The 43782-nt window shown below is 70.8% G+C and carries 37 protein-coding genes; 10 read left to right on the forward strand and 27 right to left on the reverse strand.

The genetic code is table 11. From position 1 onward, the window contains the following. The 5 genes from LW587_RS16530 to LW587_RS16550 all read right to left on the reverse strand — a co-directional run. Positions 1 to 985 (reverse strand): DNA translocase FtsK 4TM domain-containing protein (locus LW587_RS16530; protein WP_232630692.1); only part of this gene is annotated, 985 nt, incomplete at its 3' end. 185 nt (positions 986 to 1170) lie between these two features. After that, the gene (locus LW587_RS16535; RefSeq protein ID WP_232630693.1) at positions 1171 to 2445 is read right to left on the reverse strand and encodes an outer membrane beta-barrel protein; all 1275 of its coding nucleotides are present in this window, start codon (positions 2443 to 2445) and stop codon (positions 1171 to 1173) included. Positions 2446 to 2871: 426 nt separating this feature from the next. Next, positions 2872 to 4362: an ammonium transporter gene (locus LW587_RS16540; protein ID WP_232630694.1), complete on the reverse strand. Its 1491-nt coding sequence runs from the start codon at positions 4360 to 4362 to the stop codon at positions 2872 to 2874. 87 nt (positions 4363 to 4449) lie between these two features. Continuing rightward, entirely contained in the window at positions 4450 to 4788 is a 339-nt protein-coding gene (locus tag LW587_RS16545) for a P-II family nitrogen regulator (RefSeq protein WP_108940026.1), read from the reverse strand. A 296-nt stretch (positions 4789 to 5084) separates the two neighbouring features. Then, complete coding sequence (locus LW587_RS16550; protein ID WP_232630695.1) at positions 5085 to 5948, reverse strand: acyl-CoA thioesterase; 864 nt, start codon at positions 5946 to 5948, stop codon at positions 5085 to 5087. A 206-nt stretch (positions 5949 to 6154) separates the two neighbouring features. On the opposite strand from LW587_RS16550, the gene LW587_RS16555 reads away from it, so the two are divergent. Further along, positions 6155 to 7429 carry an FAD-dependent monooxygenase gene (locus LW587_RS16555; protein ID WP_232630696.1) on the forward strand — a complete coding sequence of 425 codons (1275 nt, stop codon included), beginning with the start codon at positions 6155 to 6157 and terminating at the stop codon, positions 7427 to 7429. A 141-nt stretch (positions 7430 to 7570) separates the two neighbouring features. Here LW587_RS16555 and ppa read toward each other — a convergent pair whose 3' ends face one another. Next, on the reverse strand, positions 7571 to 8113 hold the full coding sequence (gene ppa, locus LW587_RS16560) for an inorganic diphosphatase (protein WP_232630697.1): 543 nt from the start codon (positions 8111 to 8113) through the stop codon (positions 7571 to 7573). A 147-nt stretch (positions 8114 to 8260) separates the two neighbouring features. Further along, positions 8261 to 8767, reverse strand: coding sequence for a GNAT family N-acetyltransferase (locus LW587_RS16565; protein WP_232630698.1), 507 nt, complete (start codon positions 8765 to 8767; stop codon positions 8261 to 8263). 148 nt (positions 8768 to 8915) lie between these two features. Between LW587_RS16565 and LW587_RS16570 the strand changes: the two genes are divergently transcribed. Both LW587_RS16570 and LW587_RS16575 read left to right on the forward strand, forming a co-directional pair. Continuing rightward, on the forward strand, positions 8916 to 9641 hold the full coding sequence (locus tag LW587_RS16570) for a fused DSP-PTPase phosphatase/NAD kinase-like protein (protein WP_232630699.1): 726 nt from the start codon (positions 8916 to 8918) through the stop codon (positions 9639 to 9641). A gap of 27 nt (positions 9642 to 9668) precedes the next feature. Next, complete coding sequence (locus LW587_RS16575; RefSeq protein ID WP_442919157.1) at positions 9669 to 10628, forward strand: WcbI family polysaccharide biosynthesis putative acetyltransferase; 960 nt, start codon at positions 9669 to 9671, stop codon at positions 10626 to 10628. Between the two features lie 129 nt (positions 10629 to 10757). Here the strand turns inward: LW587_RS16575 and lpxD are convergent, their stop codons facing one another. The 10 genes from lpxD to LW587_RS16625 form a co-directional block, all read right to left on the reverse strand. Then, positions 10758 to 11819, reverse strand: coding sequence for a UDP-3-O-(3-hydroxymyristoyl)glucosamine N-acyltransferase (gene lpxD / locus LW587_RS16580; RefSeq protein ID WP_232630701.1), 1062 nt, complete (start codon positions 11817 to 11819; stop codon positions 10758 to 10760). 45 nt (positions 11820 to 11864) lie between these two features. Next, complete coding sequence (bamA, locus tag LW587_RS16585; protein WP_232630702.1) at positions 11865 to 14432, reverse strand: outer membrane protein assembly factor BamA; 2568 nt, start codon at positions 14430 to 14432, stop codon at positions 11865 to 11867. A 548-nt stretch (positions 14433 to 14980) separates the two neighbouring features. Beyond that, a complete protein-coding gene (gene rseP / locus LW587_RS16590) occupies positions 14981 to 16141 on the reverse strand; it encodes an RIP metalloprotease RseP (RefSeq protein WP_232630703.1) in 1161 nt (386 codons plus the stop codon). A gap of 186 nt (positions 16142 to 16327) precedes the next feature. Continuing rightward, entirely contained in the window at positions 16328 to 17506 is a 1179-nt protein-coding gene (gene dxr, locus LW587_RS16595; RefSeq protein WP_232630704.1) for a 1-deoxy-D-xylulose-5-phosphate reductoisomerase, read from the reverse strand. A 28-nt stretch (positions 17507 to 17534) separates the two neighbouring features. Then, on the reverse strand, positions 17535 to 18389 hold the full coding sequence (locus tag LW587_RS16600) for a phosphatidate cytidylyltransferase (protein ID WP_232630705.1): 855 nt from the start codon (positions 18387 to 18389) through the stop codon (positions 17535 to 17537). Next, complete coding sequence (locus LW587_RS16605) at positions 18389 to 19201, reverse strand: isoprenyl transferase (RefSeq protein WP_232630706.1); 813 nt, start codon at positions 19199 to 19201, stop codon at positions 18389 to 18391. The genes LW587_RS16600 and LW587_RS16605 overlap by 1 nt, the downstream gene beginning before the upstream one ends. A gap of 192 nt (positions 19202 to 19393) precedes the next feature. After that, the gene (gene frr / locus LW587_RS16610) at positions 19394 to 19957 is read right to left on the reverse strand and encodes a ribosome recycling factor (RefSeq protein WP_232630707.1); all 564 of its coding nucleotides are present in this window, start codon (positions 19955 to 19957) and stop codon (positions 19394 to 19396) included. Positions 19958 to 20080: 123 nt separating this feature from the next. Next, a complete protein-coding gene (gene pyrH, locus LW587_RS16615) occupies positions 20081 to 20803 on the reverse strand; it encodes a UMP kinase (RefSeq protein ID WP_232630708.1) in 723 nt (240 codons plus the stop codon). A 168-nt stretch (positions 20804 to 20971) separates the two neighbouring features. Then, positions 20972 to 21892, reverse strand: coding sequence for a translation elongation factor Ts (gene tsf / locus LW587_RS16620; protein ID WP_232630709.1), 921 nt, complete (start codon positions 21890 to 21892; stop codon positions 20972 to 20974). Positions 21893 to 22010: 118 nt separating this feature from the next. Then, positions 22011 to 23078, reverse strand: coding sequence for a 30S ribosomal protein S2 (locus LW587_RS16625; protein WP_232630710.1), 1068 nt, complete (start codon positions 23076 to 23078; stop codon positions 22011 to 22013). A gap of 395 nt (positions 23079 to 23473) precedes the next feature. On the opposite strand from LW587_RS16625, the gene LW587_RS16630 reads away from it, so the two are divergent. Then, positions 23474 to 25609 (forward strand): hypothetical protein, encoded by a 2136-nt coding sequence (locus LW587_RS16630; protein ID WP_232630711.1) that lies wholly within the window; start codon positions 23474 to 23476, stop codon positions 25607 to 25609. Positions 25610 to 25709: 100 nt separating this feature from the next. Here the strand turns inward: LW587_RS16630 and LW587_RS16635 are convergent, their stop codons facing one another. Continuing rightward, complete coding sequence (locus LW587_RS16635; RefSeq protein WP_232630712.1) at positions 25710 to 27692, reverse strand: acyl CoA:acetate/3-ketoacid CoA transferase; 1983 nt, start codon at positions 27690 to 27692, stop codon at positions 25710 to 25712. Positions 27693 to 28176: 484 nt separating this feature from the next. On the opposite strand from LW587_RS16635, the gene LW587_RS16640 reads away from it, so the two are divergent. The 6 genes from LW587_RS16640 (at position 28177) to LW587_RS16665 (ending at position 34544) form a co-directional block, all read left to right on the forward strand. Next, positions 28177 to 28893: a Crp/Fnr family transcriptional regulator gene (locus tag LW587_RS16640; protein ID WP_232630713.1), complete on the forward strand. Its 717-nt coding sequence runs from the start codon at positions 28177 to 28179 to the stop codon at positions 28891 to 28893. Position 28894: 1 nt separating this feature from the next. After that, on the forward strand, positions 28895 to 29416 hold the full coding sequence (locus LW587_RS16645; protein WP_232630714.1) for a FecR domain-containing protein: 522 nt from the start codon (positions 28895 to 28897) through the stop codon (positions 29414 to 29416). After that, positions 29416 to 31260, forward strand: coding sequence for a CHASE2 domain-containing protein (locus LW587_RS16650; protein WP_232630715.1), 1845 nt, complete (start codon positions 29416 to 29418; stop codon positions 31258 to 31260). The genes LW587_RS16645 and LW587_RS16650 overlap by 1 nt, the downstream gene beginning before the upstream one ends. An 87-nt stretch (positions 31261 to 31347) precedes the next feature. Then, positions 31348 to 32328: a calcium-binding protein gene (locus LW587_RS16655; RefSeq protein ID WP_232630716.1), complete on the forward strand. Its 981-nt coding sequence runs from the start codon at positions 31348 to 31350 to the stop codon at positions 32326 to 32328. Positions 32329 to 32453: 125 nt separating this feature from the next. Then, positions 32454 to 33656 carry a pyridoxal phosphate-dependent aminotransferase gene (locus LW587_RS16660; protein WP_232630717.1) on the forward strand — a complete coding sequence of 401 codons (1203 nt, stop codon included), beginning with the start codon at positions 32454 to 32456 and terminating at the stop codon, positions 33654 to 33656. 591 nt (positions 33657 to 34247) lie between these two features. Next, positions 34248 to 34544, forward strand: a complete 297-nt coding sequence (locus LW587_RS16665; RefSeq protein WP_232630718.1) for a hypothetical protein — start codon at positions 34248 to 34250, stop codon at positions 34542 to 34544. Positions 34545 to 34550: 6 nt separating this feature from the next. Here LW587_RS16665 and LW587_RS16670 read toward each other — a convergent pair whose 3' ends face one another. The 9 genes from LW587_RS16670 to LW587_RS16710 form a co-directional block, all read right to left on the reverse strand. Continuing rightward, positions 34551 to 34997 carry a prepilin-type N-terminal cleavage/methylation domain-containing protein gene (locus LW587_RS16670; RefSeq protein ID WP_232630719.1) on the reverse strand — a complete coding sequence of 149 codons (447 nt, stop codon included), beginning with the start codon at positions 34995 to 34997 and terminating at the stop codon, positions 34551 to 34553. 11 nt (positions 34998 to 35008) lie between these two features. Beyond that, positions 35009 to 35452, reverse strand: a complete 444-nt coding sequence (gene gspG, locus LW587_RS16675; protein WP_232630720.1) for a type II secretion system major pseudopilin GspG — start codon at positions 35450 to 35452, stop codon at positions 35009 to 35011. 19 nt (positions 35453 to 35471) lie between these two features. Further along, the gene (locus LW587_RS16680) at positions 35472 to 36683 is read right to left on the reverse strand and encodes a type II secretion system F family protein (protein ID WP_232630721.1); all 1212 of its coding nucleotides are present in this window, start codon (positions 36681 to 36683) and stop codon (positions 35472 to 35474) included. Further along, entirely contained in the window at positions 36683 to 37264 is a 582-nt protein-coding gene (locus LW587_RS16685; protein WP_232630722.1) for a prepilin peptidase, read from the reverse strand. The genes LW587_RS16680 and LW587_RS16685 overlap by 1 nt, the downstream gene beginning before the upstream one ends. Before the next feature lie 4 nt (positions 37265 to 37268). Next, a complete protein-coding gene (gene gspD / locus LW587_RS16690) occupies positions 37269 to 39704 on the reverse strand; it encodes a type II secretion system secretin GspD (RefSeq protein ID WP_232630723.1) in 2436 nt (811 codons plus the stop codon). A gap of 208 nt (positions 39705 to 39912) precedes the next feature. Beyond that, a complete protein-coding gene (locus LW587_RS16695) occupies positions 39913 to 40560 on the reverse strand; it encodes a hypothetical protein (protein WP_232630724.1) in 648 nt (215 codons plus the stop codon). Next, on the reverse strand, positions 40557 to 41132 hold the full coding sequence (gene gspM, locus LW587_RS16700) for a type II secretion system protein GspM (RefSeq protein ID WP_232630725.1): 576 nt from the start codon (positions 41130 to 41132) through the stop codon (positions 40557 to 40559). Before gspM ends, LW587_RS16695 begins: the two co-directional genes overlap by 4 nt. Beyond that, a complete protein-coding gene (locus LW587_RS16705; RefSeq protein ID WP_232630726.1) occupies positions 41129 to 42238 on the reverse strand; it encodes a PilN domain-containing protein in 1110 nt (369 codons plus the stop codon). The genes gspM and LW587_RS16705 overlap by 4 nt, the downstream gene beginning before the upstream one ends. Positions 42239 to 42249: 11 nt before the next feature. Beyond that, a partial coding sequence (locus LW587_RS16710) for a GspE/PulE family protein (protein WP_232630727.1) occupies positions 42250 to 43782 on the reverse strand: 1533 nt, incomplete at its 5' end.

Raw genomic sequence — 43782 nt, forward strand, 5'->3', positions numbered from 1 at the left:
ACGCCTCCTCGTCCTCGTCCGCGGGGAGCGCGGCCGGGCGGCGGGAGGCGGGGGACGGCGCCTCCTCCCCCTCGTCGGGGGCCTCGTCGAACACCGGCTCGCGGCGGGTCGGGACGGCACGCTCGCGAGCCTGCGGCGTCCACGGGGCTTCCTCCGCATCGGCGAAGGCGCGGCGGGCGGCGAGCGCGGGGGAATTGCCCGCATAGGCCACGCCGTCCGCCTCCTCCGCCGGGGCTTTCCAGGACTCGACCCGGTCCCGCAGGGAGGCGCGTCCCCGCATCACCGCCTGCGCCACGGCCCCGAGCGACAGGATGCCGAGGCTCGGCTCGTCGGCATCGTGGCGCTCGGCGGCGCGCCCGGACCCGCCGCCGGACCGGACCGGGGCGCGGACGGCGGCGTAGGGCGACTCGTCCTCTTCCTCGAAGACGGGCTTGGCGACCCGGCAGGCCGCAGTCAGGCTGAGGATGGCGATGGCGGCGAAGACGAAACCCGCGAAGGCGGCGAGCGGTCCGATCAGCATCCGGGTTCCGGCGAGCAGGGCATCGCCTGCCACGCCGCCCATGCCGGTGGGCAGGGGCCAGCGGGCGGTGGGCGGCAGGGCGCTCGCGACCGCGCTGGCCGAGAGCACGCCGACGCACCACAGGGCGATGCGCAGGCCCCCATGCGGCAGGTCGCGCTCGCGCATCAGCCGCACGCCCCACAGGACGGGCGGCAAAGCGAGCACGATCGAGCCGAGGCCGAGGAGCTGCATGGCGAGATCGGCCACCACCGCGCCGGGGCGACCGAGCACGTTGTGCGCCCGCTGGTCGGTGGCGTGGTTGAGGCTCGGATCGGCGATCGACCACGTCGCCAGGGCGACGGTGAGCGCGACCGCGCCGGTGAAGAGGATGAGGCCGCCACACTCCGTCAAGCGCTTGGCCAGAAACGGCCGCAGGCTGTCGACGAACGTGTCGTAGGGCGACGCGGAGCGGCGAAGGGAACGCATGCGGGATACCGGACCGATGGCAACGGTGCGGTAAGGCTAACACCGGCGCGTTAACGGCGGGCTAAGCATCGGCGGCAGCGCACGACACGGTGGCCCGCCCCCGAAACGACGGAAGCCCCGGAGGTGATCCGGGGCTTCGATCGCTCTCGGCCGACCCGCGTGAGAGCGCGGGCGGCGTGGGTCTCTTAGAAGGTGAAGCCGGTCTCGATCAGGTAGCGCTCCTGCGAGCTCTTGAGGCCGTTGCGGCCGAAGCCGGCGCCGACGCCCAGCCCGAAATCCTTGGCGACGTCGTAGGCCTGCACCGTCGCGAACTCGCCGCGGATGAAGTAGCGCTCCCAGGTGTAGGTCGGGGTGATGGTGAACGAGAAGGCCGAGCTGCCCGGTCCGAACAGCACGTTGGTGGCGGTCACGCCGGCGAAGTCGCCGCGGGTGCCCGACTGGGCGATGTACTCGACGCGACCGGCCAGACCGAAGTTCTCGTTGAAGGCGTAGCCGGCGAGCAGGGCGCCGCCCCAGGTCTCAGCACCGACCAGAGGGGTGAAGTAGTTCGGCTTGCTGGCGACGTTGGTGTACTGGACGTAAGGCGAGATGATCCACGGCCCGTTGGCGTAGGTGTAGTTCAGGCTGACGATGCTGCTGTTCTGCAGCGAGTTGATCGTCGCGAACTGGAAGCGCGGGCTGCGGGTCGAGGAGTCGAAGTCGCTGAAATGGGTCCCGCCGTTGATGCCGATCGTGTTGGAATCATCGAGCTTGTAGGTGATGAGACCGGTGACCCAGTTCAGCTGGCCCGAATAGAACCCGTCATTGACCGAGATCGAGGCCGCCAGGGGGCCGCTGGCGTAGTTCACCTGGACGCCCTGGTTGATGAAGTTCTCCTGGTTGAACACCAGACCGCGGGAGATGTTGAGGTTCTGGTAGGAGAACAATAGCTCGGAGCCGATGTTGGTGAACATCCGGCCGGCCTGGATCGACCACTCGTCGTTGATCTGCCACTTGCCGACCGCGACCGGCACCGGTCCGAACAGCGACTCGGTCTGCTCGAAGGAGGAGTAGAGCGGCAGGCCGAGCGCCGGGATCGAGTAGAGGCCGGTATGGACGTAGAACTGGAGCGGGCCGTCGGCCTTCTGGATCCAGGCCTGGAGGTTCGTGAAGTCGACGCGGCCGTAGCGGTCCAACTCACCGCCGGGGGCGACGATGCCGAACGCGTTGGTCTGCGTGTAGGCGAAGCCCGTCACCGCGCCGCCGACATAGATGTCGCCGATGCCGGTGGTGAAGCAGGCCGGGTTCGGGTTCGCCTTGATGAGACCGCCGAAGGTCGGGCTCGAGATCGCGGCCTTGCAATGCTCGACGGCGATGATCGGCGGCGCGGACTTCATCGGCATGTCGGCAGCCAGTGCCGGCCCGGCGACAAGGAGGGAGACGGCGGCCACCGAGGCCTTCAAATGCAGTTTCGCGGTCATCGAGCTCAGCCCCGGTTTCTTGATACGGTCAAGGTGCCGTAGAGCCGGCTGCACCGCAAAATGAAGTTTCGGGCAACTGCCCAACGTTTAGGCAATTACGGCCACGCTTGGGCGATGCCAAAGACCTGTTGCCGATCGATCACATTTACTGGAGCCCCCTAGGAAGGACGCTTCCCATTCTCACGCCGTCCCGCGCGAGCGGGCGATGTCCGTCGTCGGGGCGGGCCCTGATCGCCCGCGGCGCCGGGGCGCGGCGGGCCTCGAAACGCGAAGGGCCCCGACGCTGTCGCGCCAGGGCCCTTCCGACGATTGTGGCATCCGCCGGAATGTCGGCGCCGGCTCTCGGAAAGAGCCGGCGCCGAGGAGACGCTCGGAGACTCGCCCCGGATGCGATGTCCAGGACGAGTCTCCGATGGGGGATGCGGGTCAGTAGTTGTAGGCGCGCTCGCCGTGATCGGCGATGTCGAGGCCTTCGCGCTCCTCTTCCTGCGTGACGCGCAGGCCGATCGTCAGGTCGACGAGCTTGTAGAGGATCGCCGAGCCGATGCCCGACCACAGGATGGTGAAGCCCACCGCCTTGGCCTGGGTGATGAGCTGGGCGGTCATATCGTAGGTGCCGAGCACCAGCTCGCCGGGCTTCGTGGTGTAGTCCGGGATGCCGGCGCCGCCGAGATCGGGCGAGACCAGGATGCCGGTGGCGAGGGCGCCGAGGATGCCGCCGACGCAGTGGACACCGAACACGTCGAGCGAGTCGTCGTAGCCGATGGCGTTCTTCACGGTGGAGCACATCACGAAGCAGGCGCCGCCCGCGACGAAGCCGAGCACGATCGAGCCCATCGGGCCGGCGAAGCCCGCGGCCGGGGTCACCGCGACGAGGCCGGCGATGGCGCCCGAGAGCATGCCGAGGAGCGAAGGCTTGCCCTTGGCGGCCCATTCCACGAACAGCCAGGACACGGCCGCCGCGGCGGTGGCCACGAAGGTGTTGATCATCGCCACACCCGTGGTGCCGTTGGCCTCGAGGTTGGAGCCGGCATTGAAGCCGAACCAGCCGACCCAGAGGAGCGAGGCGCCGATCGTCGTCATGGTCAGCGAGTGCGGGGCGAGCAGGTCACGGCCGTAGCCGATGCGCTTGCCGAGCATCAGGCAGCCGACGAGGCCGGCGATGCCCGCATTGATGTGCACGACGGTGCCGCCGGCGAAGTCGAGGGCGCCCCACTTGAACAGCAGGCCGGCATCGGCGAGCACGGCGTCGTACTCGGCCTTGGCGGCGGCATTCGCCTCACCACCCGCGGCGGCGAGCTTGCGGGCGGCGTCGGCGAAGACATCCGGGCCGCCCCAGTACCAGACCATATGGGCCATCGGGAAGTAGATCAGCGTCACCCAGAGGATCGTGAACACGATCAGAGCCGAGAACTTCATCCGCTCGGCGAAAGCGCCGACGATGAGGCCGGGGGTGATCATCGCGAACGTCATCTGGAAGCAGATGTAGACGTATTCGGGGATCACGACGCCGTTCGAGAAGGTGGCCGCCACCGAATTGGCATCGACACCCTTGAGGAAGGCCTTGCTGAAGCCGCCGATGAAGTCGTTGAGGCCGCCGCCGTTGGTGAAGGCGAGGCTGTAGCCGTAGGCGACCCACAGCAGGCAGACGATGCAGGCGATGGCGAAGACCTGGGTCAGCACCGAGAGCATGTTCTTGGTGCGCACCAGGCCGCCATAGAAGAGCGCGAGGCCCGGCACGGTCATGAGCAGCACGAGGATGGCCGAGAGGAGCATCCAGGCGGTGTCGCCCTTGTTGGGCACGGGCGCGACGGGGGCCGCTTCCGGGGCCGGCGTCTGCGCCAGGGACGGCTCGACGAGGCAGAGACCGAGCACGGCCCCTCCCAGGCCGAGCGCGAGGAGGTGTCGAAGTTTCATGGACGGAAAGCTCCTGATCGCTTCAAGGCGAGAGCGCTGTGGGGAAAGGACGGGCGGCGGGCCGGCGCGGGCGGGAGCGGTCGCGCGTCAGAGCGCGTCGACATCGGTCTCGCCGGTGCGGATGCGGACCGCCTTCTCCAGCGGCATCACGAAGATCTTGCCGTCCCCGATCTGGCCGGTGCGGGCGGCCCCGGCGATGGTGTCGATGACGTTGGTGACGAGGTCGGCGGCGACCGCCACCTCGATCTTGAGCTTCGGCAGGAAGCTCACGGCGTATTCGGCGCCGCGGTAGATCTCGGTATGGCCCTTCTGCCGCCCGTAGCCCTTGACCTCCGTCACGGTCAGGCCGTGCACCCCGATCCCGGTTAGGGCGTCGCGAACCTCCTCCAGCTTGAACGGCTTGATGATCGCCATCACGATTTTCATGGGCGGCGCCCCTTTGCGTTGTTCGTTCCACCGCCGGCCGCGTACGGCCGAGACCCAGGTTCCGCAGAGGTCGAAAGACCCTGCGTCCGGGCGCCCTCATTCAAGGACTATGCCAAGCGGAACCTTTTTCGGATTCGCGCCGATGCCCAGATGCTGAGCGGGGCTTGAGCGGCGGGCGGGCAATGCCCGCGGACGAACTGCCTTCAAAAAAGGCATTCGCGCCATTTGGGCGGCAATTCCCCTCGAAATGCCTGTCTCGACGCCAGCCCCGGCGTCGCGGCGGCGGCGCGGCCCGCTCAGCGGCGGCGGGGACGGATCAGCCCTTCCTGGGCCACGGAGGCGATCAGGTGCCCTTCCTCGTCATGCAGAGTGCCGCGGGCGAAGCCGAGCGCCCCGGCGGCGCTCGGGCTTTCCTGCGAATAGAGCAGCCACGCATCGGCCCGGAACGGGCGGTGGAACCACAGGGCGTGGTCGAGGCTCGCCGACTGGATGTCGGGGTCGAACACCGTACGCCCGTGCGGGATCAGGGTGGCGTCGAGCAGGGTCATGTCGGAGGCGTAGGCGAGCACGGCCCGGTGGATCGCCGGATCGTCCGGCAGCGCCCGGGTGGCGCGCATCCAGACATGGTAGCGGGCGGGCCTCGGCGTGCGGTCGCGGTAGCGCTCGGCCTCGACGGGGCGCAGCTCGATCGGCCAGGCCTGGGTGAAATAGGCCAGCATCGGCGCGGGCACGATGGTGCTCCCGGCCGTGGCGAGGCTGCGGGCATCAGCGAGTGCCTCGGGCCCCGGCACGTCCGGCGGCGCGGCGGCGTGGTCCAGGCCGGCCTCCGCCTCGTGGAACGACACCGACATGGCGAAGATCGCCTGGCCCCTCTGGATCGCCTTGACCCGCCGCGTGGTGAAGCTGCCGCCGTCGCGGATGCGCTCGACCTCGTAGATGATCGGGATCGTGGGATCGCCGCCGAGCAGGAAATAGGCGTGCAGCGAGTGCGGCGGGCGCGACGACACCACGGTGCGCGAGGCCGCCACGAGGCTCTGGGCGACGACCTGCCCCCCGAACACCCGCGTCCAGCCGATCGCCGGGCTCACTCCCCGGAACAGGTCGGTCTCCAGGCGCTCCAGATCGAGGATCGAGAGGAGGGTGTCGACGGGATCGGACATGACGGCTTTCGCAGGCGGCGTTTCGGTCGTGGGGTGGGCCCAGGGCCCGTGGCGACTAGGATAGCGGCCCGCGCGGACGGCGCCACGGGGCCCGGGCGCCTGCGCGGCCCACCGCCCCATGGGTGGGCGGGTGCGGCCGGAGCGCGGTCCGGCTATGACGGGCACGAGGAATGCGGGCGCGGATGCCGCGCGGGAGGAACACGCCGATGGCCGCCACCGATCGCCGCTCCGGGAGCCGCAGCCTGCTCGTCGCCGGGGCGGGCCTGCCGGGTCTGACCCTGGCGGTGGCTCTGAAGCAGGCCCACCGGGACGCCCTCTCGGTCGCCGTGTGCGATCCCGGCCTTTCGGTCGGCGCCGCGCGCCATCGCGGGCGGGCCTATGCCGTCGCGGCGGGCCCGCGGCGCATGCTGGCGCAGCTCGGCCTCTGGGGGCGGATCGAGGCCGCGGCCGCGCCGATGCGCCGCCTCGTGATCAGCGACAGCCGCGTCGGCGATCCGGTCCGCCCGGTCTTCCTGACCTTCGGGGACGCCGAGGCGGAGGCCGAGCTGCGGGCGGAGGGCGAGCCCTTCGCCCACATGGTCGAGGCGGAGCCCCTGGCCGCGGCGCTGCTGGAGGCGGCCGAGGCGGCCGGCGTGCGGCTCGTTCCGGCGGGGGTGCGGGCGGCGGTCCCGGAGGGAGGCCGCATCCGCGTGGATCTGAGCGCGGGCGAGCCCGAGACCGCCGCGCTGGTGGTGGCCGCGGACGGGGCGCGCTCGCGCCTGCGGGAGGCGGCCTCGATCGGCTGGATCGGCTGGTCCTATCCCCAGTCGGGCATCGTCGCGACGGTGCAGCACACCCGCGACCACGAGGGCCGGGCCTTCGAGCATTTCCTGCCAAGCGGTCCCTTCGCGATCCTGCCGCTGCGGGCGGGCGGCGCCCTCGGGCATCGCTCCTCGATCGTCTGGACCGAGCGCAGCGCCGACGTGCCGGCTCTGCTCGGCGGGGATGCGGACGAGACCCTCGCCGAGATCGAGCGCCGCTTCGGGTCGGAACTGGGCCGGATCGCCCTGGAGCACGGCCCCTCGGCGCACCCGCTGGCCTTCGGGATCGCCCGGTCGTTCCGGGCCCCGCGCCTCGCGCTGCTCGGGGACGCCGCCCATGTCATCCACCCGGTGGCAGGCCAGGGGCTCAATCTCGGCCTCGCCGACGCGGCGGCGCTGGCCGAGGCCGTGACCGGCGCCCTGCGGCTCGGGCTCGATCCGGGGACGGACGAGGTGCTGCAGGCCTATGAGCGGGCGCGCCGCTTCGACACCGTGGCGATGGCGGCGGCGACCGACGGGCTCAACCGCCTGTTCTCGAACGACAGCCTCGGCCTGCGGCTCGCCCGCGATTTCGGCCTCGGCCTCGTCGATCGGATGCCCGGGCTCAAGCGCTTCTTCATCGGCCAGGCGGCCGGCCGGCGGGCACAGGGCCCGCGGCTGCTGCGCGGCGAAGCCCTGTAGACGATCGGGCGTCCCGAGGGATCGTCCCCCGGCGGGGCGCACGGGGACAGGTCCGGGCCGCGCCCCGCAATCCCGGGACAGGGCGCGCCCGTCCGAGACCCCGCGTCAGCCAAGGCCCCCCGCGTCAGCCAAGCCCCCGCGTCAGCCCTTGGCCTTCGACGCCTTCTCGCGCTCGACGCCCTCGAGGATCAGCCGCTGGGCCTCCTCCTTGTCGCCCCAGCGGACGACCTTGACCCATTTGCCGGGCTCCAGGTCCTTGTAGTGCTCGAAGAAGTGCTGGATCTGGTGGAGCGTGATGTCCGGCAGGTCGGTGTAGTTCTCGATCCGGTCGTAGCGCTTGGTCAGATGGCGCGAGGGGACGGCGATGATCTTCTCGTCCTCGCCGGCATTGTCCTCCATCACCAGCACGCCGACGGGGCGCACGCTGATGATCGCGCCCGGCGCGATGGCGCGGGTATTGGCCACCAGCACGTCGCAGGGGTCGCCGTCGCCCGACAGGGTATGAGGGATGAAGCCGTAATTGCCCGGGTAATGCATCGCCGTATAGAGGAACCGGTCGACGACGAGGGCGCCGGCCTCCTTATCCATCTCGTACTTGATCGGCTCGCCGCCGATCGGCACCTCGACGATCACGTTGACGTCGTGCGGCGAGTTCTTGCCGATCGAAATGGCGTTGATGTCCATTGTCCTGAGCTTTCCTGATCCTGCCGCCCGTCTGCGCGAAGGCGGCCTTGAGGCCCTATCGCGGCAGGGTGCAGTCTTAGAGTGCTCGGACCGGAAAGAAAATCGTTCCTTCGACGAGGCGGGACTCTATGGCCTTCGCAACACCGTTCAGGTGAACAAGTAGGCGACCTTCGGCAGGCCGACGCCCGACACCCGCTCGATTCCCTCGGGGCCCGGCACGCCGCCGAGGCGCTCGTAGAAGGCGCAGGCCCGGGCGTTGTCGGCCAACGCCCAGACGCCGATGCGGGTCAGCCCGCGGTCGATCAGGTCGTTGCGCACGGCCCGAAACAGGCGCGTGCCGAAGCCGAGGCCCTGGAATTCCGGGGCGATGTAGAGTTCGTCGATCTCGCCGTCGGCCCGCATCGTCCGCTCGCGCGCCCGGCCATAGGCGGCGTAGCCCGCGATCGTCTCGCCGAACTCGACCACGGCGAGGCCCCGGCCGCCGCCGATCATTGTCCCCCACGCCGATGCCCCGCGCTTGGCCAGGAAGCGCTCCAGGGCCAGACCCGGGATCACGCCCTGGTAGGCCTCGCGCCAGGACGCGTCGAACACCGCCGAGAGACCGGCCGCGTCGGCCGCGCGGGCGCGGCGGATGCTCACCGTGTTCGTCGCCATAGGACCGGCTCCGCCTCCGAGAGGAGACGGCATGATGGGGGCAAACGGCGCGGTTCGGCAACGGCGAAAGCGGTCACGCGGGGGGCGCGTTGTCGCGCGAATCGGGGGCTGGTAGAGGAGCGCTCCGAAAGCCCCGAGCCGCCCGCCCGTGTTCGATCGCTTCCTGCCCCCCGCGATGCGCCGCGCGCGACGCACGCCGCGCGTCTCGCGATTCGAGACGCCGATCGCCGGGCCGACCTCCCGGGCGAGGGCCTGGGCGAGCATGCTGCTCGTCGATCACGGCATCTTCCGGCTGGTCTATCCCAATCGCCATCGCATCGGGTCCGGCCTCGTCTGGCGCTCGGCCCAGCCCAGTCCGCACCAGCTCGCCTGGTTCAAGCGCCAGGGCGTGCGCACGGTGGTGTCCTTACGCGGCGGGCGCGAGCACGGCTCCTGGCCCCTGCAGCGGGAGGCCTGCACGCAGCAGGGGCTGACCCTCGTCGAGTTCGTGCTGCGCTCCCGCGAGGCGCCCTCCCGCGACACGATCCTGGGGGCGAAGGCCTTCTTCGCCGGGCTTGACTACCCGGCAGTGCTCCACTGCAAGTCGGGCGCCGACCGGGCGGGCCTCGGCGCCGCCCTGTTCCTGATCCTGCACGAGGGCCGCCCGGTGCGGGAGGCCGTGGCCCAGCTCTCGCCGCGCTACGGCCATTTCCGCTTCGCCAAGACCGGGATCCTCGACGCCTTCTTCGCCGCCTATCTGCGCGAGGGCGAGGCCCGGGGTCAGAGCTTCACGGAGTGGGTCGAGCACGATTACGATCCGGAGGCGCTCAAGCGGGGCTTCCGCCCGGGCTTCTGGTCCGACCTCGCCGTCGACCGCGTGCTGCGGCGGGAATAAACCGGCTTGGCCTTGTCGTTCCGACGCCTGTTCGCCCGCCGTCCGCGGAGCGCCCCCCTCGACGACGGCAGCGGGTCCGGCCCGCGCATCGCCGTGATCGGCAATTGCCAGGCGCGCGGCGTGGCGGAGGCCCTGCGCATCCTCGCGCCCGGGGCGCGGGTGCGGCTGATCCCGATGGCCGAACTCGGTCGGCGGGACCGCTCCCTCGACGCCTTCGCGGCGGGCCTCGCCGCCTGCGACCACGTGTTCTCGCAGCCCTTCCCGACGGGCTTCTTCCCCGATGGCGGCGCGGAGCAGCTCCTGGCGCGGCTGCCGCGGGCGCGGCTGTTTCCCGCGATCGTGTTCACCGCCTTCCACCCCGATGCGGTCTATGTCGGCGACCTCGGCTCGCTCGCCCGCACCCGGCTCGTGCCCTCGCCGCTCGGCACCTACCACTCGGCCATCGCCCTCTACGGCTATCTCCGCGGCCTCTCGGCGGCGGCGACGCTGGCGCTCTACCGCGAGGAGGTCTTCGCGCGGTTGGGCTATCTCACCGCCTGGGACGAGGCCGCCGCCGACCTGATCGGATCGAGCCGCGCCATCGGCTTCGACCTGTCGGCCGAGCTGCTGCGCTGGTCGCGCACGGGCCTGTTCATGCACAACATCAATCACCCCCGCCTGGCGGTGCTCGGCGACCTCGCCGCCCGGCTCCTGCGCGAGGCGGGGATCGCAGCGCGCGCCGTCGCGGTGGAGGCCTACGCGCCCGACAGCCTCCTCGACGATCCGATCTGGCCGGTCTACCCGGCGGTCGCGACCCTCTACGGGGTGCCGGGCTCCACCGTGTTCAAGCGGCGGCAACGCGGCGCCGCACCGCCCGCGACGCTCGGCCTCGACACCTTCGTGCAGGAGAGCTTCGCCCTCTACCGGCGGCAGAGGCGGGAGACGCTGACCTGCCACCGCGTCACGCATTGGGGCAACGTGCCCGAGATCCGGGAGATGTTTCGCTAGCTCTGTGACCCGAGCGGCGGAGGCCGGCCCTCGGAACAAGCCGAGGCGGCGCGGGACCGTTTCGCCGCGACGGGAGAACAAACGCCGGTCGATACACAAGAGCAGCGGCCGCGATTCGGCCCGCGCCGATCAGTCGTCCTGCTCGCCGCCGCCGGGCCCCGCGCGCTCGGCGAGGCGGGCGAGCGTGGTCATCTCGCGGAACCAGGTCCGCACGGGCTTGGCCGGGGTGCCGCCCCAGCGCGAGCCGGGCGGCACGTCGCGGTTGACGTTGGAGGAGCCGGCGATCTGCGCGCCCATGCCGATGCGCAGATGGCCGACCACGCCGACCTGGCCTCCGAGCACGACGTAATCCTCCAGCGTGGTCGAGCCGGAGATGCCGACGCCCGAGACGATCACGCAATGGCGGCCGATCACCACGTTGTGGGCAATCTGGACGAGGTTGTCGATCTTGGTCCCCTCCCCGATCACCGTGTCGCGGGAGGCGCCGCGGTCGATCGTGGTGTTGGCGCCGATCTCGACATCGTCCTGAACGATGACGCGGCCGACCTGCGGCACCTTGAGATGGCCACCCGGCCCCATGGCAAAGCCGAACCCGTCCTGACCGATTCGGGCGCCCGGATGGACGATGACGCGGTTGCCCACCAGCGCATGGGTCAGGGTGGCGCCCGCCCCGATCGAACTGTCGCGCCCGATCCGCACGTTCGGCCCGATCACGGCGCCCGGGCCGATCACCGAGCCGGACCCGATCTCCGCGCCCGGGCCGATCACGGCGCCGGGATCGACCCGCACCCCGTCCTCGAGCCGAGCCTGCGGGTGGACATGGGCGCCGGGCGAGATCCCGGACGCGCCGAACAGCGAGCCCGGCCGCATCGCCTCCTCGTAGAGGCGAGCGAGAAGCCCGGCATAGGCTCGGTAGGGATCGCGCAGGACGAGGGCGACCGTGCCTTCGGGCACGCGGGCGGCGAAGCGCGGCGAGACGAGGCAGGCGAGGGCCCGGGTGGCGGACAGGGCCGCGCCGTAGCGGGCATTGTCCATGTAGGCGATCTCGGACGGCCCGGCCGATTCGAGCGGGGCGGCGCCGGTCACGGGACGGCTCGGGTCGGCGCCCTCGGGCAGGGACACGCCGCAGGCCTCGGCGACATCGCCGAGGCTCAGGCCGCCTTTCGGCGTGATGAAGACGGGATCTGACATGAGACGATAACGCGCCGAGCCGGGAAGGTTCGGCGCGTCATGAGGTCAGAAGCGGGATCCGCCGGAGAAGCGGAAGGCCTGCGTCTGATCCTGGCCGACCCGGCCGAAGGCGGTCTTCACGCCCTCGTCGCGGCTCAGGGCATAGGCGTAGTCGAAGCGGATCGGGCCGAGCGGCGAGTTCCACAGGATCGAAGCACCGACCGAGGAGCGGATCGTCGCCTTGTCGCGCACGTTCACGCATTCCGGCTCGACCTTGATCGCGTTCGCGCCGAAGCTCGCGTAGTCGCACTGCCCGCCGGGGCCGATGCCGTTGATGAAGGCGTCGCCGTTCACGTTGAAGCTGCGCGATCCGCTATACCCGAACAGCGTACCGGCATCGGCGAACACGGCACCCTTCAGACCGAGATCCCTCGGAATGCCCCAGATCGGGAACTGGATCTCGAGGGTCCCGCCGACATAGGTGGTGCCGCCGATGGCGTTGGAGCGGGTGTCGGCGATGCCGACGTCGCGCGGGCCGATGCCGTTCGGGGCGAAGCCGCGGACCAGCGACGGGCCGAGGAAGAACTGGTCGGTGATGCGCAGCGGCTGGTCGTTCAGGGCCGAGATATGACCGCCCTGGAGGCGGACGAAGCCGACGACGTCTTCCCACAGCTCCTTGTAGTAACGGGCGTCGCCCGTCACGCGGAAGAACTTGGAGTCGCCGCCGATGCCGGCGACGTCGGGCTTCAGTTCGGCATAGAAGCCGTTGGTCGGCCGCTGCAGGTTGTTCAGCGTCGAGTAGGCGAGCGTCACGCCCGCGAGCGAGGTCAGGGTCGAGCCCCGCGATCCCTTGAGCGCGATCGAAGCCTCGCCGTCGAAGGCACAGTTCGGATAGAGCGCCTGCTCTCCCGCCGCACCCGTGGCGTAGATCGGGTTCGCCGGCGTTGACCCCTGGATCTGCGTGTAGCCGGGGATCGGCGACGAGCAGTCGTTGTAGGGCCGTTTGACGGTGTTCGGGATCGACAGCTCGGTGTTGTACAGCGAGTAGCGGAAGGTGACGCCGAAATCTTCGGTGATGGGCAGGCCGACGCGGAGCTGGCCGCCATAGACGGTCGTCTCGTAGCGCGAGTACCGGGTCAGGTCGGAATACTTGTAGAAGGCGTCGAACCCGGCGGCGAGCCGGTAGCCGAGGAAGTACGGCTCGGTGAACGAGAAGTCGAAGCCCTTGGCGTACTGGCCGCCCTGGCCGGCGACGCGGACGTACTGGCCTCGGCCGAGGAAGTTCGACTCGGAGACCGAGACCTCTCCGATGATGCCGTCCTGGGTCGAGTAGCCGCCCGCGACCGAGAACGAGCCCGTGGGCTGATCCTCGACATCGATGTTCACGACCACGCGGTCGGGCGCCGAGCCCGGCTCGTTGGAGAAGCGGACCTTCTTGAAGAAGCCGAGGCCGTTGAGGCGGCGCTCCGCCCGGTCGACCAGCACGCGGTTGTAGGCATCGCCCTCGGTCAGGTCGAGCTCGCGGCGGATGACGTAGTCGCGGGTGCGGGTGTTGCCGCGGACGTTGATGCGCTCGACGTAGACGCGCGGGCCGTCCTCGACCACGAAGCCGAGGGAGACCTGCCGGGTGGCGCGGTCGCGCTGGCCGGTGGGACGCACCTGGGCGAAGGGATGGCCCTGGCGGTTGACCTCGTTGGTCACGCCGACGAGGGTCCGCTCCACGTCCTCGGCGTTGTAGACGTCGCCGACCTGGGCGCGGATCTGATCGTCCAGCGCCTCGCGATCGATCCCGGGGATGCGCGGATCCACGGCGACGGCGCCGACGGTATACTGCTCGCCCTCGTCGACCGTGACGGTGACGGCCCAGCCGGCATCGTCCGGGGACTCGACGTAGCGCGCGTCGGCGTTGACGACGCGGAAATCGGCGTAGCCGTTCTTGAGGTAGTAGCGGCGGACCAGATCGACGTCCGAGGCGATCCGGTCCGGATCGTACACGTCGGAGGTCTTGATGAAGGAGAGGAAGTTCATCTCCGTCGAGGTCATCAGGCCGCGCAGAGTCGATTCCGAATAGGCGCGGTTGCCGACGAAGTTGATCGAGCGGATACCGGTCTTGTCACCCTCATCGACGGTGAACACGACGTCGGAACGGCCGTTGGGCAGGTCGACGAGGCGGTAGCTGACCTTGGCGGTGCCGCGGCCGTAGCGCTTGTACACCTCGCGGATGCGCTCCACGTCGGCGGCGATGACCGCCTGACTCAGGGCGCCGCGCTCCTTGGACTCGACGATGCCCTCGAGCGTGGACTTCTCGACCTTCTTGTTGCCTTCGAAGAAGACGCGGCCGATCACGCCGTTCTCACGCACGCGTACCACGGTGGTGCCGCCGCGCGCCGAGACCTGCACGTCGGCGAAGAGGCCGGTGGAGAGAAGATTGCGGCGCGCCTCCTCGGGGGAGCCGGACGCGGTACCGGTGACATAGGAGCGGATCGTGTCGGCATCGACGCGGCGATTGCCCTCGACGACGATCTGCTGGGCCTGGGCGACTGCGCCGCCGAGGATCACACCGGCGGCGGTGGCGACCAGAACGATGGCCCGCTCCGCCGACTTGCGTCGGCGCTTTCCCGTCATCGACATCATGTAATCGCCCGTCTCTTTTTTGTCAGCACGGGTTCGCACCCGCAGGCAGTCGTCCTTGGGAGACGCGCCGCCCTCTGGTCCCAGCCACGCTTGTATCGGGATTCCCCCGCGACGCAACGCGGGGGCACTCCGGCGTTAAGGGATTTTGGGGGGTCGTTGCCTTCGCGCCACTTAACGGCGCAGGGCTTGCCCACAGGATCGCGAAACAAGGTGAATAAGGCGTAACCGTGGCCAGAACCTGGGCTTTTCGGATCGGGACGAGATCCGCGAAAGCCCCCGTTAACCGTGATCCGATCGCCCCGCCGGGGGTCGCGCGGGGCGGAACCGGCGGCCCGAACGGGGCCGCGGCCCGGCCGAACCCACCACGCGAAAACGGCCCGGCCGAGGCGGCCGGGCCGTGATCGAGGCTGGAACAGGACGGCAGCGCCGGCGCGTCGCGCGGGTCGTCGCTGGCCTCGCCCGGGCAAGGGATGCTGGCTCCCGTCAGGGTGCCGATGCGCCCCGGGGCCCGAGAGGCTCGCTTGCTCCGTTCCGGGAGGCGCCGCGCGTCAGCTCGCGCGCTGGCTCAGGGACGCGCCGAGATTGAGCACGTCGTTCCAGGCGGCGAACAGCATCAGCATCAGCACGAAGGCCAGACCGATGCGGAAGCCGATCTCCTGGGCCCGCTCGCTGAGGGGTTTTCCGCGGACCACCTCGAAGGCGTAGAAGAGCAGGTGGCCGCCATCGAGGAGCGGGATCGGGAACAGGTTGAGGAGCCCGATCGAGACGGAGAGCAGGGCGATCAGCCCGATCAGGCCGCCGACGCCGCCGACCCGGGCGACCTCGCCGGAGACCCGGGCGATGCCGATCGGCCCGGACAGCTGGTCGGCGGATTCGCGCCCGGTCACCAGCTTGCCGAGGTAGTCGAAGGTGCGCTCGACCACGAAGTAGGTCTCGTAGGTGCCGAGCCGGAGGGCTTCGTAGGGACCGTAATGCACGAGCTTGGCCGCATCGCCCCGCGGGCCGTTGATGCCGAGCCGGCCGAAGCGGTGGCGGCCGAAGGGCGTGCGGTCCTCGATCCGGTCCGGCACCGCCGTCAGGGTCTTCTCCTCGCCGCCGCGATCGACCGTCACGGCGAGGGAGGAGCCGGCCGCCCCCGAGACGACGCGCTGCATCTCGCCGAAGGTCGCGATGGCCTCGCCGTCGATGGAGCGGATCACGTCGCCGGGCTGGAAGCCGGCCCGCTCGGCGGCGCTGCCGGGCTGCACCGCCTCGACCCGGGCGGGCGTCTCGTAGCGGCCGTTCAGATAGATCGCGCCCGAGAACACCGCGATCGCCAGGATGAAGTTGGCGACGGGCCCTGCGGCGACGATGGCGGCGCGCTTGGCCACCGGCTGGGTCGGGAAGCTGATCGCCCGCTCGTGCGGGTCCATGCGGGCGACCGCCGCCGGATCGGGAACGCTGGCGCCGTTGGCGTCGCCCACGAACTTGACGTAGCCGCCGAGCGGGATCGCCGACAGCTTCCAGCGGGTGCCGCGCCGGTCGGTGAAGCCGAGAAGCTCCGGTCCGAAGCCGATCGAGAAGGCGGTGACGCCGACCCCGCACCAGCGCCCGACCAGGAAGTGCCCCATCTCGTGGACGAAGACCACGATGGTCAGCACGATCAGGAACGGGATCAACGCGCCGAAGAAGCCGGCGGCGTTGCCTCCCATGCTGCCCAGGAAATCCATGCTGCCATCCTCTCGGCCGCAATCACTCAAGCGCCCGCCCTGGCAGGGCGACCGCACGGCCCGCAAGCCGCGGATCGTCGCACGCCGCGGGCTCCGGCGCGAGAGCCTTTCGCCCGGACCGTCCCCGGTCGCGACGTTCCGGTCCCCGACTCACCGCAGCCAAGGTTAATCCGGCGGGCCTCGGACCTACCCCGCCGCGCGGGCCGCCGGCACCGCTTCCAGGCTCCAGGCGCGCACCTCGGCATCGATGGCGAGGGCCTCCTCGACATCCTGCGGCGCCCGGCGGTGGAGGGCGGCGAAGCGCTCGACCGCCCGCTCGACCAGCGCGGCGATGCCGTAGAAGGGGATGGCGCCGCGGATGAAGGCCGCGACGGCGATCTCGTTGGCGGCGTTCATCACCGTGGGGGCGGCCCCGCCATCGGCCAGCGCCGCCCGGGCGACGCGCAGGCAGGGGAAGCGCGTCTCGTCGGCGGGCTCGAAGGTGAGGCTGCCGGTGGCCGCGAGATCCAGCGGGCGGCCGCGGGCGATCTCGAGGCGGTCGCCGAGCCCCAGGCAATGGGCGATCGGCACCCGCATGTCCGGCATGGCGAGCCCCGCCGTCACCGCGCCGTCGCGCCAAGCGATCAGCCCATGCACGATCGATTGCGGATGGACGATCACCGCGAGCCGCGCCGCGTCGATGGCGAAGAGGTGGTGGGCCTCGATCAGCTCCAGCCCCTTGTTCATCAGGGAGGCGGAATCGATGTTGATCTTCATGCCCATCGACCAGGTTGGGTGGGCGGCGGCCTCCGCCGGGCTCGCGGCGGCGATGCGCTCCCGCGTCCAGGTGCGGAACGGGCCGCCGGAGGCGGTGAGCGTCATGGTCGCGATGTCGGCGACGCGCCCGTCGCCCATGGCCTGGGCGAGCGCGTTGTGCTCGGAATCGACCGGCAGGATGCGGGCGCCGTAGCGGCCCGCGTCGCGCATGAAGGCGTCGCCGGCGCAGACGAGGCTTTCCTTGTTGGCGAGCGCGATGGTGCGCCCGAGCCGGAGCGCCGCATGCGTCGGCTTGAGGCCGGCGGCCCCGCTCACCGCGGCGACGACGATGTCGGCCTCGCGGGCCACCGCCTCCAGCACCGCGCTCTCGCCCGCCCCATTCGGGATGCCGGAGCCGGACAGCGCCTCGGCCAAAGCCGGGCCGGCGGCCTCGTCGGCCAGCGCCACGAAATCGGGCTTCATCTCCCGGGCGAGCTTGGCCAGAGCCGCCGCGTCCTTGCCCCCCACCAGGGCGCCGACGCGGAAGCGGCCGGCATGCTGGGCGAGCAGATCGGTGGTGGAGCGGCCGATCGATCCGGTGGCGCCGAGGACGGTGACGGTGAGGCTCACGGCAGAAGTTCCTTGGGGCGGCCGGCGGTCAGGCGGAGAGCCGCAGGGCGGCGAGGCAGAGGCCGGCGAGCAGGGCGACGGCGAAGAAGCCGTCGAGACGGTCCATGACGCCGCCATGGCCGGGGATCGAGCGGCCGGAATCCTTCACGCCGTAGCGGCGCTTGAGCGAGGATTCGACGAGGTCGCCCCCCTGGCTCAGGATCGAGGCGAGGCCGCTGACGAGGGCGACGACGGGGGCGGAGACGGCGGGCAGCGCGTCCCAGCCCTGGCCGCGGGCGACGAGCACCGTCGCGGTCCCGGCCAGGATCCCGGCGGCGAGCCCGCCGAGGGCGCCCGACCAGGTCTTGTTGGGGCTCACCCGCGGCATCAGCTTCGGGCCCCCGACGAGGCGGCCGGTGAAGTAGGCCAGGATGTCGGTGGACCAGACTACCGCGAACATCCAGGCCGGCCCGACGAGGCCGATCGCCGGATCGATCCGCAGGAGCGTCGGCACCAGGGCGACGACGGCGCCGCCAAGGAGGCCCAGCACCGCCTTGCGCCGGATGGGCGCGCGCCCCAGCCCCGCAAGCACGGCGCTGCCGAGGACGAGGACGAGGGCCAGGGCCCAGGCGGGGGCGCCGAGGAGCGCGCCCGCGAGCAGGGCGGCGAGGGTCGTGCCGGTGGCGACGAGGAGCGGCAGCAGCGGCTCGGATCGGGTCATGGCGAGCCATTCGGCGGAGCCGACGATGCCGGCGACGAGCCAGACCAGGGCGAAGGCCCAGCCGCCGACGACCAGCGTGCCGAGCACGGCGGCGCCGAGCACGAGCGCGGAGACGACGCGCAGGCGGAACTCGCGGTTGGCGAAGCGCGCGCGCGCGGGCGGAGCCGCCTCGGGCATGCCCATCAGCCGGCCCGGTCCCCGGCGCCGAGGCCCCCGAAGCGGCGGTCGCGGCGGTGATACTCGGCGAGCGCGGCCCGGAAGGCGGCCTCGTCGAAATCCGGCCAGAGGCCCGGCTCGATCACGTACTCGGCATAGGCGGTCTGCCAGGTCAGAAAGTTCGACAGGCGCTGCTCGCCCGACGTGCGGATCACAAGGTCCGGATCGGGGATGCCGGCGGTGTCGAGGGCCTGCGCGACCGTGGTCAGGTCGATGTCGTCCGGCCGAAGCCGACCGTCGGCGACGGACGACGCGATGCGCCGCACCGCGCGGAGGATTTCCTGGCGGCCGCCGTAATTGAAGGCCACCACCAGCGTCAGGCCGGTATTGGCGCGGGTGCGCTCCTCGGCCTCGGCGAGCAGCCCGGCGATGTCGCGGGAGAGGTCGTCGCGGGCGCCGATCACCCGGACGCGGACATTGCTGGCGTGGAGATCGGCGAGGTCGCCGCGCACGAACAGCTTGAGCAGCCCCATCAGCTCGGCGACCTCGGAGGGCGGCCGCCGCCAGTTCTCGGAGGAGAAGCTGTAGACCGTCAGATACTCGACCCCGAGGGCGATCGCCGCGCGCACGGTCCGGCGCACCGCCTCGACCCCGCGGCGATGCCCCTCGAAGCGCGGCAGGCCGCGGGCGCGGGCCCAGCGCCCGTTGCCGTCCATGATGATGGCGACGTGCCGCGGGGCCGGGCGCGCCGCGCCGTCGGGCCGGGGGGTTGGGCGCGCCGCGCCGTCGGGCGCGATGTCCGCCTCCCCGATCTGCCGGGCGCCCTCCGAGCGAACCAACCGCCTCTCCCCCGTCAGGCCGACATCGTCATGTTGTGGAAAGGGCGAGGCCTTTCGCGGATCCAGGGCGGAGCCCCGGGGAGGCCGGAGCCTCGCCCCGGCGCCTCACCGAAAGGCCTACTCACCGAAAGGCTTGCCCGACCGAAAGGCTTGCCGTTCGGGACGTCCCTGCATTCGATCAGACAGGCGACCTCACACCTGCATGATCTCTTTCTCCTTGGAGGCCAGCACCGAATCCACCTCGGCGATGGCGTCGTCGGTGGCCTTCTGCACATCGCCGGCCTGACGCTTCTCGTCGTCCTGGCTGATGGCGCCGTCCTTCTCGAGCTTCTTGAGGATGTCGAGCCCGTCGCGGCGCACGTGGCGCACGGCGACGCGGGCCTCCTCGGCGTATTTGTGGGCGACCTTGACCATCTCCTTGCGGCGCTGCTCATTCATCTCGGGAATGCGCAGGCGGATGGTCTGTCCCTCCGTCATCGGGTTGAGACCGAGATCGGATTCGCGGATCGCCTTCTCGACGGCGGTGACCATCGAGCGGTCCCAGACGGAGATCGACAGGAGGCGCGGCTCGGGCACGCTGACGGTGGCGACGCCCGCCATCGGCATCATGGAGCCGTAGGCCTCGACATTGATCGGCTCGACCAGGCTCGGCGTCGCGCGTCCCGTGCGCAGCGAGCCCAGATCCTTGCCGAGCGAGGCGATGGCGCCCTGCATGCGACGCTTGATGTCGCCGAGGTCGAAATCCGGTGTGGCCATGGTGCGAAAAGTCCCGACGCGTCCGGGTGGCAGATCGGCGCGCGGGCAGGAGCCCCCGCGCGCAGGTGGGGCTACATGAACGAAAATCCGTGGAGCCGCAAACGGAAGACGCGGCGGGCCCGCCTACGGCACCACGCGGGTCGAGACCGAGGCGCCGGTGAGGATCGCGGTGACCGAACTCGGGGCGTGGACCGAGCCGACCACGATGGTCAGGCGGCTCTCGCGGGCCAGCGCGAAGGCGGCGGTGTCCATCACCTTGAGGTCGCGGGCGATGGCCTCGTCGTGGGTGATGCAGTCGTAGCGGACCGCCTCCGGGTCGCGCTTGGGATCGGCGGAGTAGACGCCGTCGACCTGCGTCGCCTTGAGCACGGCGTCGCAGCGCAATTCCGCCGCGCGCAGCACGGCCGCGGTGTCGGTGGTGAAATAGGGGTTGCCGGTGCCGCCGGCGAGCACGACGACCTGCCCCTTGTCGAGATGGTGCAGGGCCGGCTGGCGGGCATAGGTCTCGCAGATCGTCGGCATCGACACCGCCGACATGGTCCGCGCCTGGACGCCCGCGGCGTTGAGCGCCGTCTCGAGGGCGAGCGAGTTCATCACGGTCGCCATCATGCCGAGGGAATCGCCGGTCGCCCGGTCGATCCAGCCGGCCTGGGAGATGCGCCCCCCGCGGATCAGGTTGCCCCCCCCGACCACCACCGCGATCTGGATGCCCTGCCCGATGGCGCTGCGGATATCCTCGGCGAGCCCGGCCAGCAGCGGCGGGTGCAGCCAATACCCGTCGGGGGCGGCGAGCGCCTCGCCCGAGAGTTTGACCAGGACACGGCGATAGGGCGTCGTCTCCGGCATCGGATCCTCGTCGGCTCGGGGCAGGCAGCGCCGCGGCTTCTAGCAACACGGGGCCCCGAACGTCGAGGGGCGGCGGCATCGCTGCCGCCGCCCCTGAAACAGATCCACCCTGCGAACCGGCCGGCGATCCGCCCTCGTCGCCGGTCGCCCCGCGATGGCGGGTTCGGATCAGCGCGACATGCTCGCGACTTCGGCGGCGAAGTCCGGCGCCTCTTCCTTCTCGATGCCCTCGCCCAGGGCGTAGCGCACGAAGGCCGTGAGCTTGACCTCGGCGCCGGCCTTGCCGGCGGCTTCCTTGAGGACCTGGGAGATGGTCTTGGAGCCGTCATGGACGAACGGCTGCTCCAGGAGGGTGACCTCCTTGTAGTAGCTCTTCAGGCCGCTCTCGACGATCTTGGCCATCACGTGGTCCGGCTTGCCGGCGTTCTTCTCGCGCAGGATGTTGCTCTCGCGCTCGACCACGGCCGTGTCGATGCCCGAGGCGTCGAGCGCCACCGGGTTGGTGGCGGCGACGTGCATGGCGATCTGGCGGCCGAGTGTCGAGAGAACCTCGACGTCGCCCTCGGACTCGAGCGCGACGAGCACGCCGATCTTGCCGAGGCCGTCGCTGATCTGGCCGTGGACGTAGCTCGCGATCACGCCCTTGCCGACTTCCAGCTTGGCGACGCGGCGCAGGGTCATGTTCTCGCCGATGGTGGCGATGAGGTTCGAGAGCTTCTCCTGGACCGTCTCGGTCGCGCCCGGGAAGGGGGTGGCCTGGAGACCCTCGAGGGTGCCGTCGGTGTCGAGCGCGAGCTTGGCGGCCTCGCGGGCGAAGGCCTGGAAGCTGTCGTTGCGGGCGACGAAGTCGGTCTCGGAATTCACCTCGACGATCGCGGCGTGACGGCCGGCGGACTCGACGGCGACGAGGCCTTCCGCGGCGACGCGGCCGGCCTTCTTGGCGGCCTTGGCGAGACCCTTCTTGCGCAGCCAGTCGACCGCGGCCTCGAGGTCGCCGTTCGTCTCGTTGAGCGCGCCCTTGCAATCCATCATGCCGGCGCCGGTCTTTTCGCGAAGCTCCTTCACGAGAGCGGCAGTGATGTTGGCCATGGCGATCCTCTTGAGGTCTTGAAGTGAGTGAGCCCGGCGCTCGTTGAAAGCACCGGGCTTTGCAGGGATGTGACAGGGACGCCGCCGGGGCGGGCCCGGCGGCGGAACGACGACGCGATCAGGCGGCGGCGGCCTCGACGAAGGCGCGGGACTGCTCGATCCAGCCGTCGCGGCCGATGCGGCCGTTGAGCTTCAGGTCGGTGTCGAGCTTGGCCACGTCGTCGGGCTGCATCGCGGCGATCTGCCAGTAGTGCCACACGCCGGCATCGTTGAGCTTCTGCACCAGCTGCGGGCCGACACCGGTGAGCTTCGTCAGGTCGTCGGGCGCGCCGCGGGGCGCGGCGAGCTGCTCGAAATGCTCGGTCGACTCGGCGAGCGCCGCGACATCGGCCGGGGCGATCGCGTCGGAGGCCACCGAGGCCACGACGTCGTCGTTGGCGGGCGGCAGCTCCTCGGCGGTCGGCTCCTCGGAGGCGCCGACATCGATGCCGAGTGCGCCCTGGCCGCGGCCGATGCCCTCGATCGCCGCGCGGGCGATCAGGTCGCAATAGAGCGCGATGGCGCGGCCGGCGTCGTCATTGGCCGGGACGATGTAGGAGATGCCGTCCGGGTTGCAGTTCGTGTCGACGATGGCGGCGACCGGGATGCCGAGGCGCTGGGCCTCCTTGATCGCGAGCTGCTCCTTGTTGGTGTCGATCACGAACAGCAGGTCGGGCACGCCGCCCATGTCCTTGATGCCGCCGAGCGCCTTCTCGAGCTTGTCCTTCTCGCGGGTCAGCATGAGGCGCTCCTTCTTGGTGAGGCCGACGGCCCCGCCCTCGAGCGTCTCGTCGACCTTGCGCAGGCGCTGGATCGAGCCGGAAATGGTCTTCCAGTTGGTCAGCATGCCGCCGAGCCAGCGGGAGTTGACATAGTACTGGGCCGAGCGCTTGGCGGCTTCCGCGATGGAATCGGCCGCCTGGCGCTTGGTGCCGACGAACAGCACGCGGCCACCGCGGGCGACGGTGTCGCTCACCGCCTGCAGCGCGGCGTGGAGCGCCGGCACGGTCTGGGCGAGGTCGATGATGTGGATGTTGTTGCGGGTGCCGAAGATGTAGGGCTGCATCTTCGGGTTCCAGCGGTGCGACTGGTGCCCGAAATGGGCGCCGGCCTCGAGGAGCTGGCGCATGGAAAAGTCGACGGCCATGATCTTTGGTACTCTCCGGTTATACCGCCGCGGAGGGTGCAGCCGGCTGTTCGCCGGCCACCGGGGACGCCTCATTCAGGCATGAGGCCACTCCGCGTGTGGAATGGGCGGGGGCGTTAGCAGAGGTGGGCGGCAAGCGCAAGGCGGGAAACGTTTTCGTCTGCGCCTCCGGGACGCCGCGTGACGATCGGATGAACCGAGCGATGCGCCGTCACAGCTGTGTGCCCGAGGCCCATCTCAGTCCTGCGATCAGCCCTTCACTGTCTGACCTTCTAACCTGTTATCATACTAACCATTTTACAGACAGGTAAAGCCCATTATATTTGATATCAGGCCCGCAGCCAAATGCCATTGCCATTCCGCGCCGCCCTTTGTATACCGAAAGTTGCAGACGATTGAATTTTGGCATCATTCCGATTGAAAAACATAAGTACGAGGGCCAGCAAGGCATGAAACTTAGAGTCGAGCACTATACGGACCCAGAGGGCGTCGCGATTGAATACGGCGTGAGCAAGAAGCCGATTTTTGTCATTCCGTTTCCAAAAGATCGGTTTCATCGTGCTGAAATTGTCGACGCCGGCACGGTTCTTTTCGTCGGCAGCAGGCGTGCACAAGACCGGCGAAATGAGCTCCTTCTGAGCGTCTACGATCTACGTGCCAATCGCTTCTCAAGGCACGCAGAGGTGCCAGACATCAAGCGACTGCACCATCGGCTCTCGCGCGACAGAAATCGGCTGTTCGTCGTGGGCAACGGCCTTTCGATCATCGATCTCCACAGCCTTACTCGCCTCAAGCACTACGAATGCTACAAGGTCGACTCCGACAACGGCCGAGCGGCCTCCTACGCCAATTGGACAGGCGGCTACATGGACGCATCGCAGCAAGGATGGAAACACATCGTTGTCAGACACGACTATTATTTCGGGGAGGTCCGAGACGGCGAGATCCTGCTTGTGCAAGGAATGGAACCTCGCCATCCATCTGCTGAGCCTCCTGAGGTCCAGCAGGCGCTGACCATCGATACCGACTCCGACCAGGTCCATGCGCGCATCCTACGTGACGCCAACGGCAACGGCCCTCTGAGCGGGATCGACCCTCGAGCGGAGCTTGCCTTCATCGACAGCCGGCAAACCGGAGTGTTTCGAGCGTTCGTACCCCTGCCTCCGAACGCAGGCCCCGAAGGAGTCCTGCAGGCTCGAGCCGGTACAACGGAGGCCGCCAAGTCCGGCGAACCCCGCTATGGGCTTTCCGTACACCTTTGGCCGCTTGCCGATGCCGACGCGTCACCCATGACGGTCGTGGTGCGGTCCGAACCTGCTTCGCATTGGAAGCGTGGGCTCGAAATAGGGCACTTCTACGATACGGACGCGACAGTGGCGCGCGACAGAGCCCTGCATATGCTCGACGCTTTGCCGTCGGCTCCGAACTTGCAGGATGAAGCAAGTTGGTCGCTCGCCGCACACGCCTTCATCCACGAGATCATCGAAAGTCCGAGCGATGGAACGATCTGGATATCGTTCGCGGACGATTGCCTGAGAAGCCTGGATCGTAATGGCCGGCTCGGCCCGTTGATCCGGCTCGCAGGAGAGCCGAGCCGAATGTATGGTCCAGGTTTTACGCATGAGGGCGATGGGACCATATCGGTACATCGCTTCATTGAAAGCGGTTCTCTGCCTGGACTTGCGCGCTACCGCTTCGATCCCAGACAGTTCGACGGCGTCGCAGGCCCGATCTCGATCGAGCCCTTGGCACCGGAGACACCCGTGCACCGCTATGAGAAGGCCTTTGCGGCGTTCGTGCGCCGGCAAACACGCAAGCGCTTCACGGTACCTGACTGGACGCGGGAAAGCTGCGCTGCCGCGCTGCAAAAGCAAACGAAACTGCTGCGTAACGGCTTCGGCGACATGGTCCCGGCGAGCACCGAAAGGCTCAACTTCACCTACCGGGTCGGTAGGTCGACCATGGACGAAGCGTCATTCTTCGCCGGCCTCGTCGAACGAAACGTGCCCGTGGTGCATGAACTTCGCGCCCTTTTGAACACCTACCTCGAAGTGCTGGGCGATGGCGGCGAGGGCGTGCAGCCCTGGGAAGACCCGGATAACGGTATCGGTGCCCTCGGCTCCGCACTGCATGCCTTGGCGATCCTCGATCCCGACGCACTCGATGTCGTCCGCGTATATCTGGAGAAGCGTGACGGCGAACACGAAGGCTATTGCTGGGACGCGGTGCTGCCGGCTTATTTCAACCGGCACGGCTGGCAGAATGCCGAGACGGTAAGGTTTGGGATCTATGCGGTGCTCAACCGCTTCTGGGGCGGCGCACATCCATACGACCTCGAAGGGCTGCGCGAAGCCATGGAAAAGCTCACCACGCCGCCAGACGTTGCCGTAACAGTGCGCCGCGAGGCCGACGCTTTTGGCCGCAAGCCGGAGTGGGACTACGACGCAGCAACCTACCGCGCAGCGTTCTGTGCCCTTCTGGACCCAGCCGTCAACTTTGAAGCGGCCGTACTGGACGGCTTGAAAGAATAGTTCGCGCGTCAGCTTGAAAATATGAACAAATTATCGATCCGCCGCTCGCCAAAACATGGGAGCGGCGGCCAGTTCAGTCATGATATGGAGCAGCGTCAGCTCACGCCGCCGACGCCACCGCCGGCGAGATCTGCTTGCGGGCCCGCTTGTCCTCGGTGGTGCCGAGGAAGGCCTGGGCCTCCTCCTTGCGCTCGAAGACGTGGGGGGCGACGCCGCGCTTGGTCAGGGCCTCCTCCATCTTGAGACGCAGGAACGCGCTGGTCGCGTAACGGGTGGTGGTGCCGTAGTAATTCGCCTGGAGGTACTGGATCATCCCGGCATAGTCGTCGAACAGGTTCTCGTTGAGCCGGAATCCGTCGTGGTTGATCACGGCGTTGACCCGCTGGCCGGCCTTGCGGCAGGCCTCGACGATGGTCAGGCGCAATTCGTCCATGTCGCTCTTCACCCGGCAATACCAGCCTTCGAGGTTGATGAAGAGGATGTTGCGCTCGCCGTCGTAGCTGACGCGCGACTTGAGATCGAGGTTCAGCAGATCGGAGAGCAACTCCATCGGCTCATCGCGAAAAATGCGGGCGTCCATCGGCACCGGATTGCGCACCACGGGCGCGAAATCCATGTGGGCGAGGATGTCGCGCTCGACATCGATGCCGGGGGCGACCTCGATCAGCTCGAGCCCCTCGGGCGTCAGCTGGAAGACGCAGCGCTCGGTCACGTAGATCACCGGCTGGGAGCGCTCGACCGCGTAGGGACCGGAGAAGGTGTTCTGCTGGACCTGGGTGACGAACTTGCGGGCCCGTCCCTCCTTGACGATCTTCACCTGCCCGTCCTGGACGGCGATCTCCAGGCCGCCCGCCGTGAAGGTGCCGGCGAAGACGACCGAGCGGGCGTTCTGCGAGATGTTGATGAAGCCGCCGCAGCCGTTGAGCTTGCCGCCGAACTTCGAGGTGTTGACGTTGCCGGCGCCGTCGCACTCGGCCATGCCGAGGCAGGTCATGTCGAGGCCGCCGCCGTCGTAGAAGTCGAACATCTGGTTCTGGTCGATGATGCAGTCGGCATTCGTAGCCGCGCCGAAGCTCGACCCCGAGGCCAGCACGCCGCCGACCGCCCCGGCCTCCGTCGTCAGGGTGATGTAGGGGGTGATTTTTTCTTCGTTCGCGACGGAGGAGATGCCTTCGGGCGCCCCGACGCCGAGGTTGACCACGCCGTTGGGCGGCAGCTCGAAGGCGGCGCGGCGGGCGATGATCTTGCGCTCGTTGAGGGGCATCCGCTTGATGCCGGTGACGGGCACGCGGATCTGCCCGGCGAGGGCGGGGTCGTGCATCACGCCGTAGTTCATGCGGTGCATCTCGGGCTCGGCCAGCACCACGCAATCGACGAGGATGCCGGGCACCCGCACATCCTTCGGCAGCAGGAAGCCGTCATCGACGATGCGCTCGACCTGGGCGATGACGATGCCGCCGTTGTTGCGCGCCGCCATCGCCTGGGCGAGGCAGTCGAGGGTCAGCGCCTCCTTCTCGAAGGAGAGGTTGCCCGACGGGTCGGCCGAGGTGGCGCGGATGAAGGCCACGTCGATCTTGGTGGCGGTGTAGAACAGCCACTCCTCGCCATCGACCTCGACCAGCTTGACGATGTCGTCGGTGGTCAGATCGTTGACCTTGGCGCCGCCGTGGCGCGGATCGACGTAGGTCTTCAGCCCCACCTTGGAGAACAGGCCCGGCTGACCGGCGGCACAGGCGCGGTAGAGCTGCGAGATGACGCCCTGGGGCAGGTTGTAGCCGCGGATCAGGTTATTTTGCGCGGCCTGCGCGACCTTGGGCATGCGCCCGAAATTGGCGGCGATGACCCGCGACAGCAGCCCGTCATGGTGCAGGCGGCCGGTGCCGAGCCCCTTCGAATCGCCCGCGCCCGCCGTCATGATGAGGGTGAGGCCGCGCGGGCTCCCGGTCTCGACGAAGCGCGCCTCCAGGGCCGCGTGCAGCGCCTCGGGGATGCAGCTCTGGACGAAGCCCGTCGTCGTCAGGACATCGTTCTCGCGGATCAGCGCGATCGCTTCCTCGGCCGTGATGACCTTGTTCTTCTTCATCGCGCCCGCCATCCTCGCTTCCTCCGGTGCGGCGGGGCGGTTGTTCCGCCGCTCGCCGTGTCCGCCATCCCGTGATCGAAGACCCGCGGCCCCGGACGATGTCCGGCCCGCATGGTCGATTGAATATTGCATGCATTTGTCACTGCAGTGCATCAAAGAAGTGCGGCACTGCAAGAAACTGCATGTCTTGCTTGACAAGATAGCGCGAAACTGTGCTGGGGCACGCCTGAAAAACTCTTCGTGTCCCCGTGAGAAAAATTGGGCTGCGGCGGGATTCGGCAAGGGCTGGGGCAAGAGCCGGGCAAGGGCTGGGCAAAGGGCCAGGCAACGGGCCAGGCGACGGGCCAGGCGACGGGCCAGGACTGCCGCGCGGGTCCCCTGTCTGTGAGCCGTGTCACGGACGCGCGCGCGCGGTTAGGCTTCGGTTCGGCGGTCATCGCGCGCCTTGATTCGCGACGATCCCCGACGCCCGGGAGGCCGGACCATGCGCGCCCCGACTCTCAGCCCGCCCTCGCCCGCCGCGGCGGGGCCACCGCGCGACCTCGCGCGGCTGCTCGCCGTCAACCCGTTCTTCGCCAGTCTCGGGGCGGAGGCGGTCGCGGCGCTGGCGACCCTGTGCGTGACGCGCCGGCTGGAGGCGGGCCAGACCCTGTTCCACAAGGGCGACCCGGGCGACGCCCTCTACGCGATCCGCCGCGGGCAGGTGCGGATCGTGGCCGAGACGAGGGACGGGCGCAGCACGACCCTCAACTTGCTGGGCCCCGGCGACGTGTTCGGCGAGGTGGCGCTCCTCGATGGCGAGCCCCGCACCGCGACGGCGGTCGCGGCGGAGGCGACCGAATTGTTCGCGATCCTGCGGCGCGACCTCCTCGTCCTGATCGAGCGGCAGCCGGCGATCGCGATCCGGCTCGTCGAGTTCCTGTGCGCCCGCATCCGCTGGCTGAGCCGGCGGGCGGAGGAGGCCGCCTTCCTGCCCCTGGAGCAGCGGCTCCTCCGCCGCCTCGCCGGCCTGTGCGAGGATTACGGCAGCGAGATCGCGGTCTCGCAGGAGGAGCTGGCCCTGTTCGTGGGAGCGGCGCGCGAGAGCGTGAACCGCCAGCTCCAGGCCTGGAAGCGGACGGGGCTGATCGCCCTGGGGCGTGGGCGCATCCGGATTCTCGATCGGGACGAACTGGCCCGACGGGCCCAGGCGGGAGGGTGACATGGGTGGATTTCGCGTCGGATTCGGGGCGCTCCTCGGCGTCGCGGTCGGGGTCGGGGGGACGGCGCAGGCCCAGACCCGCGACGGCTGCCGGGTGAGCCTCTTCACCGACCCGCCGCGGGAGGTGCTCGACTGTCCCGGCGGCCTGACGATCAGTGCCGAGAAGGGCGCGACCTACCGGCTGATCGACGCCAACCGCGACGGGCGCCCGGAGGCGGTCGAGCTCGACGGCAAGGCCCTCCTGATCGAGAGCGCGCCCCGTCGCTCCGGCTTCCAGGTGCGAACGCCCCATGCCGTCGCCTCGGTGCGCGGCACGACCTGGGCGATCGATGCCGGGGCGGGCGCCACCGCCGTCTTCGTCGAGGCGGGCACGGTCGCGGTCGCCCGCCCGGGCGGGCGGGAGACGGCTCTGCTGCGGGCGGGCGACGGGATCGATGTCGGCGCCGAGGGCGGCGCCCTGCCGGCCGTGAAACGCTGGTCGCGGGAGCGGCGCTTGCACCTGCTGGCCCGCTTCGGGCGCTGATGCGCCACGCCCTGACGGCCCTGGCGATCGCGGCCTCGCTGGGGTTCGGGCTCTGGCTGTGCCGGCCGCATCTCGCCGGCGAGGCCTCGCCCCTCGACCGGGCGGAGGCGGTGCTCGCGGATCTGCGCTTCCTGATCGCCGGGCCGCGTCCGGCGCCGGACGATGTGGTGATCGTGGCCATCGACGAGGCCACGGTGGCGCAGGCCGGGGCCTATCCGCTGCCGCGCGCCGTCGTGGCGCGACTGCTGCGCGCCCTGAAGCCGCTCGCGCCGCGGGCGGTCGCCCTCGATGTGCTGTTCCTCGATCCCGGACCGCCCGAGGCCGACGCGGCGCTGGCCGCGGCCCTGGCCGACCTGCCCGCCGTGACGGCCATGGCGGCCTCGTTTCCCCGGGACGGCCCGGAATCGCAGGCCGCCCTCGGCCCCCTGACCGGGCTTCCCGTGGCCGAACGGGTGGCGCGGCCCACCGCTCTCCTGCGCGCGGCGGCGGAATCCGGCCTCGTCAACGTCGCGACCGATCCTGGCGGCACGCCCCGGCACATCCCGCTCCTCGTGGCGGCGGAGGGCGCGCTCCTGCAGAGCCTGCCCCTGCGGGCGGCCGCGCGCGCCACCGGGCACCGGCCGGACCTCGCGGCCGACCGGGTGCGCCTCGGCGGCACCGCCGCGCCGCTCGATCGCGGCGCGGCCCTGGCGCTGCGCTATTACGGGCCGCAGGGCAGTGTGGCCACAGTGAGCGCCGCCCCCCTGCTGGCCGGCGCGGCGGACGCGCGGCTGCGCGGCAAGGTGGTCGTCGTCGGCGCCACCGCCCTCGGCAGCGGCGACCGGTTCGGCTCGCCGTTCGATCCGGTCCTGCCCGGCGTCGAGGTGCTGGCGACCGGGCTCGCGCATCTCCTGCATGGCGATGCCCTGCGGCGCGATTCCACGATCCGCCGGACGGATGCGACGGTCACCCTGGCTTTGCCGGTCCTGATGCTGCTCGCCCTGGCCCTTCCGCGGGTCGGCCTCGGCCTCGCTCTGGCCGCCCTGCCGCTCGCGGGCTTCCTCGCCGCTGCAACGATCCTGTTCGCCCACGGAATCTGGCTGTCGATGGCCCTGCCGCTCGCGGCGCTCGCGCCCCTCGCGCCGGCTCTGGCGGCCCGGCTCCTGCTCGACCGGATGCGGGAGCGACGGCTGGCGGCGGCGCGGGACGATCTCCTGGCCTTCCTGCCGCCCGCCGTGGCCGGGCGGCTCGCGGCCGATCCGGGTTTTCTCGCCGTTCCGGTGGAGCGGGAGGCCTGCGTGCTGTTCCTCGACCTGTCGGGCTTCACCGCGGCGAGCGAGGGGCTCGGGCCGGCCCGGACGAGGGCGATGCTGAAGCAGATGCACGAGCGCGTCGAGGCCGCGGTGACCGAGCGCGGCGGCGCGGTGACGAGCTTCATGGGCGACGGCGCGATGGCCCTGTTCGGCCTGCCCGACGCTCGCCCCGACGATGCCGACCGGGCGATCGCCGCCGCGATGGCGCTGGCCGACGGCCTCGCCACCTGGCTGCGGGCGCAGCCGGGCCTGGCGCCCGCGGGCGTGCGGGTCGGCGCCCATGCCGGGCCACTGGTGCTGTCGCGCCTGGGCGGCGCTCGCAACCAGCACATCACCGCGACCGGCGACACCGTGAACACGGCCAGCCGCCTGCTCGATATCGCCAAGACCGAGGGCGTGCCGATGGTCCTCTCCGCCGCCCTGTTCGCGGCACGGCGCGAGGCCGCGCCCCTGCCGCGCCCCGCCCGTCCCAAGCGCGTGCCGATCCGCGGCCGGCAGGCCCCCCTCGACGTGCTCCTGATCGCGGCCGTCGGCCCGTCCGCGCCTGTGTGACCTGGATCACGGAAGAGGCGCGCTCCGGGGGCCATGGTCTCTCTCACGGACCCGGCCATCGGGCACCGGCGAGCACAGGAGGCGATCATGGCGACGATCAACGGCGACCAGAACTGGTTCTTCAGGGACGACGAGCTGACCGGCACCAGCGCCCGGGACTACATCTACGGCCTGGAGGGCAAGGATCGCCTGTTCGGCCTGGGCGACAGAGATCACCTCTACGGCGGCAACGGCGACGACCGGCTCTACGGCGGCGCCGGCAACGACACCCTCGACGGCGGCAACCACAACGACGTGTTGTTCGGCGACGGGGGCAACGACACCCTGCTCGGCGGCTGGGGCGACGACCGCATGTATGGCGGTGCCGACAACGACACCTTCCGCGACCTCAACGGCAACGACCGGATGGACGGCGGCACCGGAATCGACACCGTCGATTACTCGGAGTTCTACGGGCAGGTGATCGCGAACCTGGCCAACGGCACCGCCCGGCAGGAGGAGGCGATCTACCGGGTCAATTCCGGCATGGAGTTCCACTCCATCGGCACCGACACCCTGGTCTCGATCGAGAACATCAAGGGCGGCCTGTTCGACGACCGCCTCACCGGATCGAGCGCGAACAACCGGATCGAGGGCGGCGCCGGCAACGACACTCTGAACGGGGCGGGCGGCCACGACCTGATCATGGGCGGATTGGGCCGCGACGTGATGACCGGCGGCACCGGCAACGACACCTTCCTGTTCAACACCCAGACCACCGGCAGCAACACGAGCGTCGATCAGATCACCGATTTCCGCCCCGTCGACGACGTGATCCACCTCGACGACGCGATCTTCACCGCCCTGGAGCGGGGGGAGCTCGCTGCGGACGCCTTCAAGATCGTCGAGACCGCGAGGCCAACCGGCCTCGACGCCGACGACCGCATCATCGTCTCGGCCTGGAACGGCATCGTCTACTACGACGCCGACGGCTCGGGCTCGCAGGCCGCCGTGGCGGTGGTCGATCTCGATATCGGGCAGCCCGGCGTGCTGAACAGCCTGTCGGCCGCCGACTTCTTCGTGGTGTAGAACATGCCAGGGCCGGGGCTGCTTCGCGGTCCCCGGCCTTGTCGCTCCCGCAGTGCGGGATTACGAGAGCCGCGAGGCCCGGAGGTCCCGGGCCAGCACTCTGTTGGAACCCCCGGAGACCCACCATGGGCTTTCTCGCCGACGCCCTCTCCCGCGTAAAGCCGTCCGCGACCATCGCGATGACGCAGAAGGCGCGGGAGCTGAAAGCCTCGGGCGTCGACGTGATCAGCCTCTCCGTCGGCGAGCCGGATTTCGATACGCCCGACCACATCAAGGAGGCGGCGATCGAGGCGATCCGCCGCGGCGAGACCAAGTACCCGCCCGTCTCCGGCATCGTGCCGCTGCGCGAGGCGATCGTGAAGAAGTTCAAGCGCGAGAACGGGCTCGACTACAAGGTCTCGCAGACCATCGTCGGCACCGGCGGCAAGCACGTCATCTACAACGCCCTGCTCGCCACCCTGAACCCGGGCGACGAGGTCATCGTCCCGCGCCCCTACTGGGTGTCCTACCCGGAGATGGTGGTGCTGTGCGGCGGCACGCCGGTCTTCGTCGAGACCGACATGGCCCACGACTTCAAGCTCCAGGCGGCGGACCTCGAGCGGGCGATCACCCCGAAGACCAAGTGGATCATCCTCAACTCGCCCTCGAACCCCTCGGGCGCGGCCTATACCCGCGACGAGCTGAGGGCGGTCACCGACGTGCTGATGCGCCATCCCCATGTCTGGGTGCTCACCGACGACATGTACGAGCACCTGACCTACGGCGACTTCGCGTTCGTCACCCCGGCCCAGGTCGAGCCCGGCCTCTACGAGCGCACGCTCACCATGAACGGCGTCTCCAAGGCCTATGCGATGACCGGCTGGCGCATCGGCTACGCCGCGGGCCCGGAGCCCCTCATCAAGGCGATGGATTTCGTCCAGGGCCAGCAGACCTCGGGCGCCTCCTCGATCTCGCAATGGGCCGCGGTGGCCGCGCTCGACGGCACGCAGGAGCACCTCGCCCGCTTCAAGGCGGCCTTCCAGGAGCGGCGCGACCTCGTGGTCTCGATGCTCAACCAGTCGAACGGCCTGAAATGCCCGACGCCGGAGGGCGCCTTCTACGTCTACCCGTCCTGTGCCGAGCTGATCGGCCGCAGGACCGAGAGCGGCAAGACGATCGAGACCGACGAGGATTTCGTGACCGAACTCCTCCAGGCCGAGGGCGTCGCCGCGGTCCACGGCTCGGCCTTCGGCTTGGGTCCCAACCTGCGCATCTCCTACGCCACCTCCAACAAGACCCTGGAAGAGGCCTGCCGCCGCATCCAGCGCTTCTGCGGCGCTCTGCGGTAGCTCCGGGAGGCTCCACAGAGCCCCCCACCGAGCCCCCACCGAGCCCCCCATGGCGAAACGCCGCCGCGGCGACGGTTGCCCGCGGCGGCGCCACCCTCTACATCGGCCCTCCCCGTGGCCGATGCGCCCGATGGTTTCGCGAGCCCTCTCGGGCCGGCGTGGCGGCGGGGCCGGTAGTGACGGGGCGGTGCGGACCAGTTCTCTGCGCCATTCCTGTGAGGCTCAGTGGGCCGAGTCGCTGCAGGCGTGTCGGGAGCGCGGGGAACAGGAACCGCGACCTCGGCGCATGGCCCACCTGTCTTGCTGGCCTCGCCGGCCTGTCTTGGTCCCCCAGTCTTGGCCCCCACTCTTGGCTCCTTGCCGGCCGCGACGGCCTGCATGCATCGGCCGTCCGGCGGGCCTGGGCTGGGCTGGGCTGGGCTGGGCTGGGCTGGGCTGGGCTGGGCTGGGCTGGGCTGGGCTGGGCTGGGCTGGGCGAAGGGTGACGGACGGGTCAAAGAAATCCGGACAATTCGAGGCGTTTTCTGAAAGGAACCGAGGGGCCTCCCCGGATAGCCTGTCGGAGGAACGTCCCGAGAGACCGCACCCGTCATGGCCCGCCCCGCCCACCGCATCGCCGCCCGCCAGTACCTGCCGGAAAGCAAGCTGGAAGACCTGGTGAATTCGCTCCGCCGCCTCGCCAACCACCGCGGCCTGGTGCGCAAGGAGATCACCAGCCCGATGCTGCTGCGCCTCCTGCCGGGCCCGCGGCGCGGGGATCCGTTCGCCTACGAGAGCGACCTGCGCCGGCGCCTCGTCGAGGCCGATCTCGACCTGGACCGGATCACCTACCTCCTGTCCCATGTCGAGCAGGAGATCGGCGTCGCCCACGCCCGGCTCGCCGGCTGACCCGCCTTACGGCGTCCCCCCGGCAGGGAACGGCGCGAGCCGGACGGTCTCGACCTCGACGGGCCGACCCCGCACGGTCGTGACCGCGATGCGCACCCGCAGGGGACGCCAGCGCGGGCCCTCCTCCTGGGCCGGCGGGGCGGCCTCCGCGCCGGGCTCCCCCGGCAGGGCGGGCAGCGGCAAATCGAGGCTCTCGAGGGCGATGCGCCAGCGCCGTCCGTCGGTGACGCCCTCCCGCGCGCCGGCGGCGACCGCGGCCGGGGTCAGGGGCTCCGCCAGCAGGGAGCGGGCGAGCCGCTCCGCCGCGCTGCGGTCCTCGATCGCCGCCCAGCCCACCCGCGACTGAATCAGCCCGCGCTGCACGACGAGGCTGATCGCGGCCACGACCGCGAAGGCGACGAGCGCCTCGATCAGCGTGAAGCCGTCGCGCGCCCGGGTCCGCCCTGCGGTCATGGGGGGCGCGCCTATTCCTTGCCGATCATGCCGGGGCCGCGCTGGCCGTCGGCGCCGAGCGAGACGATGGCGTAGGGGCCCGCCTTGCCCGGCGCGCGGTACTCGTAGGGGCGGCCCCAGGGGTCGGCGGGCACGTTCGCCTGCTTCAGATAGGGCCCGCTCCAGGCCTCCGCCGCGGGCGGGCGCCGCACCAGGGCGTCGAGGCCCTCGCTGGTGGAGGGATAGCGGCCGTTGTCGAGGAAGTAGAGGTCCAGGGCCGAGGAGAAGGACTCGATCTGGAGCCGGGCGGTCTTTTCGCGAGAACTGCCGAGATAGCCGAGCACGCGGGGACCGGCGAGCCCCATGACGAGGCCGAGGATCACGAGCACGACGAGGAGCTCGACCAGGGTGAAGCCGCCGCGGGGGTCGCGGGGGCCGGACCGGTCGCGGCGGAGGACGGCGGGAAAGCGGGACATGGACGGACCTTGAGACCTCTCACATCAGCATGTCGTTGATGCTCATCAGCGCGGTCATCACCGAGATGATCAGCCACGCGATCAGCACGCTCACCAGAACCATCACCGCCGGACCGACCACGGCGATGACTCGGCCGAGGGCCGCGTCGAGCTTGACCTCGTAGAACACGGCGACGCGGCTTGCACTGTCGGCGAGGTCGCCCGCCTCCTCGCCGACGCGCAGCATCTGCACCACGTGGCGCGGAAACAGCTTGCCCCGGGACAGCGCCTCGGACAGGCGCCGGCCCTGGCGCACCTCGGCGGTCACCCGGTCGATCTCGGCGGCGGCCCCCGGCAGGCGGACCACGCCGCGCAGGAGGCGCAGGCCCGTGGAGATGTCGACTCCGTTGCGCACCAGGATGGCGAGGGTGCGGCAGAAGGTGACGGTGAGTTCGTGCGCCAGCACCGTTCGGGTGACCGGCAGGGCCGCGATCAGGCGTAGCCAGAGGCCGCGCTCGCGCCCGAAACGGTTCACCAGCATGGCCGCCCCGAGGGCCGCGGCCATGCCGATCACCACCGCGTCGAGGTTGCGGTTGAGGAAGGCCGACATGTTGAACACCACGAGCGCGCTCGGGTCGATCCGCTCGCGGAACCCCTGCAGCGCCACCTCGAATTTCGGGATCAGGTAGATCATCACGAAGAACAGCACCGCCACCGCGGCGGCGACGAGGAAGAGCGGGTAGGCGATCGCCGAGACGAAGCGCTTCCTCAGCCGCTCGCCCCGCTGGCGCTCGGTGGCGAGCGCGGTGAGCGCCTCCTCCAGGCGGCCCGCGGTCTCGGCGACCTCGACCATCTTCACGTAGATCGGCGGGAACAGGCGCGGATGCTCGGCCAGCGCTTGGGACAGGCTCTTGCCGTGCGAGAGGGCCGCGTGGAGTTCGCGCAGCACCGCCACGAGCCAGCGCTTGCTCTCCATCTGGACGAGGATCGCCAGCGCCTCGTTGAGGGCCACGCCGCCCTTGAGCAGCATGGCGAGATCGAGCGTCAGGGCGGTGATCTCGTCCGGGCGCGGCTCCGGCGTCAGGAGATCGCGCCAGGCGCGCCCCGCCGCCGCGGGCCGGAGCGTCGCCGCGATCGGGGTCCAGCCGCTGCGGTCGAGCTGGGCCATCACCTCGGCACGGGTCTCGGCCTCCATCGTGCCCGAGAGGAGCTTTCCGGACGCGTCGAGGGCCTGGTACTCGAACGCGGGCATCAGGCGAAGAGGGCCGCGAGCCAGCCGAGCACCAGGGCGGGCGCCAGCACCGCGCCGAAGGCCAGCCGCGCCTCGATGGTCTCGACGCCGGGGACCGCGAGCGCGCGGCGTCCGAGCAGCAGGACGATGCCGACGAGGCTCGCCCCGAGCAGGCACCACGCGAAGCCGCCCGTCCCGACCAGGATCCCGCCGGCGGCGGCGAGCTTCACGTCGCCGAGCCCGATCCCGTCCTGTCCGCGGCGGCGATAATAGATCTCCCGCAGCACCCACAGGGCGCCGCCGCACAGGAGCGCGTCGAGGCCGAGCAGGGCGAAGGTGGAGGGCAGGCCCTCGCCCGCCTCGCCGGCCGCCGCCACCCGCCACGCCACCCCGACCAGTGCCAGAGCCAGCGTCGCGCTGTCGGGGATGGTGAAGTCGGTCAGGTCCTGCCAGGCGATGCGCCCGGCGAGCAGGACGAGGGCGAGGGCGGCGGGGGCGAGCCCCGCCGGGCCGGTGCCGAGGAGCAGGGGAGCGAGCGAACCGAGGCCCGCCACGATCAGGCAGGCCGGACCGTGATCGTCCGCGGTGACGGGCCGGGCCATGGCGTCACGGCTTCACGACCGCGGGGCGGGGCCCGCCCGCCCGCCCGCCGCGGCGCGCGGCGGCGTCGTAGAGCTGGCCGCGATACTCCTCCGCCACCCGCTGCGCGTCGCGGCCCGTGCGCACCACGACGGGGCGGATGAACACGACGAGCTCGGTGCGCTCGGCCTCGTTGTCGGTGGAGGAGAACAGCTCGCCCACATTCGCCAGCCGGCTCAGGAACGGGATGCCGTCGCGCCCGCGCTTGTTGCGCTCCTGGATCAGGCCGGCGAGGAGCACCGTCTGGCCGTTGGGCACCGAGATCGTGCTCGCGACCCGCCGCTTCGAGATGGTGGGGGTGAGGGTCTTGATCGTGTCGGCGACGGCGGAGATCTCCTGCTCCACCTGCATCGTCACCGCGCCGTTCTGGCCGATCCGGGGGATCACGTTGAGGATGATGCCGGTGTCGCGCATCTCGACCTGATTGACGAGGGGCGCCCCGGGCACGGCCACGCTGGTCGCCTGGGCCGTGGTGATCGGCACGGTGTCGCCGACCTGAAGCGTGGCGGCTTGGTTCTCCAGCACGACGAGCGAGGGCGAGGACAGGATCTTCACGTCGGTGAAGCCGTCCAGCGCCGAGATCACCACGTCCGGTCCGGAATAGCCGCCGACGAGGAAGTTGAAGCCGGCGCCGCCGGGGGTCAGCTTGTTCATCGCGCCCCCGCCCAATCCGGCGGCGGCGCTGAGGAGACCGATCGAGCCGCGGTTCTTGTCGAGACCGATCCGGTTCGAATCGAGGAAGTACTGGACGCCGTATTTGAGCTGGTCGTTCAGCCGCACCTCGGCGATGGTGACGTTGACCGCGACCTGGACCGGGGTCGCGTCGAGCCGCTGCAGGGCCGCGTGGATCTTCCGGTAGGTCTCGCCGTCGGTGTAGGTCACGACCGCGTTCTGGGCCGGGTCGGCGCTGATCGAGACCCGCCGGGCCCCCGAACCCGAGCGCTGGGTCAGGTCGAGGCTGCCCCCGCCCATCATGCCGCCACTCTCGCCGTAGCCGCCGCCCTGGCCGGCCTGATCGCCGAAGGCCGAGGCGAAGCGGGCCTTGAGCAGATCCGCGCCGTTGCCGCCGTTCTGGTTGAGCCCGCCGCCGCCCGCGCCCATGCCTCCCGACCCCGCGCCGCCGAGGCCGGTAGCGCCGGACGAGAGCCCGCCATCGGCTCCGCCGCCCAAGGCCCCACCGAGCCCTCCACCGAGCCCCCCTCCCAGGCCGCCCGCGCCGTTCTGGCCCGAGAGGCCGGAGCGGGCGCCGCCGAGCCCGGCGGAGGGGCCGGTGCCGAGCCCGTTCGTCATCCCGCCGCCCCCGCCGCCGAACAAGTTGTTGACGACGCGGGCGAGTTCCACGGCGTTGCGGTAGCGGGCCTTGTAGACGAACACCGTCTCCTCGGCGGCCTCCGCCGTGCCGTCGAGCTCGCGCACGAACCCTTCCGCGCGGCGCAGGAGGCCGGCATTCTTCGAGGTCGCCAGCACGGCGCGCAGGCGCCCGATCGGCTTGAACTGGATCAGCCCCTGGCCCGACCCGTTCTCGCCCGTATCGAACAGCTGGGTCAGCTCGGCCACCACCGCCTCGGGCCGCGCCCGCTTCAGCTCGAACAGGCTCACGGTTTGGCCGCGCATCCAGTCGGCGTCGAAGGCGAGGATCGCACTCACCGCCTCCTGCCGCTTCGGGCCCGGGCCCTTGACGATCATGGTGTTGCGGGTGGCATCGAAGCGCAGGCCGTCGGCATCGGCCACGAAGCCGGAGACGAGCTTGGACATCGTCGTCGCCGAGACGTAGCGCAGCGGCACCACCGAGACGCCGTAGCCGGGCCCGCCCGATCCGAGGCTGACGCTGCCGAGGCTGGCCGCCGCCGGCACGATGCGATACCCGGCGCCGGCCCGACTCATCGAGAAGCCCTGGCCGGCGAGCACGCTCTCCAGCGCACCGAGGAGTTCGGTGCGCGAGAGCGGCCGGGGCGAGGAGATCGTGATCTGGCCCGAGACGTCGGCGCCCATGGTGTAGTTGAGGCCGAGCGTGTCGGAGAGGATGGCGTGGACGACGTCCTTGATCTCGGCCCGCTCGAAGTTGAGGCGGAAGCCGCCCCCGTTCGCCGCATCCGGCGCCGGTCCGCCGCCGATCTCGACCGCCTCCGCGGACTCGCCGAGACCGGTGCCCGCGGTGCCGTCCACGTCGTCGGGGCCGAAATAGCGGCTGCGCCCCACGCCCCGCGCCGGGCGGGTGACGGCATCCGCCGCCGGGCGGGGCGCGGCGGCGCGCCCGGACCGCGCGCCGTCCCGGGCGGTGAGATCCATGGCGACCTCCGGCCCGGTCAGGCCGGTGCGCGGCAGCGTCTGGCTCGAGGCCGGCATGACGCAGCCCAGCACCAGGAGCAGGGAGGAGATCAAGGCGCGCCGGAGCGGGTGCATCGGGAACTCGGAAGAGACCGCGGATCAGAAGCTTATCGACCCAGATCGATCCTGCCCACGCGAGCCTTTCGACCCTTGAGCGCTTTCGACCCCCGAGTGCTCGTTATGACACACAAAATGGTCAATTCGGATTAACCATCCGAGCATTGATGAACCGATACCGGTACATTTCCCGCACCCCGTTCGCCCCGGAGACCACCGGAGGGCTTCAGGGGGCCCGCCCGGTTGCCTCGACCGGCGGTCGTCCGCCCGCCGCGGGCGGCGGGGCGAACAGGCGGTAGGTGTGGGCGCGCGCGCCCTCGCGCAGCACGATCCGGTCCGGGGCGATCTGATCGACCCGCCAGGACTCGACCGGATCGCCGACCCGCAGGCTCGTCGAGCCCCCCTCGTGCCGGCTGACGAGCGCCACCGCCCGGTCGACGCCCGCGACGATCCCGACGAGGCGCAGGTCCGGCGGCGGGCTTTCCGGCGGCGCCTCGGCCGGGAGCGGCGGCGCGACGGCCGCGGGCGGATCGGGGCGGCGGCGCAAGGGCGCGAAGAGCGGGCGCTGCCGGAAGGCGCCGAGATCCTGCAGCGCCATCCGGCTCAAGGGGTTGGCCGAGGGCGCGACCGCCACGTGGGGAAGGCCCGGCTCGGGCGGCGCGGGGTGCAGGGCGGGATCCGCCTCCACCGATGGCGGCGCGGCCTCCACCAAGGGCGGCGCGGCCTCCATTAAGGGCGGCGCGGCCTGCACCCGCCGCAGGACCTCCGGCGGGTGCATCCGGGCCGGCCCGCCGAACGGACTTCCGGCAAGGCCGGGCGCGGCAAAGGCCGGGATCGCGGAAAGGACCACGAGGCGCGCGATCCGCGGTCTCACGAGCGGCCCTCCCGGCGGTGACCGCGCACGGCGAGCGCGACCCGCAGGCCCGGATGCGGCTCCTCGCCGACGCCGCGCCCGGCCTGCTGGGTGCGGATCGTGATGGCCTCGACGGTGAGGAGCGGCATCCCGGCCTCGACGGCGGCCAGCAGCGCGAACAGCCCGTCATGGTCGATGTCGAGGCTCGCCCGCAGCAGCACGCTGCGGCCGTCATCGGCCTCGTCCTCGCCGCGGGTCTCGATCAGGCGCCCGCCGGCCCGGTCGATCAGGGCGCTGAGCCGGCGCTGCAGCTCGGCCCGGGCGAGGCCCGGGGCGGCGGCGTCGAGGTAGACGGACGACGGTGCCTCGGCCCCTTCGGCATTCCGGGCGCTGCGCTCCGCGGCGAGGCGGCGGATGCGCGGCTCGATTCCGGCAATCCGGGCGCGGGCCTCCTCCGTCGCGGCGGCGGCCTCCTGCCACGCTAGAACCTGGCTCACCGTCCCGGCCGCCAGCAGCAGCGGCAGGCCGACGAAGACCGCGAGGGCGGCGGGGCCGAGCCAGCGCCGGGCGGTCTCGCTCGAGGGACGGCTCATCGTCCGGCCTCCCGCTGCGGGCCCTGGGCCCGGCCGGCGACGATGTCGAAGGCCTCGCGGCGCTCGGCGTCGCGGATCACGGGGGCGGCGAAGCGCACGGCGGTGAGCCCGCCCTGCCCTTCGAGCAGGCCGATCAGGGCGGCGGCATCGTCCGAGCGGCCGATGAGGCGAACCTTGCCGCCATCGGCATCGAGTTCGCGCAGCACCGTGCCGTCCGGGAGGGCCGCGCTGAGGCGGTCGATCAGGACGAGGCTGCTGGTCTCGGGCGTCTTGGCCGCGATCAACCCCGCCTCGCGCCCGCCCGTGCTTCCGGTCCGGGCGGCGAGACGGGTGCGCAGGGCCGCGAGATGGGCCTCCACCTCGGCCCGCTCGGCCTCGGCGGAGGCCGCGAGCAAGGTGGCGGCGAGGCAGGCCGGCCCGAGAAGCGCGAAGACCAGCACCGCCCCCCGGGCGACCCGCCGGCGCAGGGGGCTCGCCACCCCGGCACCGGGGCGGCCGCGGGCGAGGTCGATCGCCAGCGGCGCCGCGAGCGGCGTGGCGGCGCTGCCGATCGCCGTGGGCGTCAGGCCCGCCGCCGCCAGGGCGTCGAGATGGGGCGCGACGAGGTCGGCGGAGGTGGCGAGCAGGTCGACCGCGAGGGTGCCATCGGGCCCGGCCGGCTCCGGCACGGCGTAGCCGTAGAGCACCGCCTCGGGCCGCCAGGGCGTCAGGCGCTCCAGCCGATGGGCGAGGATCGGGCCGAGATAATCGCGGCCCGCATCGGGCAGGCGCAGGGTCCGCGCCAGGAACTTGTCCGGCGGGAGACGCAGCTCCAGGGACCGCCCGGCAAACCCCTCGGGCGCCGTCGCACCGAGCGGGCCGAGCCCGCGCACGCGCCCGTCGCGCACCTCGTAGAGGGCGAGCCCGTCCGCCTCCGCGACCGCGATGCGCCGGCTGCGGTCGAGGAAGCGCCCGACCCGCGGCTCCAGCGCCGCCGTGAGGGCGTCGAGCAACAGCCCGATGGCGGCCCCGACCCTGCGGCCGAGGGGCGAGCCGCCGAGGCGCGCCTTCAGCGCCGCGGCCTGCGCGGCGACCTCGGCCTTGGCCCGTCGCAAGGTGGCCGCCACCGCCCGCCCCTCTAGCCGGTGATCCGCATCACCTCGTCGAGGGAGGTGAGACCCTGCCCCGCCTTGGTGATGCCGTCGTCGAGCATGGTGGTCATGCCGGCGGCCCGCGCCGCCGCCAGGATGCGGGCCGGATCGGGCTCGCGCCGCACCAGCGGTTCGAGCGCGGCCGTGACCGTCAGCACCTCGAACACGCCGACCCGGCCGCGATAGCCGGTGCCGCCGCAATGCGGGCAGCCGCCCGCCTTGAAGAAGTCGCGCCGCTCCGGCGCGGGCGTACCGCGCCGGGCGCAGAGCTCGGCCGCGGCGTCCACAGCGCTGGGATCGGGCACCCGGCATTTCTCGCAGAGCCGCCGCACCAGCCGCTGGCCGAGCACGCCGCGTAAGCTTGCCGCGATCAGATACGGCTCGACGCCCATATCGGCGAGCCGCACCACCGCGTCGGCGGCGGTGTTGGTGTGGAGCGTCGTGAGCACGAGGTGGCCGGTGAGCGCGGCCTGAATGCCGATCGCCGCGGTCTCCCGGTCGCGCATCTCGCCGACCATGATGACGTCGGGGTCGTGGCGCAGGAACGAGCGGAGCGCGGTCGCGAAGGTCAGCCCGATCTGCGGCTTCACCTGCGTCTGGTGGATGCCCGGCAGCTGGTACTCGACCGGGTCCTCCACGGTGACGATTTTGCGCGAGGGGTCGTTCAGCATCGAGATCGCGGTGGCGAGGGTCGTGGTCTTGCCCGAACCCGTCGGCCCCGTGACGATCAGGATGCCGTGCGGCTCGGCGAGCAGCCGCTCCATCGCGGCCTGATCGGGGGCCGACATGCCGATGCGCTTGAATTCCAGGAGCCGCGTGTCCTTGAGCAGGATGCGCAGCACCGCGGTCTCGCCGTAGAGGGTCGGCATCACGGCGACGCGCAGATCCGCCTCCTGATGGCCGACCCGGACGTTGGTGCGCCCGTCCTGCGGCAGGCGCCGCTCGGCGATGTCGAGCCCCGCCAGGATTTTTACGCGTGACAGGATGGCCGGGGCCATATGCTTGGCCAGCGTCTGTTGCGCGCGAAGGTGCCCGTCGATGCGGAAGCGGACGCGCAGATCCTCGCGCCCGGTCTCGATATGGATGTCGGTGGCGCCCTGCTCGACGGCGCGTTCCAGCATCGCGTCGATCGCCCGCACGATCGGCGCCCCGCGGGCGAGGTCCTGGAGCGTCTCGACGTCGTCGGACAGCGCGATCTCGGCCGGGACGTCCTCGGCGACGGGCGCGGCCTCGGCGCCGCCGCGCGCGAACAGCGCCTCGATCTCCTCGAAGGACAGCACCGCCAGGGGCACCGCCCCGCCGAGCGCGAGGCGCGCGGCCTGGATCGGCTCGGCCAGCGAAGGGTCGGCGACGAGGAGGAGCGGGCGTCCGGCCTCGGAGACGGGATAGAGGAAGGCCTCGCGCAGGAAGCGCCGGGACAACCCGTCGAGGAGATGGGGCAGGCCGGCGATCCGCCCGGGCTCGGCCCGGGGCAGGCCGTGGAAGGCCGCGACCGCGTCGGCGAGGTCGCCGGCCGGCAG

It is taken from the genome of Methylobacterium sp. Leaf118 (assembly GCF_920984675.1).
In the GTDB taxonomy this organism is placed as follows: domain Bacteria; phylum Pseudomonadota; class Alphaproteobacteria; order Rhizobiales; family Beijerinckiaceae; genus Methylobacterium.

Coding starts and splice junctions, on each gene's coding strand:
- LW587_RS16640 (WP_232630713.1), top strand. CDS start 28,177: ATGCGCGCCCCGACTCTCAGCCCGCCCTCGCCCGCCGCGGCGGGGCCA.
- LW587_RS16535 (WP_232630693.1), bottom strand. CDS start 2,445: ATGACCGCGAAACTGCATTTGAAGGCCTCGGTGGCCGCCGTCTCCCTC.
- LW587_RS16625 (WP_232630710.1), bottom strand. CDS start 23,078: ATGGCCGTCGACTTTTCCATGCGCCAGCTCCTCGAGGCCGGCGCCCAT.
- LW587_RS16645 (WP_232630714.1), top strand. CDS start 28,895: ATGGGTGGATTTCGCGTCGGATTCGGGGCGCTCCTCGGCGTCGCGGTC.
- LW587_RS16680 (WP_232630721.1), bottom strand. CDS start 36,683: ATGCCCGCGTTCGAGTACCAGGCCCTCGACGCGTCCGGAAAGCTCCTC.
- LW587_RS16655 (WP_232630716.1), top strand. CDS start 31,348: ATGGCGACGATCAACGGCGACCAGAACTGGTTCTTCAGGGACGACGAG.
- frr (WP_232630707.1), bottom strand. CDS start 19,957: ATGGCCACACCGGATTTCGACCTCGGCGACATCAAGCGTCGCATGCAG.
- rseP (WP_232630703.1), bottom strand. CDS start 16,141: ATGGATTTCCTGGGCAGCATGGGAGGCAACGCCGCCGGCTTCTTCGGC.
- LW587_RS16540 (WP_232630694.1), bottom strand. CDS start 4,362: ATGAAACTTCGACACCTCCTCGCGCTCGGCCTGGGAGGGGCCGTGCTC.
- LW587_RS16600 (WP_232630705.1), bottom strand. CDS start 18,389: ATGGGCATGCCCGAGGCGGCTCCGCCCGCGCGCGCGCGCTTCGCCAAC.
- LW587_RS16665 (WP_232630718.1), top strand. CDS start 34,248: ATGGCCCGCCCCGCCCACCGCATCGCCGCCCGCCAGTACCTGCCGGAA.
- LW587_RS16660 (WP_232630717.1), top strand. CDS start 32,454: ATGGGCTTTCTCGCCGACGCCCTCTCCCGCGTAAAGCCGTCCGCGACC.
- LW587_RS16565 (WP_232630698.1), bottom strand. CDS start 8,767: ATGGCGACGAACACGGTGAGCATCCGCCGCGCCCGCGCGGCCGACGCG.
- tsf (WP_232630709.1), bottom strand. CDS start 21,892: ATGGCCAACATCACTGCCGCTCTCGTGAAGGAGCTTCGCGAAAAGACC.
- LW587_RS16650 (WP_232630715.1), top strand. CDS start 29,416: ATGCGCCACGCCCTGACGGCCCTGGCGATCGCGGCCTCGCTGGGGTTC.
- LW587_RS16555 (WP_232630696.1), top strand. CDS start 6,155: ATGGCCGCCACCGATCGCCGCTCCGGGAGCCGCAGCCTGCTCGTCGCC.
- lpxD (WP_232630701.1), bottom strand. CDS start 11,819: ATGTCAGATCCCGTCTTCATCACGCCGAAAGGCGGCCTGAGCCTCGGC.
- gspG (WP_232630720.1), bottom strand. CDS start 35,452: ATGTCCCGCTTTCCCGCCGTCCTCCGCCGCGACCGGTCCGGCCCCCGC.
- gspD (WP_232630723.1), bottom strand. CDS start 39,704: ATGCACCCGCTCCGGCGCGCCTTGATCTCCTCCCTGCTCCTGGTGCTG.
- ppa (WP_232630697.1), bottom strand. CDS start 8,113: ATGGACATCAACGCCATTTCGATCGGCAAGAACTCGCCGCACGACGTC.
- LW587_RS16550 (WP_232630695.1), bottom strand. CDS start 5,948: ATGTCCGATCCCGTCGACACCCTCCTCTCGATCCTCGATCTGGAGCGC.
- LW587_RS16545 (WP_108940026.1), bottom strand. CDS start 4,788: ATGAAAATCGTGATGGCGATCATCAAGCCGTTCAAGCTGGAGGAGGTT.
- bamA (WP_232630702.1), bottom strand. CDS start 14,432: ATGATGTCGATGACGGGAAAGCGCCGACGCAAGTCGGCGGAGCGGGCC.
- pyrH (WP_232630708.1), bottom strand. CDS start 20,803: ATGCCGGAGACGACGCCCTATCGCCGTGTCCTGGTCAAACTCTCGGGC.
- gspM (WP_232630725.1), bottom strand. CDS start 41,132: ATGAGCCGTCCCTCGAGCGAGACCGCCCGGCGCTGGCTCGGCCCCGCC.
- LW587_RS16685 (WP_232630722.1), bottom strand. CDS start 37,264: ATGGCCCGGCCCGTCACCGCGGACGATCACGGTCCGGCCTGCCTGATC.
- LW587_RS16670 (WP_232630719.1), bottom strand. CDS start 34,997: ATGACCGCAGGGCGGACCCGGGCGCGCGACGGCTTCACGCTGATCGAG.
- LW587_RS16635 (WP_232630712.1), bottom strand. CDS start 27,692: ATGAAGAAGAACAAGGTCATCACGGCCGAGGAAGCGATCGCGCTGATC.